This is a genomic window from Chitinophaga sp. 22308, assembly GCF_052045305.1.
Classification (GTDB): domain Bacteria; phylum Bacteroidota; class Bacteroidia; order Chitinophagales; family Chitinophagaceae; genus Chitinophaga; species Chitinophaga varians_A.
The window spans coordinates 173,014-230,684 of the sequence record NZ_JBQEOP010000010.1; the positions used below are offsets into that span (position 1 = coordinate 173,014).

Here is a 57,671-nt window from a genome sequence, read left to right on the forward strand (position 1 = left end):
TACGAGCAGGGCAAAACCTGCTACCAGCAGGAACGGCATCCACCATCCGTAACGGTTGGCGAAGAAAAGGCCGATGGGCACGCCCAGCACCTGGCTGGCGCCAAAGCCCATCATCAGGTATCCCATCACACGTCCGCGGTGATGAATATCGAACAGGTCAGTGATGATGGCCATGGAGATAGAAGCGATCACGCCACCGAAAAGCCCGGTAAAGATACGTGCCGCCACCAGTAAAGGGTACGTGTGCGCGAGGCCGCAGAAAATAGTTCCCAGGATAAAGCCGCTGTAGAAAAATGTGAGCAGCTTCTTGCGATCAAAGCGGTCGGCAAAGCCGGCCGTCAGCAGGCCGGAAGCCCCGGCGCTAAAGGCATAGGCGGAAACCGCCAGACCAAATTGCTTCGGATTGAGGTCCATGGATTTCATGAGCAGGTCACCCATTGGCGACATGATCATAAAGTCAAGGATGACGGTGAACTGTGTCAGCGCCAATATCAGCACGACAAATTTTTGATACCCGGTGAAGGGGACCTTAGTAGTATCTTTTTGCATGGTAGTTTAATAATTGAAAATAAGGGCTGGAGATTATGGTTTTAAAGCTTTTACAACGACCTCAAATGTTTGCCGGATCAATTCGTCCGTCAGTTTAAATGGTTTTTTAGCAATACTACGTCCCTGATAATGAAAGCGCAGCAGGGTGTACAGCGGCGCAAACGCTACCGACCACCAGGCTTCCGGCGGAAGCGGCACAAGTTCTTTTCTTTTTATAGCACCATCCACAAAACGCACCATACTTTGATAGAACATGGAACTGATAGCCTCTCCTACTTTTTCACTATAGCTGGACATGTGTATCTTTTCGATAAACGATGATGACAACGGATTCTTCATCAGGTAGTATGCCCTGTTTTGCCACTGTTGCCACAGGCCTGTTTCAAAAGACTGGTCCGGATCAAAGTCTTTCAAAATAGCGTCATACAACCGGGTGCCTTCCTCTATGGCCACCTGCGTTATCAGATCGTCCTTGTCTTTGTAATAGATATACAAAGTGGCGACAGAGATGCCACAGGCTTTTGCGAGACTGTTGACTGAAAAGTTTTCAATACCATTGGTCGCTACCATCTGCATCGTCATGTTTCTGACGAGTTCCATTTTTTCCGTGTTCCGGGTCCGCATGATTTTTCTACAAACGTTTGAGGATTCAAAAATAAGTGAATATTCGCTTACTTATGTTTTTTTGGTAAAGAATTTTTTTCGGGAGATAAGATGGCATTTTTCCGTCAGCGTACTTTCAGCCACTGCAGCAGGGCATTCAGCATTTGCGACTTGTAGTCGGTGGCATCCTGGGGGTTGGCCGTGTTCCGGAAAAAATGATCCACGGGGTACACTTTATAGGTGAGGTTTTTCTTACCGAGGCGCAGGAACTCGAGCGGCAGGTAATCGAGGCTGTAGATCGGGGAATTGGTATCGTGCATGCCTGCCACCACGAACAAGGGAATATTCAGCTGTGTGAACTGCTGCACCGGCGGCTCTGCGCCATAACTGGCCCAGCGCTGCCAGGTATTGCTCTCCCACTCCTGCCGGGTGTCCTGTGGGTTCTTATAGATATCTGCAAACAGTTGCAGCAACGAATCCACGCGCCGTTGGGCCGCTGCGTAGGAAATGTGGCCTTTTATCGCTTCCTGGCGGGCATCCACGATGAAGTCGTACAGCTGATTGAGGCCGCTGCCGAAGATGCTGGCGCAATGGGTCACCCTTTTATTGAGCACTGCCACTTTCGGGGCCACCTGCCCTCCTTCTGAATAACCGTACACCAACACGCGGGCAGGGTCTATCGGAAACTTCGCGCAAACGGCGTCGATCACGCGGGAAGCTGCCTGGGCGCGCCATTCGAGGCCTCCTTTATGACGGTAGATATAAGGCATGGGCAGCAGCCGGTCCACATCCTCCATGGTCACTGTGTCACGCTGTACCTGTATGGTATCGCAGAATGGTACGCCTGGTTTACTGATCATCACCACATGGAAGCGGTTGGCCAGTTTCAGCAGGTCGGCGTCGAAGGTGTTCATCACCTCCATCCGCCGCGGTTCCTTCACCAGCAGTGCCAGTGGCAGGTGCCCTGAGCCATCGAGGAGTAACAGCAGTGGTTTTTTAGTGTTAAGGCCTTCAGAAGAGATATAGTAACGGACATCCCCCAACGCTGCATCGTGCAGCGTATAAGCGTTCAGGTGATAATCCGCCGGGGTTACGGGTTGTGCGTACAAGCCGGTCGTCAGCCATAATAAAAGCAGACAACCGGCCCATCGGTATAAGCGAAACATCATACCCTTAATATACGAAAAGTATTAACGCAACGCCACCACCGGATTGGCCCTCGCTGCCTTTATTGCCTGGAGGCATATGGTGACGATGGTAATGAGGATGGCCAGGAAGGCCGTGACGGCAAATACCCACCATCCGATACTGATACGGTAGGCGAAATCCTGCAGCCAGCGGTCCATGATCCACCAGGCCAACGGTGACGCCACTACGATAGCCACCGCCACCAGCTTCAGGAAGTCGCGGGACAGCAATGCTACAATGCTGGCCACGCTGGCGCCCATCACCTTGCGGATGCTTATTTCTTTGGTACGCTGCTCGGCAGCATAGGTCACCAACCCGAACAAACCGAGGCACGAAATCAGGACCGCGAAGCAGGTAAAGGAAATAAATATCTTACCGGTGCGCTGGTCTGCCGCATACAACCGGCTGAAATCATCGTCCAGGAAAGTGTATTGAAAAGGCTGGCCTTCCATACCGGCCACACTGTGGTACTTATCTTCTATGTTGCTGATCAGTGCCGGGATATCGCTGGTATGGATACGGAAAGCCATCATGTCCGGCCGTTTCGACAGCCGCATGACAATAGGCGGTATTTTAGTGTGGAGGGTGCCACTGTTGAAGTCTTTTACTATACCTATGATCCGCAGCGGTTTGCCTCCTTCATTATTTGCATACAGGAAACGGTCATTCAGGTCGCCATAACCCAGCAATTTAGCTGCTGTTTCATTGATCAGCAGGGCACTGCTATCGGATGGAATATCCGGTGAGAAATCCCGGCCTTTGGCGATCTGCATTCCGAGTGTTTTCAAATAATCCGCATCTACATGCCATTCGAACAAACCACTTACCTGCCCGGCGCTGCCTGCTGCATCTTTGGAAAAAATACTGGTGTTCATCACAGTGGACACCGGCAGTACGTCTGTCATGGTACCGGCTTGTACGCCCGGCAGTTTCAACACTTCGTCTTTAAAGGTTTCGGCATGTACCCAGAGCGACGCCGTATTTTTCAGTACCACCACCTGTTCGCGGTTGTAACCCAGTTTTTTGTTGCGGATATAATTCAGTTGACTATAAATGATCAGCGTACCCACGATCAGCATCACGGCCGTGGAGAACTGGAAGACCACGAGGCTGTTGCGCAGCCATCCTCCCTGAAAACCAATGGCCAGCTTACCTTTCAGCACCTGTATCGGCTCAAAGGACGAAAGGAAGAATGCCGGGTAACTGCCTGCCAGCAATCCTACCACAAAAACGGTGAGCAGCATGCCCAGCAGCAGCCATTTATTCAGCAACATGTTCGCTGTAATGGATTTGCCCGCCACCTGATTGAGATAAGGCAGCAACAGTAAAGCCAGCACAATCGCTGCCAATGCGGCGATCAGGGTTGTCAGCATGGACTCTGTCAGGAACTGCGTAATGAGATTGGTGCGTTGCGAGCCCAGTACCTTACGTACGCCCACTTCCTTTGAACGTCCGGCAGAGCGGGCAGTTGAGAGGTTCATAAAATTCACGCAGGCAATCAGCAGAATAAATACCGCTACTACCGCGAATATATATACGTACTGGATATTGCCGCCCGGTTCCACTTCATTGGTAAATGGAGAATGCAGGTGTATTTTAGTGAGCGGCAATAAGTCATAACGAAAATGGTTGCCGCTTCTTTCCAGTTCTTCGATATTGCTGCCGACCATTTTTTTCAGCGGCTCGTCCATATAGTTTTTGGTCAGCGTTTTGAGATACCCGAGCAGGGTGGCTTCGCTGACGCCTGGCCTTACCAGCAGGTAGGTGTCGTAGTTGTCAGCCATCCAGGCGGTGTTACGGCTGTCTTCCAGGCTGGCCATCGACTTGATAAAATCGAAGTGGATATGTGAGGCCGCCGGCATATTCTGAATAACGCCGGTCACCAGGTAATCATCAGTATTATCAACGTGCAGGACCTTACCAATAGCGGCTTCCGTTTTACCGAAGTATTTCTCTGCTATTTTTTGGGAGATGACCATCGTATAAGGTTTGGTCAGCGCTGTTTTGGGATCGCCGGCCATCATAGGAAGCGTAAACACATCAAACAGCGTGGAGTCAGCGAAACCGGCATTCTGTTCCGTGAGCGTTTCATTGCCTTTTTTGACCAGGAACGAACGCTCTCCGAAACCACGCAGCCTTACATAATTTTCGATGCCCGGAAAGTCCTTCAGCATGGTAGCGCCCATCTGTGCGGGCGTGTACCGCTCACGAAAGGCATTACCGTTCACCAGGAAATCCGCGTTCACGCGGTAGATGCGGTCTGCTTTCTGATGGTAGCGGTCATAACTCAGCTCGTCCACCACAAAAAGTGTGATCAGCAGACAGGTGGCCAGCGCCACTGCCAGTCCGAAAATATTGATAGCGGCATATCCCTTGCTGCGCGCAAGGTTCCTGACAGCGATTTTAAAGTAGTTCCTGATCATTGAACAGTTGTATGTTTGTCACTGCAGTAAAAAGACAATGCCATGTTTTTATACATTGAAAATCAAGATATTGGATTTTGTACTTCAAGATAAATGTACGGTTTTAAAACATGCGCTGTCCATTTCTGGACATTCGAAATCCGGATCTGGCTTAGTGTTCCATGATACGGTTTTCGCGTACGTCTTTGAGGTGTGTCATGATATGTTTTGGGAGCAATGGGCTATCGAAGGGCAGGTCTATCGATGCTTTTTCGAAATCGCGGGCATGATGTACGCGGTCAAAAATTTCATAGAGCGCAATGGGCTCTTCCGTGAAGCTCACACAGGTACTGATGAAAGAAAGCTCATTGACCTGGAAGCCCGGGCGTTTCATTTTGTCTTCCACATCTTTCAGCCGGCCCACAAAATGGCGCTGCCGGATGAAAGTGGTGCTGTTCATGATAATGAAGAGATAATTGGCAAAGGAAGTGATTTTGCCATAATACATGTGGTTGTCGCGGCCGGTGCGCTCTACAAGGTATTCATCGCCGGAACGGTATATTTCCAGGGAAGAACGCCAGATACGGTCGCCCTCGTCCTGGTCACGCATGGGCAGGTTGCGATTGTAGCAGTACCAGTAGCCTACCAGGTGTTCCAGCAGCTTATGGTTGACCGGTGCCAGGGGGATATTGATTTTTAATTCATGGAAAGGAAATCCTTCAGTAGCAGTGTTGATAAAATCGATGTAATTCGTATACCCCAGCGCGTTAGCAATGGTATTCAGCCGGGAGAAATTAGGGCTGCTGATAGCGGCCACGGCAGTCCGGTTTTTCCATGGCTTTAGTTTTTTGATGATCAGGTGCTCGTAGAAATAATTGTCCCCGAAAGTAAGGGGCGCTACTGACAGTTTTCTCTGTTTCCGCTGTTTGTCCAACAGGGTGTTAAATTCACCCGCAACATGCGCCCATTCTGTTTTAGAGACGTCTTTCCATTCTTTCTTGCGGAGGAAATGCCAAGAGATGTAATTCATCAGGCGTTCCAGGTTAACCAACTCTTCCCTAGTCATAATAATACGATTTTAAGACGAAAAAAAGACGCTGTAAGATAATCAGAAGATTCCGGTATTATGAGAAAAAGCGAATTTACTTTCAAATAAAAAACGAACATATGACAACAACCACAAGCATCACACCCCGTATCCGCGGAGGGACCACATTCAGGCAAGACCCACTATGGCAAGGGATTACAGCATTTCAGTTAGATGATCCCACGGCAGCGCTTCCCTTCTCGCGAAAACTGGCCCGGGAAAACAACTGGGACGAACACTTCACCGGCAGGGCCATTTCAGAGTACCGTAAATTTATTTATCTCTGCTGCATCTCTCCTACCGGCGCCTCGCCCTCCTATGTGATCGACCAGGTATGGCACAAGCACCTGCTTTACACAGAGAACTACTGGGAAGAATTCTGTACAAAAGTCCTCGGCCGGAAATTACACCACCATCCCTCCAAAGGCGGGCCGCCGGAACAGGCCAGGCACAACGACTGGTTCCAGGAAACCCTTCGGTCATATCAGACCGTTTTTGGCGAAAGCCCTCCTAATGACATCTGGCACAACACCCCACACTCTCCACGAAAAAGCCCCCGCTCCCGCTTCTTTCCACGGCTCCTGCCTCTTCTGTTATTCTTTAGCCTGCTGCTGACGGGCTGTACTCCCGGTAACACAGTATTTGGGCTGATAGTACTTGCGCTCCTGGCTTTTCATACTGCCCGCAAAAAAATCAAAGGCGAGAGCGGCGACGGCTCTTCCGGCAGCTCATGCAGCAGCGGCAGTTCCTGCGGAAGCAGTTGCGGCAGCAGCTGTGGCAGCGGATGCGGCGGAGGATGCGGCGGTTGCGGCGGCAGCTGAACCATCACCTGTAAACACTCTTTCACGTTAAAACAAATGACTTATGCGGACCATCTCAAAACAAACCAGCTACCTCTTACTGGCAGCCAGCGGCGCGGCCATCCTTATCTTCCTGAATTTCTATTATCACCGCTTAAATCCTTTTCACCTGGCAGGAAAGCAGTTCCTTGGTTTTTACAGCCTGTTGATACTGGCCACACTGGGCAATATCCTGTTGTTACGGCAACAGTATCCCCGCCTGGCCAGCCAGATCAATGCTCTCTGTCTCCTGCTGGGGATAGCGCGACTGATACAGGGCGCCTACCACCACAAGCCGGTCGGCTATCTGATATTACTGTTGTTATTCCCCATTATCACAGCGTTCTGGCTACGCGCAGGCAGCCATCCCACCTATTAACTTTACAGGTAACTCAACCACCACTGCCGGTGCGTGGACCTGTAATGGTCAAACCAACGGCAAGGCGCATACAAAGCCAATACCACCGCAGCCCATACAAGATATACTCCCGGCAACGCATATCCGAAATCGGCAGGCCGGAACCAGAACGGTATCTGCGCTATCTGCCCCTGATGATATCCCGCCGCAAAAAAAACGATCACCAACACCGTGTGTAGCAGGTAAAAATGTAACACGTAATAGAAAAAAGGTACCCGGCCGTAAACCGCCAGTACACTGTTCTTCGCCTGTTGCAGCCTTTCAAATGCCGCCAGCGCCAATAAAGCCGGCCCAAGGGTCATCCCGGCAAACTGCAGGGACGGCGGGTATTTACTTGTATCCAGAAACGATAGTACGTTGGACCAAAGATCGGGATATACCTTACGGGGCACAGGATTACCGTATCCATTTATCCACCGCAACAGCACGAACATGGCTATCAGCGCCGTGCCGGTGATAATAAGCCGTTGTCTTCTCTTCTCTGCCGGGAAATCCCGGGTGAACCAGCGCCCTATACAATAGCCCAGCAACATAATGCCGGTCCAGGGTAATATGGCGTAGAATGCGCCTATCAAATGAGTGGCATTAAGCGGCACTATTCCGCCGCGGGAAGTGAACAACATCAACCACATGACAGACGCCGGCCCTTCCGCAGGCAATTTCATATAGTCGATCACGTTATGCCCGAAGAACAGCAGCAAGCCTGCTGCCAGCACAGCGTTCCACGACCACCAGCTGAGCAGCCCCAGTATGACCATGCTCCATCCGATGGCCCATATCACCTGTAGTATCACAAAGTTAAAGAAGGGGTTGAAAGTCAGCCCCAGCGTGATCACCGTTACTTCCACCACTACCAGCCACAATCCTCTTTTGATCAGAAATAGCGATGCCTGTCTTTTTGTTTTCTTTTGTGCCGCCAGGAAAGCAGAGACACCGGAGAGGAAAACAAAGGTCGGCGCGCAGAAGTGTGTGATCCAACGGGTAAAATACAGCATCGTTGTAGTAGTGGCCGGATTGAGCGGATCTGCCGTCATGGCCGTACGATGGAAAAAATCTCGGGTATGGTCCAGCGCCATGATCACCATCACCAGGCCACGCAGCACGTCGATGGAAGCTACCCTGTAAGGAGAGGTTGTGTTCATGTGGACAGTTTTAAAAGTGTCAGCCCGTTCGGTAGCAGTGTACCAAACGGGCTGACAATATAACGGTTAATAATATACGTTACCTGTTTTCATATGTAGGCAGCGCCGGGGCTTTGTATCCCTTTGTCTGCAGGAGCGACTTGATTTCTGTAATAGCGCGTTCGAGCTGTGGGTCTATGCCTTTGGCCATATCACCGAGGTTCTCATCCACCAGGATGTCGGGGTCTACCCCATATCCTTCACGGAACCAGGTACCATCCGGGTAGAACATACGCATGGAAGGCGCTGTGATCTCTCCGCCGTCTATCAGGGTAAATCCCTCGGAGTAGCCGATAAGGCCGCCCCAGGTGCGGGTACCGATCAGTTTGCCCAGGCCTGTTCTGCGGAAGTAGTCGGGGAACGCATCACCGCCGGAACCACTCCAGCCGTTGATGAGCATCACCTTAGGCCCGAAATTGCCGATTGGTGGTGTGGATGTTGGCACCCCGCCACGGTTAGCAAAATAAGACACCGGCTTACGGTTCAGTATCTCAATAAAACGGTCAGGGACCTGGCCGCCGTTATTGAAACGTTCATCGATGACCAGTGCTGCCTTATTCCATTGTGCGGTGAACTGGCGCACCAGTTCGTCCTGTCCGTCAATACCGGTGCTGGGCACAAAGATATAGCCTACCTGGTTATTGGTGGCTTCCGCCACATGTTTACGGTTGCTTTCTATCCAGGCAAGGTGGCGCAGGCGATATTCATTGGTCATGGTTTTTACCACTGCGGTTTTAGCACCGTCAAATGAAGGGCGGCTGTTATAGGTCAGCTCCACCGCTTTGCCGGCCAGGCCCTGAAAAGCGTTGAACGGCTCCGCAACGGTCGTCAGCGGAACGCCGTTGACAGCGAGGATATAAGCGCCTTCCGGAATATTGATGCCGGGTTCGTCCAGCGGGGAACGGGCCTCTGCATCCCAGTCAGCGCCGCGGACAATCCGTTTGATTTTATAGAATTTGCCATCTGCTTCCCAGTCAACACCGAGATAACCTACGTTCATCTGGCGCTGCGTTTCGAAGTCGCCGCCGAAGACATAGGCATGAGAGGCATTAAGTTCAGCAATCATCTCACCGATCACGAAATTTACTTCCTCCCGGGTGCGGGCACCTTCAAGGATGTAGTTATATTTTCCCTTTATTTCATTCCAGTTCACCCCGTGCAGATGCGGATCATAGAAAAAATCGCGTTCTACGCGCCATGCGTCGGTAAACACCTGTTTCCACTCCTGCATCGGATCGAGCAGCATGGTCATTTCATTGATGCGGAGATTTTTGTCAACTTTTTGGTTGGCGCCCAGGTCGATGATAGCATAACGTTCACCGGTCACGAGGATTTTTTTGCCATCAGCGGACACCTGGTATTGACCGGCATCTTTAATGATATCTTTCTCTTCCCTGTTCTCCAGGTCGAAGTATTTAAGGGTAGACGGACCTTCACCCGCGCCGGTGTTGGGACCGTTGTTATACAATACTTTTCCTTTCACCGCCCAGAGACGGGAATAGTTACCGGCTTCCACGGGCAACAGATATAAACGGGATTCAATATTGTCCAGGTCTATTTTTACTTCGCTGGTGTTCTTCGCTGATTCCCCGCCTTTCTTTTTATCTTCTTTCTTTTTGTCTTCTTTTTGGGGGGATGATTGCGCAGAGTCCTTGCTCACCGTAACTTCATCGTTCTGTGTAGACATCACCGGCGGCACGTCCTTACGCAGGCTGATAGCCGCCACCTTGGTGGTATTGGCATAGATGAAGGTATTTTCCACGTCGCTGTAAATGGGCTTGAATGTCCTGTTGGTGAACAGGTACAGGTATTTGCCTTCCGGGTCAAATACCGGATCGCTGCTTTGGTAATAATCGGCCGTCACCTGATGGCGTTGGTTGTTTGGAACGTTATAGAGGAATACCGCGTTGTGCATGTTATCACAGTCACGGGTATACGCCAGCCAGCGGCTGTCAGCCGACCAGCTGCATTTCCATCCACGCATGGCGCTTTCCTCGTAGCGTACGGCCCTGTCTACGTTGGTTACTTTACCCGTGGCCACCTCAACGATATTGATGCGCATTGTCTGGTCGATGTAAGCGATCTTTTTATTATCGGGCGACCAATAGGCGTGATAACGGAAGCCGGGGCCGAGGTGGGTCACCTGTTTGGCGGATTCTTCTTTACCGTTTTCCGCGATCCATAGTTCATATTCACCGGACTGGTCGCTCCACCAGGCGATCTGTTTGCCGTTGGGAGACCAGGAAGCGTCGCGTTCGGCAACGCCGCTAGTGCGGGTGAGGTCTTTTACGAAACCATTTTCAGCGGGCAGGGAGAAGATTTCTCCACGGGCACCGATCAACGCACGTTTGCCATCGGGGCTGATATCTGCATACTGGATGTCTTTATCAGCTTTGATGATCCTTGGTTTCAGCGTAGATACGTCTGTCGTGATATTGATTTTTACTTCTTTTGATTGTTGAGACCCGAGGGAGAAAGTATACAGTTTACCACCGGCTTCGTACACGATATCATCCGGCCCCAGGGCAGGCGTATGCACGTCGTAGTCGGTGTAGTGTGTCACCTGTTCAAAAATTTTGGTATCTGTTTTATATCTCCAGAGGTTCATTCTTTTTTCCGGTCCGCGGTCAGACAGCAGATAAATATCGTTTTTGTACCACATCGGAAATTCATCGCCGGCTTCACTTTTAGCGGAAATATTTTCGGACAGGCCGGTATCAAAACGGAAGATATGAATATCGGCTTTCATACCGCCGCGGTAGCGTTTCCAGGTGCGGAAGCTTTGAGTACGGGTAGTGACAGCGATACTTTTACCGTCAGGGGAATAGCTGCCGAATTCAGCGTAGGCCAGCGGCAGTTTGACAGGCGCCCCACCGGTTTCCGGTACGGTATAAAACTGGTTAAACCGGTCTTTGGTACTTTCTCTTTTGGAGGCAAAAAGCACCTGTTTACCGTCCGGCGTCCAGTCCACCAGGTTATCAGCGCCACCGTGCTGGGTAAGCCTGAATGGTACGCCACCGGTGACCGGCATTACATACACATCGAGGTTACCATCGTAATTGGCGGAGAAAGCCAGTTTGTTGCCATCCGGTGAAAAGCGGGGGAACATTTCCATTCCTGCCGGCGAAGTGATTTTAACAGCGGTGCCACCTTCTTTCGGCACCAGCCAGATGTCGTTGGCATAACTGAAAGCAATTTGTGTACGGGAAACGTCCGGGTAGCGGAACAGGCTGGCGCTCACCTGCGCCTGGGATTGGGCAGTCAACAGGCATGACAGTGCCAGCAGAGCATTTTTCATCATAAGCGGTTGATTGTTAAAGGGTCTTCTCCAGAGCTTCTATTTTCCGGATAAACGAATGTAGCAAAAACGAAACATTTAAAGTGATTTCTTTAAAGACAAGAATGCCGCAGAGAGGTTGCTTCCCTGCGGCATTTATTTTTTTGTCTGCTGATCGCTATTCCCGGACCTCGATATCCAGTCCGGCGTTCCAGTGTTTCAGCTCAGGTGTGTAATACAGATACACATTAGCTGCTTTGCTTTTGTAGGTACCGGGTATTTCAGCTTTCAGATCAAGGTTGACGACTTTGCTTTCATCGGGGGCGAAGTTCAGCCAGTATAGTACGAGGTAATTATCGAAGATCTCATAGTGGGTGATCTTTTTCGTTTCGATTAATTCCTTCAGTTGCCATGGCTGCGCCGACAGGCCGGCCGGAATACCGATTTTAGCTACGGACATCGGCAGTCCTGTTGTTGTTTCATTTTTTACCCGGATGTTCATTCTTACGGTCTCTCCTACTTTCGCGTGTGCGCTGCTCAGGGCGGTGTACAGCTTTAATACCGCGCTGTCGCTGTTGTCGGGCAACAGGGTGTGATAACCTACCTCCAGGCTATAAGGGCCTATATCACCGGTATCCGTGGCAGCAGCGATAAAGCTGTTCTCCCCTTCCTTTAGCAGGGCAGCGTCTATCGGTCCCGGGGCCACCTTCGACTGGTTTAACGTGAAGCTGGTGCTAAGGGAGGCTTTTGCCCGGCTGACAGCCCTGGCATAGGCTGTCAGTAACTCCAGTGTCAGCACGGTAGACTGTGTGGCACCAAAACCATAACCTGTGCGGTATTTCATGATTTTCTGCATCAGATGGCTCAGTTCTACTATGTTGTTATTGTCTTTCACCAGCGCCAGGCCATACCAGGCCATTGTTTCCACTTCAAGGGATGCTCCATAGGCGGCCACTACGCTGTTTTTTTTCAGGGAATTATTGCTGTATCCCTGTTTCAACAGTATGATGAGTTGACGATAGTCATCCGGCCGTTTCATATAATACGCCGCATTGGCCATCACCGCCAGTTCCCATGCGCTGTTGCTTTTCAGGGCCGTTCTCAGCGCAGTTTCATATTCCGGAAGGATCTCCTCTCCCATGCCGGCTTTGGTCATGGCGTACACGATATAAGTGTTGGCAACGCTGTAAGGCACGGCATGCATCTGGTAGCTCTTATCTGCTTCCAGCCGGAAGCCGCCTTTTCCGTTACGGCGGCCCAACAGGAATTTTTTCGTGCGTGCCAGCATGGCTTCGTCTACCGCAATGAATTCCTTCATGTCTGTAAACTCCATCAGGCCATAGGCCGTCAATACTTCCTGTGGCGGCACGTTGCCGAACCATTCAAAACCACCTGCGGATGTTTCAAAACTCTTTAACCGGTCATAGCCGGTCTCCAGGTAGTTCATTGCTTTCTTTTTAAGTGCGTCATTTAGTTTACCCGTCTGCTGTAAATACCTTAGGATAAAAATATTGGGATAGGTGGTGGAGGATGTCTGTTCAAAACAACCATGGGGTTCTCTTAGCATGCCGGCGATTACCTCCATGGTCAGTTCTTCCAGCTCTGTATACAAGTTCAGTACTGTATGAACGCTTCCAGGCACTATGTTCCTGAGCCGGAAATCCCAGGATTGCGAAGCAGCGGCAGACAGCGAGAGGCTCGCCGGAAATCCTTTCTGGGCCACTGTTACCGGCATCGTTATATTTTCGCTGCTTTGCGGCGTCCGGACCATAAAATGAATGTTATCATCCAGCTGTGCAACAGCTTCCACAGGCAACAGTACTTTATGGCTGCCGTTTCCCGGCAGTAACAACTTAGTAGTGTAACCACCGGCCTTCATGCCTTTGGGCAATACCATGGAGATGTCCAGTTCCATATCACCGGAGGTGTTGTTACTGATCACCATAGGCAACAGTGCTTTATCTCCCACCGTGAAATAAGGCGGTATTTTGACATCCACGGCTACCGGTGCTTTGGAGACATAGGTCGTTTCTGTACGGCCCGGCTGACCATTATACCCGATGCCTTCTGCGATAGCACGGAAAGCGGTGGTAGCATCCGAATTATAAAAGGAAACAGTGGCCTTGCCATGTTTGTCCGTTTGCACCACTGGGTTCCAGTAAATGGTTTCCCGGAAGTCGCTGCGCTCCCTTGTTTGCAGGGACGTATACACAGGCGCATAAAAGCGGCGTACCGGTGTAACAGCATCCCCCGCAACATCTACCATCGTAAAGGGCAGGTTATAATTCGGAGACAGGCCGATGGTACGGTATTCACCCAACGCTGCCGTGCCATTGATAACAATTACGCCATTAACGGCACGGGAGCCATAGAGCGCCGTGGCGGCAGCATCCTTTAATACGGTAACTGAAGTGATGGATTCCAGATTCCCTGCAATTTCGGCTGATGTTACCGGCACACCGTTGTAAACATAGAGTGGCTCGCTATTTCCGGAGACAGACCTGTTACCCCTCAATGTTACATAATAATTGTTGCCCGGCATACTGGACGTCACTTTAATGCCCGACATGACACCCTGCAGTGCTGTATTAACGTCCTGGAGTCTTTGCACTTTTACAGTAGAAGCAGCGTAGCTGCTTAACGATTTTTTTTCCGCCACGCTGTATCCTATCACCACCACTTCCTGCAGCCCTCTGTCGCCTTCAGGGAGTCCGGGTATGTTTTTTGGCACTGCCGTTTGTTGAGACGAGGTGGCCTTTTCCGGTAAAGGCGGCGTGGGAGGTGCTGTTATATAACCCACAACAGTATCCGTAAGCGGGGCTGCCAGCGCTGAAACATCTCTGCCTGTTATAAATCTGTTTTCCAATATACGAAGTACATTTCCGGGTTTGTCCCTGACTTTGTGTTTGGGTACCGCCACCAGCGCATAGCGGGCGGGCGGAAGGCCGGTCATCATAAAGCGGCCTGCCTCGTCTGTTTCTATCGTTTTTATTTTTTGTCCGGCACCATTTCCATGCAGGACGTATATTTTCGATGGTACGGGCTGTTCATTTTTGTCTACCACGATACCGGACAAAACGTGTACCATGTCCGGTCCGTGTAACAACTGATTGTTTCTTATGACAGCGTCTTCATAATCAAAATACCGATAGCCGTTGGTCAGCATCAGCAGGTCCAGCACCGCAGGTGCGGTATGTTCGTCTTCTTTAAAATAAAAAGACGGCTCTTCTGTTTTGCCATGCAGCTCTGAACTGAGCAGCAACCATGACAGGATATTATCCTGCTGGTCGTCCGCCAGGATCCATTTTTTATCGTCCACTACTGCCAATGAGAGATTGGCGGGAATGGGCACTCCTTTCTCACCGGTAGTAAAAATATCGAGCGTTACTTTTTCCCGGGGCTGGTATTGTTGTTTCCGAGGCGTTATTTTCACCTGTAAAAACCGCGACCGTCCGAGGAATACAATCCTTTCCGCCAGCGGAATATTATTTAACTGAGAGATAGTAAAGACTGCTATGCCCACTGGAAATTCAGCAGCATTTACCGATACGGTCTGCTCTCCGGCCTGTAGCTGTATGACTTTTTTGTAATGGGTGACATTGCGTGTTTTGCCTTCGAGGGTCACTATCATGGGTTGAGACGCCCGCAAGGCAAACTGCAGCAGGCTGTCTTTCTGTATTACGTTCATCACCACGCCACCGGTTTTGGCCGCCGGCAGCGCATATTCGCCGGTGGCGCCGGCCGGTGCTGTCAAACGGGCAATATAGTAACGTCCCGGTTGTGGTGTAAACTGAAAAGCGCCCATTCCAAACCGCAGGCTTTCAAAAGCAGCCACTTGTTTCCCCTGATCGTCCAGGACTATTCCCCTTATGTCAGCCGGCTTACCATATTCATTGACGGCCTTAAATGCCATGTTCGTAGGAATACTATTGACCAGCGCGCCTCCTTCCGGCATGAACTGCAAATCGATTTTATTGAGGATGATGGGAATACTTCTGGAAATAGCCTCTTTGTTATGTTGATAGTCAACCGTAATATTTAACAGGCCGTCGTTGGTAGACAGTTTCTGTGGCAGCCGGAAGGTGACACGTGCCTTTCCTGCGGTGTCGGTGACAAATGTGCCAGAAAACACGGCCTTACCGTCTATTGACACCGTATACTGAGCCGGGAAGCCCGTAATAGGCTGTTGCTGAAGGTTTTTCATGCTGTATTCCGCCATCACCTCATCGCCGGGACCATAGCCTTTACGCGGAAAATCCAGCTTCATCAGCACTCTGGGCGAGATCACCTTCAACAGTGTAATTTCACGTTTAAAAATAGTGCGGGGCTTTTCATTTCGCATCCACGCCGTATAGGCGCGCACGGTATATATCCCGCCGGAGGCGTCACCGGCAAATACAAAAGAACCCTGGGCATATCCGTCGGTCACCTCGTATTGTTGTTTTTCCACCAAGTTGCCGGCCGGGGAAACCACTTCCACGAATACACGTTTACTCACCAGATTGGGCTGAAGGTCCTGTGCGTTTACCACATATATTTTATAAAACAACTCTTCCCCCGGGTTGAAGAACACGTGATTGGTATGCAGGTATACCTTTTCCTTGGTATTTTTATAGTCAATCTTTTGCGCAGATAACGGTAACGACTGTATGAACAGCAACAGGCAGCAGCAGATATTTATCAGGTACTTCATAGGTCAGAACTTAATGAGAAGGTTACAGCCAAATGTTTTTACGGAGGGCAGGTTAAAGAAATCCAGCCCTGTGCCGTTAGGATAATCGAACAGCAGCTGTGCAGGGTCTCCTCCTTCGTAAGGAGTCCATAACAGCAGGTTATTGACGTATCCTGCCACGGTCAGTTCCCGGACGAGTTGCCGCTCAAACTTCCATTTATAGGACAACAGCAGCGAGTGAAGACGCAGGTAATCCGCCTGCTGGACATAGTCTTCCGCCACCCCGCCGGGACCGTACCTTACCCAGCGGTTCGCGCTCAGTGGCTGAGCCGGATCATAAAAGGATACCGACCTGGTATTGGGATGGCCGTCTTCTGTAACCCCCTCAAAGACATAGCCGGTAGTGTTCCGTTCTATGCCGGAACGCCGGGAACGGCCATAATAGTCCAGCATAGCCTGGGTACCGTTCCACATTTCCCCACCTTTTTTCCATTCCAGTGATGCTTCGAGCTGCCACCCCTTCCATTCAAAGCGGCTGTTATGCTTTAGTACAAAGTCCGGGTTGGGGTTTCCGATAATGCCTGTCCGCGCAGCAATGGGAAAACCGTCAGCGCCTATTACGAGGCGGCCCGCATCGTCCCTGCGCCAGGTGCTGCCCACAATGACGCCAAAAGGCTTTCCTTTTACAAGGGCTGAATTCACATCGCGGAAACCGGCGATAGGGGTGTAATCCATGCCAGGGGCTATCTCTGTCACCTCGTTGCGGTAACCATGGAGGCTAATGTTACCAAAGTAATGCAATTTTTCTCCGACCCAGTAGCGCGGGAGCAGGCTGAGCGTCACTTCATAACCTGTTGTGCGATGATCGGCGACATTTCCCATGAGCCATTCCGAGCCAACATAGAAGGGTAACTGATCGTTCTTTACATTTTTGACGTACACGCTGCCGATGAGAGACCAACTGCTTAATTTCGCTTCTATTCCGGTGTTCCACTCGCGGGTCCGGATAGGCTTTACCAGCTCATCGGTCCTGACCTCCGTCAGCGGGAAATAACCGCTCATGTCAAATGAATTATAGTTTGCCAGCTGCAGACAGGCCAATGATTTTTCCAGTGGTATTTCGTGACTGGAAGTAGTCAGCCTGGAAAAGACGGAAAGATGCAGGGTGGAATAAGCCGGGTTCACCCATAAGGAGACAGCTGCGGACGGAAGCCAGTAGCCCTTTTGCCGGACAGTGTTGGAAAGATAGGTCTTGTTGGCCACTTCGGCTTTGGCGTTAACCCTGTGGGATATACGAAAAAAAAGAGGGACTTCCAGCTGCAGTTCATTGACAGTACGCTGTGAAGGGTATTGTTTCTGTGGTAAAGAATAATTAAAAACGTTGTCTGCAGTGGAAAGTATATGCCTTGCCGTTACATCCGCATGGGTATCGCTGCCGCCTATTTTATAGGTCACATGGGTATTGACGGTGTGTTGTTGCAAACGGGTGTTCCGGTCAACCGACACCCCTTCTGGCGGGAAGCCGTAAGTTCCGGCCGGGTAACCTTCCACGGCCGCCTGCCTGCTGGCGACGCCGCTATACTCTGTCTCAGCTTCCAGCTTATGGCTTCCGTATTTCACGTTGACCAGGAACCCATGGTGATGGGCCACATAGCGGTTGCCATTGTCTTTCAGTAATGCCAGGGGATTATCCGCCTGGCTGCCATAGGGTTTTGTCGTATAGGCGTTATCGAAAGTAGCCGGTGTCAGCATTGATTGTTGCCACGCCCTGTTCAACAGGCCTATCCTGTTGTCTGTTGTCAGGTTGGTATTTCTGTACTGATAGCCTGCCCCTATCTGAAAATGCTGTAACCGTATACTCGCATTGGTAGCCAGCTTCATTGTCCGGCTATCGTTATAACGAACTACCGTTGAGCCATCTTCGCGTTCCAGTGCCAGGTTCAGCTTTATCCAATCACTCCCTTGCCGGTTAATGATGCCGTTAAACGTTGCATAGTTTTTCCATGACACGCCTGTCCGCAGTATGCTGTTATCGTAGGTTATAGCGGCTTTTCCATTCCCGCTGCCGACAGGCGTCAGTTTACCATGGGGATCGTAAGGGTAAGGCGCGCCATCAAATTCCAGCGAGCGTAAAGCCGGGCCGTAGCTGAACATTTCCCCAGTTTCGGGACCGTTCCATTTCAGCGCGCCGTTTTCCGTGCGTCCCTGAGCGTACAACTGCTGCAGTGATGGCGTACGGTTAGTCGTTTTCACTTCTATGCCTGTTCCCAGTTTGCCTGACAACTGAAGTGTGTAACGCGGGTTAAAGACCAGGGATACCACGCCATTATCAACTTTCAGGTCGGCCAGTGGCCTCCATAGTTCCAGCCTTCCATACAGGGCGGAACGGAGCGTCTCTATGGACGTAACAGTACTGTCCCGCTGGTAGTTTGCAGGTTTACGAAGCATTTCCCGGTAATCAGCGGATTCGATTGGTTCAACGGGGCGTTGCTCCTGTGCATGCAGGAAGCCGGGTATTAACAGCAACAGCAGACTATATTTCACAGTATAGGTAATTTGGCATACTAAATATACTCCTAATCCTGTGTCAACGTAGTAACGTTGCCGTTATTTTCTTCAAATAATTGTCTAGTAAGACACCAGCTGGCGGAGATGATGCTCCAGGTGTGCCACATAGTCTTCGATGATAAAGGCAAGTGTAACCAGTCCAGCACCACCTGACACGCAGGTACGCTGCAACAGGCTTTCCGGTATATGCCGTGCAATGCCCAGCAGCAACCGGTTATAGCCCTCCCAGCTGGCAATCAGCTGTTGCCCGGACTGCAACTGATGATAGCTGTAGCGGTTCCATTCATTCTGATTATATCCGATTACCGGCGTCTCTTCAAACTGTACCCGTACAAACCGCTGGTGGTTATTGGCAGCACTGTCTATCAGGTGCCCCAGAATTTCTTTCTTGCTCCATTTGGAAGGCAGTGGTTTAAAGGAGAACTCTTCTTCACTGATGTTTTTTAACAAAGCGGGGATGATATCACACAGATATTCCCAACGTTGGAGACTGGTTGTTATCATACATTATTGTACTAAAGGTCCATAAATTCCCAGGCGCTCTGGTAGGCATTCTGTGCTTCCGCGTAGGCGATAAATCCGGCATAGAAAGGCAACTGCGACAAGGTGGCGCTGTCGCCTACCACGACGAGCTTTTTGCGGGCCCTGGTCATGGCTACGTTCATGCGACGTATATCTGAGAGGAAGCCGATATTGTTGTCCGCGTTGCTGCGGGTCATGCTGATATATACCACGTCCCGCTCCTGTCCCTGGAAACTGTCAATGGTATTGACGGAGATGCTGGCAGCATGGGGCAGCAGTTCAGCGGCATGTTGCAGCTGTTCCTGCAGCAGGTACACCTGTTGTTTATAGGGAGAAATGATAGCTATCTCCGGGAAGGGGTTGTTGCCTTGCTGTGTTTTCCATGTGGCGACCAGCTGCAGCAGGTGGCGGAACAGGAAAGAGGCTTCTTCCGGATTGGAAGTACTGGTGCCTTCTGCTTTTTCATCAAAGCCGCAGCCGGCGGTATCCACGAATGCCAGCGGCACATCGTCTGCGAACAAACGGCGGGCAGCCACTGTATGATGGGCTTTCAGTTTGTTTTCATAGAAAACGGAGGACGCATATCCCATGATCATTTCGTTCATGCGGTACTGTTCTTCCAGCAGCACTACGGCTTCTGGATGCAGCGCCACTGATTTTTCGAGGAGCGTATTGCTAAGCCCCTGCCGTGCCGCGTCGGGTGATTTGATGGTGGGCGGCAGCTGGCAATGGTCGCCGGCGAAGATCACTTTTTGCGCCTTGATGATGGGTATCCAGCAGGCAGGTTCCAGCGCCTGGCCCGCTTCGTCGATCACGAGGGTATGGTAACGCACATTCCGCACGGTATAATGATTGGCACCCACGAGCGTGGCGGTGATCACCTGTGCTTTGGCGATGAGGTCATCGGTGATGTATTGTTCCGTTTTATCTACCTCTTTCATGATTTTATGTGCTTCATCAAAGAGGGCTTTACGTTGTTCCCTTTCCGCCTTGCCGAAGTTGCGCTTGTATTTATGCGCCATGTTTTTATATTCGCTGGCTTGTTTCTTAAGACGCTTTACTTCCTTCATACTGGCGTGTTCGGACATTTTACTGTCGAGCGTGAGGGCTGACAGTCTTTCCGATACCCTGGCAGGATTGCCTACCCGCAACACGTTAAGCCCCTCGTCTACCAGCTTTTCGCTGAGCAGGTCCACGGCGGTGTTGCTGGGCGCCACCACCAGTATTTTCTGCTGGTCTTTTTTAATCAACGCTTTGATGGCCTGTACCAGCGTGGTGGTTTTGCCGGTGCCCGGAGGGCCGTGTACGATGGCCAGTTCATTGGCCGATAAAATTTTGTTGACCGCTTCCTGTTGTACGGTGTTCAGTCCGGGCAGCGTTACCAGTGGCGTTGTGGTATCAAAAGTTGGCTTTTTTTCGCCGGTGAGGATTTTCACCAGGTGGCCTTCCGGCTTTTCTGCCAGTGCCATGGCCTGTTTCAGCGCCTGCTGCATTTCATCGTAGCTGTTGTCATCGAACAGCAGGTCGATGCCGAGTTTGCCGTTGTCGGCCCATTCCGGCAGCTCATCTGTGCGCAGCGTCAGTTTCAGGCGGTTGCCGCCCTGGAAGGTGACGGTCCCTTCTATCCTGTCCTGCTGCGGATCATGGTTGGAAAACAATACCGCAGACACGCCAAAGCGCAACTGGTGGGTGATATCCTGATGGGTGGTACGTTCTACTTCTACGGTGAGATAGTCCCCACGGCTCATTTCCGTGCCCCTGATAGCCACCGGGTACCAGGCGAGGCCGTTCGCCCTGCGTTCCGCGGCCGACGAACTGGCCGTGAGACGGAGCCAGGACTGTTTGTCCTCTTCACGCTCCTGTCGGAGCAGCTCGAGGAGATGATTAAAATAGGACATCTGTTCTCCTGATTTTATACGGATCTCCTGATGTCAACCGGCAGCACAAGGTGAAACTGCATCATCAAACATCCGGAATATCTTATTTATTTAAATAAAAATATATATTATAAACTGTTTATCAATCCATAATATATAAAAACAAAAACCGTCTTATAAAAATAATAGTAAGACAGGCAAGGGCGCAAGTTAGGTAATGTCCTGGTCATTAGCATCATAAAAGCATCATATTCATAAGGCCTTCATGGCAAACCATGACCAGGCAAAGCCCGACAAACACCGCAGCAGTGTTGTAGTTGGATAAAAGGTCAGGAGCTGTACAGCGTCAGATACGTTCTGTCAAACGCCCGGGCGCGCAGTGCTTTTTTCGGCATCATAAATTGTATACAACCGGCGTCCCACCAGCAAAATCCAACCTTCATGTCGGAATCTATCTGCAACAGCAGTATCATATCATCAATGGCCTCCTCCACTGCCTGCTGGTTGCCATTGAAGTGCTGTAACAGCGTGGCACGGGCGTTCTTGGGGAAATAGTCATAAGGCTTGCCTGCCTCCAGGTACATGGCAGCCTCGATATTGTGGTCACCATGCTGCCCGTCAGCATAACCGCCAATGCGGCCTGCGCCTTCGGTGAGATGCATACAGAGGTCGTCCAGCGCGTCCATTTCATCTTCGGAAAGCTGGTCATAGTCTACATACGCATAGTTGGGCGGCATAATGGAAGCCGCTGCTGCCAGCCTGTACCCGGTATACCGCTCTTCCTTCTCCAGGACAGTAGTACGGGGCGGGGCGGTGCGCTGCAACCCTGTCTTATCTGCCACATATATCACCTTGTGAGCGATGTTACGCGCCTGTTGCATATCTCCCATAAAAAAATACAGGATACCGGTGGAGGGCAGCAACTGTTGTGTGTCCTGCGGATAAACAGATTCCAGGTCCAGTTGCGCAATAAAAGACATCGGTTCGCCATCATCTGTCAGCGGCCATTCAAAACCAGGTGGCAGGTCCGGCTCACCGGCTACACGGGAATTACCAATAAGCTGGTAGTCTTCCTTTTCTGCCAGCGTGAGATTAATAATGGGGCGGGCTGCGGAAAGCAGATAGTCCGATACTTCCGAGAGTTCAAATTCGTGGATTAACTCCTTATACTGTTCGATAGTCAAGGTTACAATATTTACATGGATAACAAAATGGCCACATAATGACACACAGCGCCGGAAAGCACCAGCAGGTGCCATAAGGCGTGCGTATATTTATACCTGTCCCAGATATAAAAAATCACGCCGATGGTATATAAACCGCCGCCTACGCACAACATCACAATAACTGAAAGCGGCAGTTCGGTAAAGAAACGTTTACCGCCCACCACCAGCATCCAGCCCATCACCAGGTAAATGATGGTGGAAATAATGTCGAACCGGCCGGTGAAAAATACTTTAAACAGAATGCCTATGGCTGTAAGTCCCCACAGGACCGACAACAGTGAGATACCGAAGGCGTTATTCATATACACCAGCAAAAAGGGCGTATATGTTCCGGCGATCAGAAAATAGATACTGATATGATCGAAGATGAGAAATACTTTTTTGACGGCCGACTCCTGCGAAATATGATAGATGGTCGAGCAGGTAAAAAGCAGGATAAAACAAAAACTGTAGATGCCTGCGCCCACAATCCCCGGTGTATTACCGTGTGTGGCAGCGATGCTGGTCAATACCGGAAGGCCGCTGATACCGAATACAATGCCAATGGCATGTACCAGTCCGTTTACGATTTCCTGCTTCCGGGTATAGCCTGTTGGTGAAGCCGTCATTCCCATGAGTCAAAACATTTAACGGCTGTAAATGTAGGACAAAGCAGGAATGTGCCGTGATAGAGATTGTCTATAGCATTATCTTTTTTTGACAAACCCTCCTACCATTTCGCCGTTGGTGATGTCCAGCGAGGCACCTGCGTCATCATAGAATTTGCAGGTAAAGCGCATCTTAACTTTCACGCCATAGTAGCCTGCATAGCCGGCCCAGTCTTCTGCGCTGACGATGGTAAAAGTACCATTAGGCTGACCGGTAGCGCCATTGAGCGTACTCCAGTTCTTGCCGTTTTCATCTGTCCAGACCAGCAACACACCGTCGGTGAAAGTCTGGTTATTAACCGCCGCATATCCATAGTTGCCGGGCTGGAAAAAGGTTTTAAAGCCCTGGTTGGTGACTGCGTCAAAGTTGGTCAGTTTACCTTTGGATATCAGCAGTTCTGTTTTTCCCTGTGGCAGGTTGTTACCGCCGGCCCATGAGATACCGGAACCCATTGTCACATCAGTGCCGCCGGTGGTTTCGGAGGTGAGCATGTAATTGTTGGCTGTTGCCACGTCCTGCTCATAGTCTTTCCCGTTAGCCGTCAGTTTGTAATAAAAATCTGCCGGAGGAGGCGGCACGTCGGGGCCGCTGCCACTCACCTTAACGGCTACACTGCAAGACGATCCTGTGGTCTTTAACGGGAAATTAAAAGTGCCTTCCTGTTGAGGCGTACCGCTGGCAATCAGCGTGATCGTATATTTGCCGGTGGCAGAAAAGCTGCCGCCGCCGGAGAATTCTATTCCATTGACGTTTCCGGTGGTCAGCGTCCATACACCGGGTATGGCCACCTGCACGGTTACCTGTATTTTTGCGCCGGCAGCGGTGGTGCCGACTTTGAAAGTACCGGTAACGACGGCATCGGAGCAGCTGTTGCCCTGATGTTCAAGCCCATAGGTGGCCAGGTCTGCCGGCGGCACCACTGGACCTGTTCCCGCTCCCTCCCTGGAGAGCTCTTTAGAGCATCCTGTCGAGAAAACAACAGCCAGCAGGAAAAGGAAAATGTGGGCCAGGTGTATACGGAAACGTGCGTTCATCATCGTTATATTAATAGGGTATAATTACAAATATATCAACATAAATTAATAACATCTATCTTTAATCATCCAATTTATTTTTTAACCCGACGGAGAAGATGGAGCGAGCATTCACACAAGAAGAATGGGAAGCCTGTATAAAAGTGTTACAGGTATTGTCAAGAGACCCGGACCAGTCGCCGGACGATATGACGCTGAAAGGGCTGGTGACCAAGCTGTACAAGCGTGCCAAAAAAGACAACAAAGCCGCCGTGGCGGAAGCCAGGCTGGCAGCGGTGGCCACGCCGGCCGTGCGGATGACCTTACAGCGGTTGCAGCAGATATCGCAGCAGCAGGATATCCTGCGGCAGTACGATAAAAAGGAAGTGCTTTCCCAGACGTTGTTGTTCAGGAAATATGAGTTGCCCGATACCGGCCTGCCGGCCGATAAAAAAGAAGACCTGACACTGACCACCATGCAACGTTGTTATATCTGTCAGACGCCTTACCGGAAAGTGCATTTCTTCTATCATATGTTATGTCCTTCCTGCGCTGAGACCAACTACAGCAAGCGGTTACAGCGTGCCGACCTTCGTGGGCGCGTGGCCGTAATTACCGGCGGACGCATCAAGATCGGATACCTGACAGCCCTGCGGCTGTTACGCGATGGCGCCCGCGTGTGGGTGACCACCCGCTTTGCCAAAGACTGCGCGTTGCGTTTCAGTGAAGAGAAAGACTTCTCCGAATGGGCACACAGGCTGAAAATAGCGGCGCTGGACCTGCGCAACCTCGGGCAGGTGAACCAGTTCATACAACAGCTGTATGGCGAAGAAACACACCTGGACATCCTGATACACAATGCCGCACAGACGGTCAAAAGGCCGACAGCCTTCTATCAGCATCTTTTCGCGACAGAAGAAGCGCCACCGGAAACCCTGCCCGAAGCCGTACGCCGCTGCCTGGCCCCTGCCCCGCCCTTCCGTTACCTTGGCGACGCATGGGAACAGCAACTGCTGCCTGCCGAGATGCACCAGTGTTTTCCTGAAGGGCAATATGACAAAGACCGGCAGCAGGTAGACCTGCGTTCCAGCAACAGCTGGACCCTGCGGCTGGATGAAGTGCCACCCGGCGAAATGCTGGAGACGCAGCTGGTGAACGTTACCGCTCCTTTTATGCTCAACAGCAAACTGAAAGCGCTGCTGAAGCAGTCACCTTTCCCCCGCCGGTTCATTATCAACGTATCGGCCATGGAGGGGCAGTTCAACCGTGGCTCCAAAACGCCGTTCCATCCGCATACCAATATGGCCAAAGCCGCGCTGAACATGATGACGCGCACGTCGGCGCAGGATTATGCGCTGGACGGCATCTATATGAACAGTGTGGACACTGGCTGGATCACACAGGAAAATCCGCATCCCAAAAAGGAACGGCTATACGAAGAAGAAGGATTTGTGCCGCCGCTGGACGAAACTGATGGCATGGCCCGCATCTACGACCCCGTGGTGTCAGGTCTTGCCAGCCCGGACATTCCGCTGTTCGGGCATTTCCTGAAAGACTATCAGCCTTATGCCTGGTAAAATGTATGTTGACCATCACCCGTAAAAAAATCATATGCAGCATAATACCCTTGTGTGCCCCGTTGATAACGTAAAGCACACCTTTTCTTTTCAACGCAGTGACCTTGACCCGGTATTACAATACCTGGAAAACAATGAGCCGCTGCCCGTTACCAACCTGGTATTCCCGGTAGGCACCGTAACCACCGATGGACGGCTGGACATGTGCAAACAACAGCTGGGCGTGGAAGGGACGCAGCTGGTAACAGCCGCCCTGCGACAGAACACTCAGATCAAACATATCCTGATGGGCACCAACGCCTTTGGCAATCCCGGTGCGCAGGCCGTGGCAGACCTCGTGTCTGTAAACAATACCATTGAAACCGTGTACCTGGGCTGCAACTACATAGAACAGGCAGGCGCCCAGGCGCTCTGTGAAGCCCTCAGCAGCAACCAGTCTGTAAAAAGCATGTGGCTCAAGAGAAACCCTATCGGCAGTCACAGTATGCCCAACATTGTGCAGCTGCTGCAACAAAATCCAAACCTGCGCACGCTGGACCTGGTGAACACCTGCGCCGGCGAAGGTTTCTTTACACTGCTGGAATACCTGAAGGAAAATACCACGGTGGAAAGACTGTACCTGAGCGGCAATTATCTCACTGCTGAGATGATGATACCTGTCAGCGAAATGCTGGCGGCCAACAAACACCTGAAATCTCTTTTTCTGAGCGTTAACAATATCGGGGACAAAGGCGTGGCGCACCTGATACATGGCCTGAAACAAAACACTACGCTGGAACAACTCAGTCTGTCCAGCTGCGGCATTGAGGCCGAAGGCATGCAGCTGCTGCACGAACTGCTAAGCACCCGGCCCTACCTGAAATGGGTGGACCTGAGTTATGCCCCGTCCACCAAAGCTTTGGGCGCCAAAGGAAATTTGCCGCTGCACCTTTCCGCGATGAAAGATTTTCCGGCATCACCGGACAACTTTACGCATCCCGACAGTAAAGCGATTAAAAGCGTGTACCGTTAAGAGAGAGAGAAAAAGTGACAAACCGGGGAGAATCGAACTCCCACCCTCTGCTTGCTGGCAGATACTCTTCCATTGAGCCACGGTCCGTCACGGGTGCGAACATAGAAATAATTATCCATATTTCACAAAAGTAAAAGCCTGGCGTATGGCCAGGCTTTTACTTTTATCGTATAACCGTAAGAGTTATACAAAGGTTTCTGTAACAGGAAAATATTGTGGAGGAGTAGGGCTCGAACCTGCATCTCCGGGCGAGCAGCACCGGTGTTTTTCCATTTTAAACTATCCCCCTGGATAATGCGATAAAGCCGGAAAGGGCCAAACTTCATCGCGGCGCAATATAGTTAAATATCCGTAATGATTTAGCTTTTCTGCTGATGATACCCTTTCTGGTGATAGGGTTGCAGTTCTTCGAGGCATAGTTTATACAACGCCTGCACTTCCTTTTTATAGTCCACTGCCGGGTCATTGGTTTCTTTCAGTTCCTCTACGATCTCGTACGCAAAGTTATCTTCTCCCAGCAGGTTCCAGTCTTCCTGCAGGGCCGCATTAGGGTGTGTATTGGACGACAGTTGCAGTCTGACAGAGTTCCATGCGCGGTCCAGGTCCATGCTGTGATGTATCCATATCCGGTCATTCTGTTTGTTGCGTACGCGGAACACGCCCATGCGGAAAGACATTTGCCGGTATGCGTCTTTCAGTTCTTTTTTTGATTTCATGTGTTCATCTCTTTAAGCTGGCTGTCAATAAATGTGTTGGCGGCCTTCAGGAAGGCCGGGTACCCTGAAGGGGATTGCCTGTTGATGTATAACAACAGCAGGCCGGAAAGCCCGTACAATAACGCTGCTTTTTTATTGGCCGCCGCCGTGGCGGTTACGGTTTTATTATTGATAAGGCTTTTCCATTCTTCCTCACACAGTTTGTCCAAGAAGCCGGTGATCAGCGGGGCCGTGTCCGGTTGTTTGTTCAGGTCGGACAGTTTCTCCATGAAAAACAGTTCAAAAATGCCGGGGTATTGTACAAAATATTCGAGATAGGCCAGCAGGATGGCACGTAACTTCTTCTCTCCCTTTGCTGCTTTGGCGCTGCGGGTGGTCACGTAGGCACTGCATTCCTCCTGGAAGTCCTGTACACAGAGAAACACCAGGTCTTTTGCGTCCTTAAAGTAGTTGTACAACGTAGCGAAGGAATAACCTGCTTTTTCCGCGATGTTGCGTACGCTGACACTTTTAAGCCCTTCGCTTTTCAGGATTTCTTTTGTTGCTTCGATGAAATACCCCCTGATGCGTTGCTCCTGTAAGGCCTTGTTCTTCATATTTACCTTTATCCAATTTTTAATATCCGCAAAAATAATGAACACTGTTCAAATTTCAAAACAGGATTATACTAAAAAACAGACACCAAACTCTGGCGATGCTGCTACGGGCATGCAGGGGCGTGATTTTACCGGCAGAATATTGTTACATTTGTTATAGGCGATCGTACCCCAAAAACGGCCCGACACCTCGGAAAAATCATTTTATCGGGAACAAATACCTCCCCTGGCCTGTTAACTTGTTATACAGCCATGAACAACGAAACAACAAAAAGCATAGTCACCCGGCTGCTATCGGCAGCGGGTATCGCGGTAAATGGAAACAACCCGTGGGACATTCACGTATACAACGAAGATTTTTATTCCCGCGCATTGTACCAGGGTTCCCTCGGACTGGGAGAATCCTACATGGAAGGCTACTGGGACTGCCTCCGGCTCGATGAGTTCTTCTACAAAATACTGCGTTCCAACCTCGACAAAAGCGTCCGTAAAAGTCTGCGGCTGAAGATGGACATCCTGCTGGCGCGCGTGTTTAACTTCCAGCGGCCGGCACGCGCCACCCGTAACGGCCAACGCCACTACGATGCAGGCAACGATCTTTTCCAGAACATGCTGGACAAAAGGCTCACCTACACCTGCGCCTTCTGGGACAACGCCACCACCCTGGATGAAGCACAGGAAAACAAATTAGACCTCTCCTGCCGCAAACTACAGCTGAAACCCGGCATGCATGTCCTCGACATCGGCTGCGGATGGGGAAGCTTCGCAAAATTTGCCGCTGAAAAATACGGGGTGACCGTAACCGGCGTCACCATATCCAAAGAACAGGTAGCCCTTGGGCAGCAGTTGTGCGCCGGCCTGCCTGTCACCCTGCGGCTGCAGGACTACCGCCAGCTCAACGAAAAATTCGACGCCATTGTATCACTGGGCATGTTTGAACACGTAGGTCCGCATAACTATAGCGAATATATGAAAGTAGCCGCCCGCTGCCTCAAAGATAACGGCCTGTTCCTGCTGCATACCATCGGCGGCAATGAAACGTCCGCTTTTACAGACCAATGGCTCAATAAATACATCTTCCCCGGTGCGGTCATTCCCACCATCCGGCAGATTGGCCAAGCCATAGAAGGCATTTTCGTGATGGAACACTGGGAGAACTTCAGCGTGAACTATGATAAAACACTGATGGCCTGGTACGAAAATATCACCGCCAACTGGGACAAGCTCAAAAGCCGGTACGACCAGACATTTTTCCGTATATGGAAATATTACCTGTTGTCCTGCGCGGCCTCTTTCCGGGCGCGGCATAGCCAGCTGTGGCAGATCGTACTGTCGAAAAACGGTGTGCCTGGCGGGTATCATGTTGCAGCCTCCCGCGAAAACAGTCCCCTTACATACGCCAACACCATCAAGCCCTGACACCGGAGGTTACCCGCAGGCTCCACTCAAAATAGAGTTTACCGTCTATTACATGCCTCCCCACCCTGCCGGCTACTTCCGACCGGACAATCTCCTGCACCGGCTGCGGAATATCCTTTAATGCATTTACCACATCAGCACTAACCCGTGTTACATACTGCCAGTGGTCGTCTACGGAATTAAACTGTACAATGCCCGTCAGCACCTCTTCCTCTACGGATTGGAACTCCGCCGTTTCAAACCAGTCGGACATCTCGCCAGGCTGCATACAGTGAAACATGCCCGGCACATGCTGATTATATAGTTTACGGCGGGTAACGGAAGCAATCGCGTCAAGTACAATATTGATCCACAAATTATGCTCTAACAGTCCCCAGGCTGAAACAGCCAGTCGCCCGCCAGGCTTCAATACGCGGTTGATTTCTTTCAGCCCTGCTGTAATATTCTTAAAAAACATGACGCCATTTCTGCATACTACGGCATCGAATATACGATCATCGAAGGGCATATCAGCAGCATCGCAACAGACCACCTCGAAATTAGACAGTCCCTTTTCTTTCGCTTTGCCTATAGCAATCTCTGCCATACGGGGAGATATGTCCGTGCCCGTTACCAGCGCATCCGGATATAACTGCGCAATTGTCAGTCCCGGCTCCCCGGTGCCTGTACCGACGTCCAGTATCCGTAAAGGATTTTTAAGATGAAGGTGTTGCAACAATGCGGTTGTTACAGGTTTCAGAAACAGGTTGATAACATTTTCCCATTGTCTGCGGTCATCTGACCTGTGGTCCCAGTAATCGCCTGGGTGCAAAGCATTTTCCATGGTGGGTGGAATTAAAGGTTCACAAAATAAGTAACAAAACACTGCGCCGGCGAACGGTACAATCAACGCTAAAAGTAACGCATCCCTGCGCAAAGAAGCTTCAGTATCAAACTGCTATCAGGGTTCGTTTTATACCGATTACTTTTATTTCCCGAAGCTGAAACCTTTGGCTATTATCTGTTTTAAGGTCCATCAGTTAGTTAGGATTAAAAACTTTACACATTGGCACATCAGGTATGCAAGCTGATCCTTTGCATATAATGTTTATAAATTCAACCACCCGCCTGTATACACTTTTTAAAACAACCACGTATGTTAAACTTCAAATTGCTGATAAGAGTTCTGTTCTTCTGTTGCTGCCTGCACTTACTGCACGCCTGTAAAAAAATAGAAGATCCTGCCACCAAACAGAAAACCCTTTTCTTTATTGACTACCGGCATCTGGCCGGCGGCAGCGATGGCATCGCTGTAATGGAGCTGGACCCTGAATCGCCGGATTTCGGGAAGATATTGCACCGGACAGAGCTGGGAAAAGGCGTGCTGCCACACCACCTGTATTTCAACCGTGATGAAAAAAAGCTCTATACTACCGCCCTGGGTGGCAGTTACCTGTATGAGTTAAAAATGGAATGGAACCACGAAGGATATCCTGTCATCTACGAGGCCAACCCTGTCAACACCGGTGGCAATACAGTAGGAGAAGATATCTTCTTCACCCGTAACGGCCAGTACTGGGTAACCTTTATGGGTGGAAAAGGCGGCGTCCGCGACGGCAGCGTTGGCGTGTTCGACGCGCATAACAATCAGCTCATCAAAACCATCTCCTCCTCTATTGACGAGCATCCCGACAAATTCATCATGTACCCGCACGGCATTTCTATATTTGAAGATAAAAATCTGGCGATGGTGACCTCCACCATTCACCCCGATCTCACCAGCGGTATCGGTAACACCTGTACGCTGATAGATATGAACACCTACAATATCATTAAGACCTACCGCGTGGCAGACAGTGCCACCGACCTGTCCAGCCCGGTGGAAGTACTGTTGCTCCGCAATGAATACCCGCGTTACGCCCTCGCCAATACCATGATCGGCGGCGACATCTGGATGGCTGCATTTGATGATAAAACCAACCAGTACAGCGAATTTAAGCGGGTATTAAAAGGGGCCAACCAAGGGTTGGGCTGGGCGCTGGAATTTTATATTGCAGATGACAAACTGCTATACGTAAGTTTTGGTCAACCCGGAAAAATCCTGGTGTTTGATCTGAACTACCTGCCTGAACTGCGGCAGGTGCGAACATTACCGGCTGACAAGGGCGCGCACCACATGGCTTTCTTTAAAACCAAGTCAGGCCGCTCTGTAGTGGCCGTGCAAAACAACCTGCTCAACCTGCCCAATCTCAATGCCGGCACCATTGACGTAGTTGACATCAATACCGGTGAGAAACTGGGCACGGTTGATATGCGCAACAAATACCAGCTGTTGCCCGAATCGATAGAAGGCACATTAGGCAAGGCACACTATATGCACCATTGATGAGGTACCGGTTACTTGTCATATTTCTGATCGTCACACTACAAAGGTTAAACGCACAACCGGCGCCTGTGCTTCCGTCCGACAGTATGCTGCCCCGTATAACACGCAGCCATCTGCTATTGCAGGCTTACGCGATGAGCGCACAGGCTTACCGGTGGCGCGCACACAGCGCCCTGGCATGGGCGCCGCCGGTGGTGGGCGCCGGCACGTTTATGATCCCGTGGTCTGCACGCCGCGTGTATAATGACATTGCGCTGGGCAGCAGAATTGTGCAGGCAGAGCAGGCAATACCGCATCCGGCAAAGCTGCGGAGCCGCTACCAGTACCTGGCTTTTGAGGCAAACATGGCACTGACCGCGCAGACGGTTGCCCTGAACCGGTTGCACTACTCCGCCCGGCAACAATATATCCGCCATGTGGCAGCATTGCAAAAGGCCGCAGCACTAAGGCGGCAGGAGCAGGTATTGTCTTTTATCCACCAGGTGGCACTGGCACGGCTGCCTTACCGACAGGCACAGCTAGCCGCTGTAAGCACCGCTGCGGCAAGGCTCACAGCGGTAAGTGATGATATACGCACACAGGAATCGCTGGCTGCCGGCACAAGGGCAAGATTGAGCAGCCTGTTATATCTCACCGGGCCTTTTACCACAGACAGCAGTTACACGCCGGCGTTTACGCCCGGCAACACAGACACCGTGTCACTGGCACAGGCCAACAAACAGGTATATCAACTGGAAGAAGCCATACGATGGCGGTACCTGGAACAAAAGGCCGTACGGCAAGAGCAGCGGCCGGATTTCAACATCGGCTTTTACCAGTTCTTTCCGGTATCGCCGCTGGTGCCCAACAATTTCAACATCATGGTGGGCATCAGGATACCGCTGGCGCCATGGGCGGCAGGCTATTACCGTCGGAAAACGCAGGCCATCGGGACAGACATCGCCGCACTGACGCAGCAGCGCAGCGCCCTGTTGCAACAGACACAGGTCCGGCTAACGGTACTGGAGCGGGACATCCGCATACAACAGCAACGCATATACGGTATTACGGAAAAAATATTACCAGCGCTGCAACATGCGCTGGAGGCTGATATGGCGCGATATCAGGAAAACAGGCTGGACCTGGCTGCCGTACTTCGTTCGCTCGAAGCAGCGTGCGCGATGGAAGTACAGCTGTGTGACTACCGGCAACAGCTATATGAAATGATTATCGCATACGACCAGCTGCTATACCGCTGACGGTTTCTGTGCTGCTATCAATATAAAAATAGGGCGACGGGTTTCGTCTTTCATTTCCGGGTATTTCTCCAGCACGGCCGGTGAAGGTTTGGGCTCTTCCACCCGGGTGATGATAAAACCGGCATCCAGCAGGCCGTTGATCAGTGTGGCGACCGTGCGGTGGTACTTCACCACGTCCGTGTCCAGGAAACGGGCCACCCGGCGGCCTTCGTCCTGGTAATGATCTACAGGCCAGTGCAGCCGTTGGCCCGCTGTATCGTAGTACCAGTCCTGCGTCTCCATGGCCGTAAATACAGGGTGCTCGGTAGAGAATACAAAATGTCCGCCTGCCGACAGGCTATTGTGCACTTTGCGGCAGATAAGGTCATAATGTCCGGTATAATGCAGCGCCAACGAGCTAAGTACCACATCGAAAGAACCGGGAGGAAAATCGATGTCCTCCATGGCTTCCCGCAGGTAGGTGATACCCGGGCCATTGTTACGCAGGCGTGCCTGTTCCAGCATTTTTTCGGAGAGGTCCATTCCTATTACGCTGGCGGCCTGCTGTTCCATCACATAACGGCAATGCCAGCCAAAGCCACACCCGATATCCAGTACCCGCTTGTCTTGCAGGGGCGGCAGCAGGCTACGGAACACTTCCCATTCCCCGGCCGCGTTCAGTCCTTCTACGGAGCGCGCCATCTGGCTGTAGTTTTCAAAAAAGCCGGGATCGTCGTACTTATTTTCTTTCATGGTGGTTTACAGGTTATCCCAGGGAATGGTTTCGTAGGCCCGTTCCAGTATGTCAGACAACGTATCGTTACTATGGTCAAACATATGTTGGTCTATCTGCGCAATCATTCCCCGATGGTTAACAGAGTTGGTATAAAAAGCGTTTTTATATTCGTATAGCTGTGACAGTGGCACATTGCGGTGGATGACCGCCACACCGTTGTTCCAGAGGCTGTCTGACAACAGCTGTACCATAATGCCCGGCAAGGCGGGTGTGGCCGGCAATACAATACTTTGTCCGTCGTAAAAGCCGACGTTCCAGATAGCGCCTTCTGAGATGTACTGTTGCTGATCGACGTACAGGACGTCGTCAAAACCAGCGTCCATGGCTTTGCGACGGTATGCCAGAATCCCGGAAACGATGCCGCTGTATTTAATTTCCGGCAACAGGCGTTCAAAGCGGGCGGACATTACTTTGATCGGTTGCGATGCCGGCGCCACCGCCGGTGTTTTGGTGACCAGCACCTGCAGGTCTTTTTCGCGGATGACCGGCTGGGCGAAAGCGGTCGTAAAAATATTCACGCGGAGCGAGCAGGACTCCTGTTCCGCTGTGATCTGATGCAGACAATCGATAATATGCCGGTCTGGCAGCTGACAGCCAAACAGCTGCCGGCTGCTGCCAGCCAGCCTCTCCAGGTGAAGGTGTAGTCCTTTCACCTGTCGTTGTCTTACCTGCATAGCCGTAAAATGACCGTACTGCAACGCCATTAGTCTGGGCATATCCGCCATGGTGAGCGGTCTGCCGTCCAGTTCCTGTACAAATATATTGTCCATCCTTAAAGCTACTTAAAGTTTGGCAAATGCCCTGAAAGCGCCGGTGTTTGGGTTTTTAAAAAGATTTTGATACTTTAGCGCCCAAACCAGCCATACCAACTTTTGTGAGCCAGGGGACATACTTTTAACTGATGAAGGGCAGTCAATATAATGAAAGGGAGATCGTTGCCCGTATAGCCAAAGGTGATGAGTCCGCGTTTGCTGTCTTTTTTCGTCACCATTACCAGAAAATTTATGAAGTAGGACTGATGCTAACGCAGACGGAATCCGTAGCGGAAGAGCTGGTGCAGGATGTTTTCGTGAAAGTATGGAAACAACAGGCGCAGCTGCCGGAGATCATGGACATCCCTTCCTGGCTGTTCATCATTGCGCGCAACGACGCCTACAAGGCCCTGCGGCGCAGCACCCGCCTGAAGGTGGTCCTGGACACGCTGGAGCTTCCCATACCTGTTTCCAACGAAACTGACGAACACATTATCTACCGTAATTATCATGAGCTGGTGAACAAGGCCGTGAGCCAGTTGCCCATACGACAACAAACAGCCTGGCGCCTGAGCCGGGAGGAAGGATTGAAACGCGAGGAGATCGCGGCCCGCATGCAGATCCGTCCGGACACGGTAAAAGAACACCTCTCCCTGGCCGTTAAAAACATCCGTGGTTTTCTCGAATCGCATGACGCCTTCCTGATCGGAGCAGAGCTGATCTTTGTCTGGAGCTTGCATTCCCTCAATTAATTTTTTTGGGGACACCCCCCACCCGCTCTTCTTCCGGGGTCTTTATAATAACGGGACCGTACCACCTACTTATTACGCCCGCTTACAGCTTATATGGACCAAAATCGACTGGATTATTTATTTAACAGGTATACTGCCGGCGAGGCTACGCCCGAAGAACTTCGGGAGTTTGACATGCTGGTGCAGCAACCTGAACATGAAATAGTATTACATACAAAAATCGACCAGTTGTTCCGTGCCACCAGCGGAACAGCCACTATGCCGGAAAAGGCCATACAGGCCACTTTACAGCATATTACCGGGAAGCCGGCCTCTTTGTCCGTCGTTCGTTACCTGCGCCGCAGCTGGTGGGCTGCAGCCGCGGGGCTGTTGTTAACAGGCAGCAGCACGTGGCTGCTCACCCGGCCCCGCTATGAGGTGGTGGCCCCTTTGGCCGATAAGGTGCCCGGCAGCCATAAAGCCGTGCTGACGCTGGCCGATGGCAGCACTGTAGCGCTGGACAGCAGTGGGCAGCAGGTCATCGGACAGCAGCAGACCACTATCCGGCAATCCGGCGGACAGCTGCAATACAGTGTACAGTCGCCCAACGCCGTAGCCAGCTATAATACACTGACCACTCCCCGCGGCGGGCAGTTCCGGGTTGTACTGCCCGATGGCACGGTGGTATGGCTCAATACCGCTTCCGCGCTGCGTTATCCTACCGCGTTCAGCGGCACCGACAGGACCGTCGAGTTGCAGGGAGAGGCTTATTTTGAAGTGGCCGCCAACGCCACGCAGCCTTTCCGGGTAAAAACAGCCGCACAGGAAGTACATGTGCTGGGCACCAGTTTTAACATCAACGCCTATACGGATGAAGCCAATACTGTCACCACACTGGTCAGCGGCCGGGTGAAAGTGAACACGCCCGGAAAAGGTGCCGGCGTGATGCTGGAGCCGGGCGAACAGGCGGTTGCCGCGCATAGCGGCAGTCAGCAGCTCAGCGTTACGCGCACGTTCACGCCCGATGTTATCGCCTGGAAGAATGGGTTGTTCCTGTTCGACAATGCCGATCTGACGACGGTGATGCGTTGTCTGGAACGCTGGTATGACATCGACGTAAAATATGAAGCGAAGCCCGATATACACTATACCGGGCAGATCGCCAGAAACCAGCCGTTGTCCAAAGTCATACATATGCTGGAGCAAACCGGCCAGGCCCGTTTCAGGCTTGTCACGGCCGGACAGGGACATCAGGCGAAAGATATGATCATCATCCTGGAATAAAAAATGGCAGGGAGGGCCATACCATGATATTAAATTAATACAAACCGCGATCTAAAAACAGCCACCATTAAAAAACCGGAAACGTTGGCGCGTTCCCGGTACATGCCAGATCTACATTGCCTGACGCCGGCTCGTATTCCATGGCCAGGCAGGATCATGATTTATTACAAACCATCATCGTAAATCCAAACGACACGAAGATATGAGAGAAAGTTTATTCTCCCAAGGGGGTTTATTGCCCCGTTGTATACCGATACCAACAACCAAAACTCCGACAGATCCCACCACCAGCCAGTCTGACCGGAACCGATTTAAAAAAGTGTTATTAATGATGAAACTTACAGGAATGCTGTTGCTGGCTTTTTGCCTGCAGGTAAGCGCCAGGGTGTACTCCCAGAAAGTGACATTAACGGAGCGGAATGCCTCCGTACAACAGCTATTCAGCACCATCCGCCAACAAACCGGCTACCTGTTTCTGTACAGCAACGAAACGCTGAAAAACACACATCCCGTGTCCGCACAACTGACAGAAGTACCGCTGAAAGCAGCGCTGGACCATATTACCAGCAACCAGCCTATTACCTACAGCATTGAAGAGAACAATACCATCCTGATCAAACCCAAACCGGTAGCAGCGGCCACCGCGCCTGTTCTTCAGCGGATCAACGGTACCGTACGGGACGAAAAAGGTGTTCCGCTCATCGGAGTGACCGTGAAAATAAAGGGCACCAACGGCGGCACGATCTCCGATGAACAGGGCAACTGGTACATCCAGGCCACCGATGATGCCACCATCCTGGTGTTTTCCTTCATCGGCTACAGCAACCATGAAGAGCCTATCAAAGGCAGAACAGTGATCAATGTAGTACTCAGACAACAAGACAAAAGCATGAGCGAGATCGTGGTCACCGGTTACCAAAAAGTAGAACGGCGCTCACTCACCTCTTCTATCACTTCTCTCAAAACAGAGAACCTCAAAACCATCAATCAGCCTAATATCGATAAGCTGTTACAGGGCCAGGTGCCAGGTATGGTAGTGATGAGCACTTCCGGCGCCCCCGGCGCCATGCCACAGATACGCATCCGCGGTACGTCTACCTTAAGCGGCAACACGCAGCCGCTGTGGGTGGTGGACGGTATCATTCTCGATGATCCCATCAACGCTTCCGTAGATGACATCATGACTAACCGTAACCTGATCGCTTCCGGTATCGGCGGTATCAACGTGGAGGACATCGAATCCATCAACGTGCTGAAAGACGCAGCGGCCACAGCGATCTATGGTACCAAGGCTGCCAACGGCGTAATCGTGCTGACCTCCAAAAAAGGTACGGCCGGCAAAACCCGTATCAACTTCACCAGCTTCGCCACCGTAGGCATGCGCCCGCGAATTGAAGATGCGTATATGATGAACTCCAAAGAAAGGATCGGCGTAAACCTGGAAATGATGCGCCGGGGCGTATTGACCGCCACTTCTCCACGCGCCGGTGAATACGGCACATCCACCGATTTCGAGCGTGCGCTGATAGATGTACATGACCACAAAATGAGCTGGTCGGATTTTGAGAAAAGAGTGAATCAGCTGGAACAGGTCAACACCAACTGGTTTGAATACCTCTTCCGTAATTCATTCACCCACCGTCAGAACCTGAACATCTCCGGCGGTAACGAAAAGACGACTTTCTATCTCTCCGGCAGCTACATGGACGAACAGGCCACCGCATTACAGACCGGCATGAAAACCTACACCGGCTCCCTGAAAGTGTATACCAAGCTGCATCCTACCCTTCGTGTAGGCGGTATGCTGGACCTCAACCGCCGGGATAACGGCAGCTTCTTTGCCACCGACTCCCGCGAGAACCCCTTTGAATGGTCGATCTATACCACACGTGCACAGAATGCCTATGACGAAAACGGACAGTACAACTACCTCTACTACAACGGCATTAAATACAACTTTCTCGAAAACCGCAACTATGGCTGGCGTAACTCACAAAACTTCAGCATTCGCGGAACAGTGGATATTGAGTGGAAACCTATCAGCTCCCTCATCTTCGGCAGCCTTTTCTCTTTCACCAATCAGAATACCACTGATGAAGATGTGGCTACTGAGAACAGCTACTTTGTAAAAAGCCGGCAGCGCGACGTTACCAATATTGTCAACTCCGTTGCTGTCCCCTTGTGGAAAGAAGGCGGCTATCGCAAAGGCAGAAACAACAATAACAAATCGCTTACGCTCCGTAACCAGGTATCGTTTATGCCTATACTGAACGCCAACCATCGCTTTGATGTGATGGCCGGTCAGGAAATACGTACGTCCAAATACGAAGACGAGATGACCGAGATATACGGTTATGTACATGACCGTGGCCGTCAGCAGATGCCGCAGTTTGACCTGATGAAACAAATGGGCCGGCCATACTGGTCGGAAAGCCTGAACCAAAGCGCTGCCGTTTCTTACTTTGGCACAACAGGCTATACTTATAAAAACCGCTACACCGTTAGCTTCAACGCACGTACTGACGGCTCCAACCGCTTTGGCCTTCGTACCAATCAGCTGTTTCAGCCACTATGGGCAGTAGGAGCCAACTACCAGATGAAGGAAGAAGAGTTCTTCGCCAACAAAGACTGGTTAAGTTACCTGACGCTTCGCGCGTCCTATGGCAGCCAGGGTAACGTAGCCTCTCAGGCATACTCCGACCTGGTGGCCACCATCGGCAAACCGGACCTTGCCAACACAGACAACTATCTGGTGATAGACGCCCCCAGGAACCCTAACCTGAAATGGGAAAAGAACTATACCGCCAACGTAGCGCTGGAAATCGGATTGTGGAAACGCCGGGTGATGGCCACAGTAGAATGGTACCATAAAAAAGGCGTTGACCTGCTGGGCAGCAAACGTGTATCACAGGTTTCCGGATTCAGTACCCTGCAGGTAAACTGGGCATCCATGAAAAATACAGGCCTGGAATTCTCCTTAAGCACTATCAATATCGATACAAAAGACTTTCGCTGGTCTACCAATATCAATGCCGGTTACAATAAAAACGAAGTGCTGGACGTATATTCCCTGCCTTCCGTTGATGGCCTGACCAATGCACAACGCTCCAACTATGCGGCTTCTGCTGTTGTGGGCAAACCTGTTAACGGCCTCTGGTCTTACCGTTATGCAGGCCTGAACAAAGACGGCCGTGCCACCTTCTATACCGCCAAACCCGGCGAAACAGTGCTCAACGGTATGCGCAACATCGACGGCCTCGTATATTCCGGTTCCACTATGCCCACTGTACAGGGTGGTTTCACCAATACATTTTCCTATAAAAGATTTACGCTGTCCGCTTTGTTCATCGGCAGTTTCGGTAACGTGATCCGTCTGCGTAATATCAGCGCCAACAATACATTCGTCTTCCCTGAAACGACCCAGAACATGTCTGCCGAGTGGGTTGACCGCTGGCAGAAACCAGGCGATGAACAGCACACCAACATCCCCAAACTGGAATCAGACAATAGTGTTCCCGGTCTGGCCGATGTATCACCCTACAATGCCACTATGTATAACAACAGTGACCTAAGGACTGTGAAAGGTGATTTTGTGCGTCTTCAGAACCTGTCTCTCAGTTACGACTTATATAATGCGCGCCTGCGTAAGAGTGGTATTCAAAATATGCGCTTCATGATACAGGGCAACAATCTGCATGTATGGAAGAACAGCGCATTAAAAGGCCAGGACCCTGAAGCAACGGGCTCGGTGATGAAATATGACCGTACCAGCAATGCTAACGTGTCTTTCGGCAATACCTACCTGCCGCTGCCACGTTCTTATTCATTCTCTTTTTCCTTACAGTTTTAAAAACAGATGCCATCATGAAATTCAGATATCTGACGCCCCTGTTATTGTTTTCACTGATCTTCACCAGCTGTAATAAAATGCTGGACATCAAACCGGTGAACCGGATGATGCCGGTAAGCATATCAGATTACGAATCTGTTCTGGTGGGTGGTTACCCGCGGGTGGACTACTTTATGAAAACGGAATTGATGACGGACAACATGACCGCCAACCTGAACATAGTTGCCTCACCACAAAAGGAACTGGAGCTTTGGTTTTCCTGGTCACCGTCCAAACAACCTGATGGTGGTGAATTAGATCCTTACTGGGGACAGCTGTATACCTCTATCTATTACGCCAACACTGTATTGGATAATTTTAACGACCGCCAGCCGGAGCTCAACGAGAAGGAGTTGTATGAAACGGTGAAGGGAGAAGCCTATGCCCTGCGTGCCTGGTGTTATTTTTATCTGGCGAACTTTTATGCCGAACCTTACAGTCCTGCTACCATCCAGGCTTACGGCGTGCCTATGCCACTCAGTGCCAAAGATGTTCATCAGCACACACAAAACAACGTACGCGAACCGTTGGGGAAAGTGTACGCACAAATCCTCTCCGACCTCGAGCAGGCCTCCGGTTTGCTGGCGGGTAAAAAGGCCCGTAATGTTTTCCGTCTGGATGCCAGTGCTGTTGAGGCTTTACAGGCACGTGTACATCTCTTCATGGGTGACTACGACAAAGCCATTGCTGCTGCCACGGATGTAATCGTGAACAAGCCATTGTCTGATATGAATAACATGCAGACCTATATTGAAAGTGAAGGAAATGCCCGTGCATTTGCCCTTAACACGGGTTTTATCGATGCAGGAGATTATAAAAACGAAGTACTGTTTTTCACCGGCGGTACCGCTAATATGAATATCTATTATCATAGCAATACGGTGTTCAGGCCATCATTGGAATTGCTCGCATTGTGTAATCGTCCTGCCGGGGGCAGTGACTACCGTCGTTATATCTTCTCCACTTTTGCAGACCTGAATACCACAGATGGTAAACTGAACGGACCAACGTTGTACAACATGTACGCCAAACAGGACAAGCCATGTTATTACATCGGCCTGAAAGTGAGCGAGTGTTATGTAATACGGGCAGAAGCCTATACCAGGCTAAAGCAAAAGGACAAAGCTATCGCTGACCTCAACACATTATTGGTACGCCGTATACGGAAAGGCGAATTTGTACCCTTGAAAGCCGCTGACTTTACAGATGAGACTTTATTGAACCGTGTTCTCGAGGAACGCCGTATAGAAACCGCCTTTGAGGGTGGTATCCGTTGGATGGACCTCAGACGGCTGGGTAAACCGGCCCTCTCCCATGTCTATAAAAACGGACAAATCTATGAGTTAAAACAAAATGACAACCGTTATCTCCTGCAATTGCCACTGTCAGAGATCAACAACAGTCCTTCTATCCCTTTAAACCCCTGATCATCACACAAATGAGACAACACATGAAACCGATATATGTTTCCATCCTCGCCCTGGCAGCCTGTTTTACAGCATGTTCCAAAGAAGAACAACCAGGTTTTACGGCCGAACCGGGCGTGCAGCAACAGTTTACGCCACCTGCTGACGCCCCTGCCGAAATCAAAGACATGTATGATCACTACGGTGTCTGGGTACGAACGGACTTTAAAGACTGGAAGGAAGTCACCAACGGCGTACTGGCATCTGATGTCAACAACCGCTGGGGCGCCACCAAAATAGACGCTGACCAGCGCGCCGCTGTAACGACCTATGTGCAAACATTGCTGTCCAATGTGTCCGATAAATTTGCCAAGCGGTATTTCCCGCTGGAGCTCTTCTTTGTAAAGACTTATAGTGCCCCGTTTTTCGACATAAATATCAGGGACCTCGGTCGCAGCCGCCTGATTATCTGCTGGCCCAATCATATGTATGGCGCGTTGCCTGTCACCGATCCTGTTAATCATTATTACCAGGACTCTGCGCTGGCCCGCAGCATCTGGGGCTACCTGGGCAATATGTCGGCACTACGTTTTGACGCACCTGTCACGGCATTTGTACTGGCCGGCAAGGCTTACGATAACGGAGCCGCAAGAGAGCTGGTATTCAAACAATACGAGAGAGACCGGGATTTAGAAGCACGCGACAAAGCCATGGACCAGATAGCCCTTAACGGTGGTTTTATAACGTCTCTCGGCAGTGTATCATTTGATAATGATTTCGGGGAATGGATGCGTTTACTGGCCACGGAATCCTATACCAACATCAAAGCCAAATACCTGGATAACAGTCCCGCCCGCGCCCGCAAGTACGAAGTGATCATCCGTTTCTTCAAAAGTTACGACTGGGACATCCAGGCAGCCGGCAACAAATACCGGGAGAAACTGGGTAATTAATTCATATATCAACATCAGCATAAACCAACGATTACATGAGAACATTAGCATTGACCACCGCCTGCTTACTGCCCGTTCTGGCATTCGCCCAGGAAGGTCCGTACACCATTACCGGCAGTATCGGCAAAGAGAACAAATTTGAGAAAGCTTACCTGTACAGCAGCAACAGCAAAGGCAGGCTGATAGACTCTGTTGCCATTAACAATGGCAGCTTTACCTTCACGGGCAAGACTGATATTCCGGCAAGAGCATTCCTTTTCACTGGTAATACCCTCTCCTCTTCCTTCACTGCCAACCGCCTGGTGTTCTACCTGGAGCAGGGCAAAATCCGTATAGAAAGCGCAGATTCCATCGCCAGTGCCACAGTGAAAGGCGGTGCTGCCAATACAGTCCATCAGCAATACAAAGCGGCTTCCCGCGACGTCAACAAACGCTCTGATGCGCTCAGCCAGAAATACTATGCCACCCCGGTAGCAGAACGGGAGCAGGAAGCCTTCAAACAACAGTATCAGGCCGACAACAAAGCGATAGCCGCCGCACAGCAGAAAGTGGTGACCACCTTTATCAAAGCACACCCCAATACATCCGTCAGCCTCGATGCGCTGACCGAATGGGCGGGCTATGATCCGGACCCGGCAGTAGTGGAACCGGTATTTAAACTACTGTCTCCCGCTATCCGTAAAAGCAAAGCCGGCGAACATTTCGCAGCTCAGTTAGAAAGCCAGCGCAGGACCGCCATCGGCGTAATAGCGCCGGAGTTCACCCAGAATGATACCCTGGGCCATCCTGTGGCACTGAAAGATTTCCGCGGCAAATATGTACTGGTAGATTTCTGGGCCAGCTGGTGCGGTCCCTGCCGCCAGGAGAACCCTAACGTGGTAGAAGCTTTCCATAAGTACAAGGATAAGAATTTCACCATCCTCGGCGTATCCCTCGACAATGAAAACGGCAAGTCGTTCTGGATGCAGGCTATCCATGACGACAAGCTGCAATGGACACAGGTATCTGACCTGAAAGGCTGGAAAAACGAAGCCGCCAAAATGTACGGTGTACAAGGTATTCCGGCGAATTTCCTGATCGGCCCCGATGGTAAAATCGTTGGTAAAAATCTTCGTGGAGAAGCGCTGGAGAAAAAGCTTGCTTCTTTGTTACAGTAGTATTTTTAGCAGCCGTTTCCTCTTTCCGAGAACGGCTGTTTTTTTGTTATCCGCCCCGTTCGTATAGCCCGGATGGTTACTTGATCTTAGAGCTAAATATCTTACATTTAAGTACACCAAATCCGTTGTTTATGTCTGGTCCCGGTTTCGATTTCGATCATGTTGGCAATCAGGTCCCTGTATTGGAGAACTACAACACTTTCACGACCCATCCCATACTGCAAAACACGCTGCAGGCCTATGGTGGCGGCTGGGCAGCGCCATTGGCTACTGAAATGGGGCAGCTGATGGGCAGTCACGAGTTCCAGGAAGCCGGCACCCTTGCCAATACCAATCTGCCGGTACTGCATACCCATGACCGGTTTGGCAACCGCCTCGATACTGTGACCTACCATCCTTCCTATCACCAGATGATGACGGCTGCCATCCGGCATCAGGTACATTCCATCGCGTGGACCACCAAAGAAAAAGGCGGGTACCTGGCCCACAGCGCGCTCTCCTATCTCAAACAACAGATAGATGAAGGCAGCAGCTGCCCTTTGACCATGACATTTGCCGTAGTGCCTTCGCTGCAGATAGCGCCTGATATCGCCCGTGAGTGGCTGCCGCTTGTTCTCTCCAACAGATATGACGAACGCCATATTCCCTACACGGAGAAACACGGCGTTACCTTTGGCATGGCCATGACAGAGCCGCAAGGCGGTAGTGACGTACGTGCCAATATCACCATGGCGCAGCCTGTCGGCGATGGCATTTATCATATCACCGGCCGTAAATGGTTTTGCAGCGCGCCTATGAGCGATGCCTTCCTGGTACTGGCCCAGGCGCCGAAAGGACTTAGCTGTTTCCTGGTGCCCCGCTTCACACCTGACGGCATAAAAAACCAGCTGCGGTTCCAGCGGCTGAAAGATAAACTCGGCAACCGTTCCAATGCCTCCGGCGAAGTAGAGTTCCACGGTGCCTGGGCCCGTATTATCGGCGAAGAAGGCCGCGGTATTGCTAATATTATGGAGATGGTGCGCCACACGCGGCTGGACTGTGCCGTAGGCTCTGCGGCCACCTTGCAGCGTGCCCTGGCAGAAGCCATACATCATTGCAAGCACCGGCAGACATTTGGCAAGTCACTACTCAGCCATCCGTTGATGCAGAACGTGCTTACCGATCTGGCCCTCGAATCAGCGGCAGCCACCACCTTTGCCATGCGTCTTGCCAAAGGGTTTGATGACGCGAAGACTGACGAGGCAGCCTTACATTTCACCCGCATTGCGACAGCAGCAGGCAAGTTCTGGAACACCAAACGCGCCGTGCTGGCCATGGGTGAAATCGTGGAATGCCTCGGCGGCAATGGCTACGTGGAAACCTCCATCCTGCCGCGCCTCTACCGCGATGTACCTGTCAACGCCATCTGGGAAGGCTCCAGCAATATTCAGGCGCTGGACGTGCTGCGCGCTATACATAAAGAGCCACACAGCATGGAAGCACTGATGCATTATTTCCAGCAGGGTGCTCCGCTACACCCGCTGTTAACGCGGCACCTGGAAGGGTTGCAGCAGTTACTTTCCCGTCCGGCAGATTATGAACGCAACGCAAGAATTATTGTAGAAAAAATGTCACTGGCCATACAGGCAATTGAGCTGATACAAACTTCTTCCGCTACGGTGGCAGAGATGTTCGTTCAGGCACGGTTGCGGCAAGACAGGCAGTTGACATGGGGCGCATTGGAGGAGATGAATGGCTGGGAGGAAGTGGTGGTTTCTGTGTATAACGGTGGATAAGCAGATTGGTAACTTCAACGGGTATACGTAATCAAGGAGCCCTATGTTTCCTACCTGCCCTATTTCAATGCACCCAAACCAATGCCGGTACAGTTGCCCACTCCTACCTTCCCAGGCAAACGCCACCTGCTCGGGTGTTCCCTCCACCACCGGGCACATGCTGGCTTTGTTGCTGACCATTTTATAAGTGATCATTTTTGCTTTGGCCTAGGGGTAACCCGTGTTAAAGGAGACGGTTACACCTTCGTTCGGAAGTCCATCCTGGCGTAACTTTCGCTTCAGTACTGCCGTCATTTGCCCTCTAGCCTCCGGATCACTGAATACCAGTACATCTGACTTCTACCCCAAAACAATGGATAGCTCCTGCTGTATCCCCTGGATGATTCTTTTCGCCAAAGCGGTGTCGTAAGCGGTAATAAAGAAATGAGAATCATCTCTTGTTCTGGTGCCACTGGACAGGATATCCCCATTCTGAAGCCAGAAAAATCTATATGGGCTTAGTTTACCATGGATTTCATTTTTTCTGCTGATCCATTTGTGCAAGGCGCAGGTCAGGAAAACCTGGCACTAGTTGAAATATATAGTACTTTTATTTCCGCTGGCATTTAGACGGTTCACAAATCAAATGCTATATCAATAGGTATTCGGGCTTGAAGGGTTCCTTCCTGTGACGATACCTGTCTTAGTTTTAGAGGGATCATGCTTTTTTACTGCAATCATCGGTACACTTTCATATAGGAATTGTGATTTAGCAAAATCATAGTACATCACACTTAAATCCACATCACTTCCACTGATTACGGTTAACGGATGGCTTCCACTTTTCAACTCCACTACATCCCCTGGTTTGAATGTTTCTGACATGATATTGGTTTTAAGGTTGCAAATAAATGCTATTTAGTTGCTATATATGGCTGCCACAGCCGCTGCAACGGCAGCCAAAGCTGAAATTACCGAAATTATTTCGGCGCGTACAGCCCTTCTTTGAACATCTTTTGCGTTCTTTTCGTTCATTTCATTAGCCGATGCGACTTTAATAGCGCACCTAACATACCCTCCCTCATTTAAGAATCGCTCAACATTATGTGACTCCTGATGAAACAGCTTGATAATTTTCTTATAGTGTATACCGCCTTTAACCGCTTCAATCCAAGCCCCCTTCTCCGAATTGATAACATTAATAAACTTTAATATCTCATCTTCAGTGATACCAAGTTTGTCAACGGCTACATTTGATTGGCAGCCACGCCCCTTGCGCTCGAACAAGAAATTAAGGATCGCGTCTTTTTTTTGATGTTCGGTCATAAATGAGATTAATTATTCATTCTAATAACATACAGGCCAGGCTGACTTTATTCAGTAGGCATCCCAGCATCGACAGCCGCCTGTTTTTCGATGTCCTTCCATTTGTTATAATTTGCCTCATCCTTTGCTTCCAAATATGCCTGAGCTACCATGCTGGCCTGCAAATAGGTCTGCATTTTGTCCCCTTGGCGTTTGGCTATTTCGTATTGTTGAACGGCATCCTCCGCCACCTGATGTTCCATTTTGTTCAGATCCTCATAGGCCTTCTGTTCAAGGCCGCCTCCAAAATAGAACCAGATGACGACTACTGCGGCAATTGATGCGATAATTCCCTTGAAAGCATTCCCAGGCTTTTTGTTTTGGTCGTTTTCCATCTTTTTGCTCAAACCTACAGAATGTCTTGATGAAATCATTACGGGAAACCGTAACGTGAGAGACAAACGACTTAGTATAAATCAAATTTATTGCTAACATTGGTAACCTGGTTCGCAACAACTACAATCTTTTTAGCATACATCTTCCCCATTACATCGTACACAGTAGAACCTTTTCTATTGTTGGATTGAATGACTATGTAGTATACTCCTGGGGGCACAGATAAAGAATAATTACCGGCACCATCCACTATAGTACTTTGTACGTTTTTGCTGTACTTTATCACCAACAAATTCTTAAATGCCCTGGTTGCAAGCGAATCGTATTTTCCCTGAGTCTCAACTCCCCATTGATAAACTCCATCTTCTATTTCTTTGGGCATTTTCACATCACCCCCCATTGATTTGTAGCCGTAGTAAAGCGAACGATTTATACTTCCAATGTAAAATGAATCTGCGATAGATTGATTGTAACCATGAGCCGATAGACTATCTGTTACCATTACCTCTGCTCCTATATCTGGCTTGTCACCTTGATATTTATTAAAGAAAAATGTAACTACCCCTTTAATTTCGCCGGCTTGAGCCTCAACCAGGCATGGGGTTAACAGGGCAATAATTAGTATAAGTTTATTCATAACAACACTGTTTTGTAAGACTTGTAATAGTTTTCATCAATGTCCTCTCTACTATTTCCCACTACCAATAATTTCATAGCTCATCACTGAAGGAACATTCTTCGTGTGTACGTTAGAACATGCATATAAAAAGGCAAACACAAACAGAGAGCATATTTTCATCATAGGGAAATTGGGTTGCTTTTAACAGGTCATAAATATTTGTAAATGAACATTTTCAGTTTGTTAAACACACATTGCACACCAACAATCTAATTTCAGTATTGCCGGCCAACCGCTGTTTCAGCCTTTATTTATTAACCAAAAAGTTATTGAATCATATGACCCTTATGATCTGAATTTGTTGCCTTTATACAATAACAACTTTATACCAAACGAGTGGTATAGCAGGTTTACTTTTTATCAGGTGAAAGAAAAATCAAAGCGTTACCTTACCTTATAACACCCATAAGCCTCTTCCAAATCCGAATGATCACATTCCAACGCCTTTCGGTCCCAGTGGCTGGTATTGGCCGCGGCTTCATAAGTAGACTGTAAAAAGGCCATTAGCGTAGCTTCCGGATCATCCGACTGCTGCACGGCGGCATAGGGCAACAGGAACTCGCCCATCTCCGGGCTATAGAAGGCTGCCGAGGGTTGTACCGGTTGCGTGGCAAAATCCGGCGCCGCCGGATAAGCATAGGAATAAAAGAACGCCTGTGGGGCCTGATCGTTGCCTGGCCAAAAGCCGCAGGAGCTCACCTCTTTGGAATAAGCCTCCTGCATCACCACCGCCGGCATATTCGGCATTTCACCCTGATGCTGTGGCGCATCCCGGCCGGAGAAGCGGGTGACTGCCAGGTCAAAAGCACCCCAGAAAAAATGCACGGGACTGCATTTGCCCGTGAAGCCGGCACGGAAACGGGTAAATACATTATGTATCCGCACCAGCGCCTGCCAGAAATGCTCTATCTGCTGCTGGTCGTACGACTGATGCAGCTGATCTTCTGTAAATGGAATAGCATCGGGCATTTCGCTGGGAACAGGATAGATGGTCACATCAATATCCAGTGACTGCAGCTTATCAAACAGCGAGGCATAAAAATCCGCCACTGTCCGCGGCCGCAGGCCTACGGCTTCTTTCTGTCCGCTGCTGGTGGTGATCACCAGCTGGTGGTGGATGAAATCAAAATCGATCTGGAAGATACCATGGCGATAAGGCATACTGCCGGTACTAAGGCCATAGGGATTGACATAGAGGGTAACATGCCAGGAATGGTTGAGCCACGGCATCTGGCGCAGGCGTATTTTGCCCACGATCTGCGTCCACAGGTGGACGGTAGCAAGCGTATCTTTCCAGCTGTTATAATCGATGACCGGCCACTGGCCGGATGACAAAGTTGAGTACTGCATGATGGTCCTGATGTTTTCTTCAGGATAACAACCAAAAACCGCCGGGGGTTCTACAAATATTTACCGATGATGTTGTTTTTCCGCAGCAAGGCTGCCAGCCCCCAACTCAGTCCCCAACTGGAAACAAAGGTGAGGAGGAATTTAGGCCAGGCCGTTAGCGGCACGTCCAGCAGTAGATACTGGCACCACAACACAAAGATATAATGCACCAGGTAGATGCCATATGCATTAGCGGAAAGTGATTGCCACCAGGCGTTGCTACGGTTCATCAGGCGCCTGAAGGTTGTCAGGAAAGCAATGCCGCTCAGCGTACAGGACAGTATCCAGACAGACCGGTATATCAGCGTGGCCTGCGCAAGGCTCAGCGCTTTCCGGGCCATCATGGCCGTCAGTGGCGCTTCGCTGCCTTTCAGGAGCGTATATACCCCGAGGGCGGCTATTGCCCAGCACCACCAGTAACGCACAAACGCCGAGCCTTCGGCAAAAATACTGCGACCAAGGCCCGGAGCGCCGATTAACATTCCCAGGAAAAAATAACCGAAGTACAGCAATACGCGGCTCACCTGAAAATCAAAAGGCCCTATGCCGGTCCATTTCCCGGCATCTACCAGCAATACCATGGGAACGTACAATATCCAGCTAAAAAGAAACCAATACAGCAGAAGCCGTCCGGGTTGCTGCCGCCGGTTGGCCATCCACTGGCCCCAACGCGTTACTGCTCCCTGTAATAACGGAAACAACGCCGCCATTACCAGGTTAAATACAAACAACACCCAGATAAACCACGGCGGACCTACCGGCCATGCCTCTACGGTAAAGAAGTCCACCACATAGCCAGCAACATCATGTTTTCCATGTGCGATATAATAAGGCGGGTAATAGGCCAGCAACATCAACAGGGTAACCCCAACAAGAAAAGGAATAAACAAGCGATAGAAACGGTCGCGTATGAATTTACCCGCGCCTTTGCTTTGCAGGCTGCGGAACACAAAGATGCCACTGATCAAAAACATCAGCGACATAAAAAACACATCGTTAAAATCTTCGAAAATATCCAGCCCCCTGCTTCGGGCCACATCCACCACCGGATGCGTGGAACGGATATACGCTGTTTTATCAAACCAGGCAAAGGTGGTATAGGCCAGCGAGGAATGATGTGCTACTACCAGTACGGTAACGAATGAACGTAGATTGTCTACCCAGCTTGTTCTGTTGTCCATACTACAATGTATGCCATTTTTAAGGGGTCTGGGGCATTTATGGTACCAGCGGCAAATATCATGTAATCATCCCGGTAAATTATTGTACCGGTCTTCTGTTGTCGCTTTTTATATGGCCCAGGTGCCCAGATCGAATTCCAGCTGGCCGATCACCTCATAAAATTCTTTATCTGTGGCTTCTTCGTCGTCAAACAACCGCCGGATAACCGCCAGCTTCTCTGTGACGGGAATTTGTTTCTTCGGAAATTTATGCCGGGCCAGCGTTTCCAGTGCGTCTATTTCCGTACGCAGCGACTGCTCCAATGCTTCTTCCCGCATGGTGACGCGATGTTGCCAGTATAACCGCAGCTTATCAAGATGCGCAGATGCCTGGAAGATGAAAGGGGTGTCCGGGTGATTCAGGTCTAACATAATAACGAAAATACAGTTTGTATTCCGGATCTACGGCCGTTGATTTTGTTTTACCAGGGAGAACAAAAAAGGATTGCAGTGTCTGCAATCCTTTTTAATATCAATCGTCATCCCCGTGATGCCCATGCCCGTGCCCGTGGCCTCTCCCGCGCCAATGACCTCTTCCGTGGTCATCGTCGTCGTCATCGTCATGGTCACGGTAGCGGCGGTACCGGTCATCATGGCAATCGCGGATAAGGTCCTGGCGATCGTACCAGCCGCGGTACCTGCCATAGCGGCTGCGATAGTAGCCGGCATTCAGGTACGGCCTCGGGTCGTTGATCACCACTTTATAGCCGCGGTACAAATCGTAATGGTAATAGCGGGGCAATGCGGGCGCAAACACCCAGTCACCCTCATCACGGTCGAAATAAATAAACTGACGGCGGGGAATGTAATAGTAGGCATCAACATCGGGCAGGTAGTAATATTCAGCGTAGTCGTAACCAACGGGGCCCCAAAGTGGCTGGCTGCCTACGTTTAAGTTGACATTAACACGGACCTGGGCTTGAGTTGTTGGTGCATAGTACATGCCAGCGGCCAACAGGAAGGCCATCACAGCAAGCTTCTTCATAAAAATACGGTTTATGCTACCGTCTATGCCAATTTAATGCCAGATTCTGCCGCTAATGTCCGGTACCGGTGGCGCCACCGGGAAAATCACCCCGGGGAATTTCCCTGGAGGCAGATGACCAGTATTGGATACCTTTACCCGGATGCTATCCTTTTTCATAGCTCCTTCTTTTCCCTCACTCATCAGCCTTTTATCCCTTCCCTATCAATTAAATGATTGCCGGAACGCCTGCGGCGAAAGATTCGTTTTGGTCTTAAACAGTTTACTGAACGACTGTGGGTGCTCAAACCCCAGCTCATAGGCAATTTCACTGACCGACAAACTCGTGGTGGACAACTTTTCCTTCGCCTTTTTCAGCAGCATGTCATGGATATGATGTTGCGTGCTTTTTCCTGTCAGTACCTTCAGCAGGCCGCTGAGATAATTGGGAGACATGTTCAGCTGATCGGCTATATACTGCACCGTAGGCAGTCCTCTGCCTGTGAGGTCATCGCTGTTGAAATAGTCCGTCAACAGGGCTTCCATCTTGTCCAGCACCTGGTGGTTGGCCATTTTGCGCGTCAGGAACTGCCGGTGATAAAACCGTTCGGAGTAGGTGAACAGCAGTTCCAGTTGGGCTATCATCACATCATGACTGAACTGGTCCATGTTGCCACGGTACTCCTGCGCAATATTCTGCATGATAGTGGAGATGATCGCCTCTTCTTTTTCAGACAGATGCAGCGCTTCGTGCACGGTATAGCCGAAGTACTCACAACGGCCCAGCTTTTTTGCCAGCGGCGTATTCCAGAGGAAATCGGGATGGATCAGCAAGAGCCATCCCGTATGATTAAACTGACCTTCGCTCTCAATGGAAAACACCTGGCCGGGCGCCACAAAGAACATGGTCCCCTTGTCAAAATCATATTGCTGTTGCCCATATTTCATCCTGCCCGCGAAATTACGTTTCAGCGCTACGGAATAGAACTCCTGCACAATATATTTAGGCTCGTCGTCTGCCAGCCATTTCAGGTCTTCGAAGTCGATGACGCTGATCAGCGGATGCCCGGGGCTGGGCAAACGCCGCAGCTGGTGCAATGCGCTGACCGTTTTCAGATGATATGGTTGTGTGCCTGCCATGTGTTTAAATTAGTTACTTTTTGCGAATACCGCAGCAAACTCCGTCGCAAAATCCTCTACTTTCACTTTCCCGATGGTCGCTGACGGATCGTTGTAGAAGTCTTCTGCCAGTATGCCGGAGTGGATGCTGTCGTACAGCTCCACGAGTGCGGCGGCTGTAGCGGCGGGCACGCCGTGCGCGTCCAGCTGTTCACGTACCACCTGGCCCGGCACCACCTGCCAGGCCAGGTCCGGCTTACCGATGGCTTTTCCCAATATGGCCGCCACCTCGTTGCAGGTGCGCTCATCACTGGTGAGGTAACGTACTTTCGGCGCATTGTCTGTACGGACAATCTCCTCCGCCACCACGTCTGCAATGTCTGACGGAGATACCCAGAGCACTTTATCATCTCCCCCGTAGTTAGCGGCGATAAAGCCCAACTCCCGGATCATGCCGGCAAAGTTATACAGATTATAATAGAAGCTGGTAGGGCGTATATGCGTCACCGTCAGTCCCGGTACGGCGTTCAGGATTTTTTCTGAATGATGGGAACCCAGGATAACACCCGTGCCACGGTCCAGGTGCGCGCCAAAGCTGCTCAGGTACACGGCCCGCTTTACGCCGGCTTTGGCCAAGGCCTGTGCATAATTTTGCGCTATCCGGCTGTAATACTCCACCGGCGTTTCCTGCGTGGTGTAGTTGGGCGGTGTCATGCAGTACACCGCGTCAGCGCCGGCAAAAGTCTTTTCCAGAAATGCCGCGTCGGCGAGAGAGCCTATGGCAGCCCCGGCGCCAAGCGCTTCGATGGCCGCCTGTTTGTCGGCGCTGCTGCTGATAACCGTTACGGTATGGCCTTTTGCTGTCAACTGTTGTGTCAATGGCTTGCTGATATTTCCCAGGGAACCTGTTACGATAATGTTCATGTGATATGTTTTTTTGCTGTTACAAAGTTCCCATACCGGTACCGTCCCTACGAAGCCAAATCTACTTTTGTTGTAGCCAAACGTATTATTTTTATCCGGGACCTTCGTTTTTTAACTAATTAATAAAAAAACCATATCAGTGTATCTCCTCCAGTGCAGGCCTCCCCCGAAGGGGGATTGATCAACATAACCTGTATTTTATATATATAAAAGAAAAAATTAAACATTGGTTTATTTTATGTGTTAATTCAAAGTAATAAGCTATGTTGCAACCATCTGTAGATTAAAAACGTGTATATCAATGAAAAGCAAGCTGTCATTCCTACTACTTTCACTGTTATTTTACCACTACGCCAAAGCACAGACGGCCCCCGGTTTCAAAGAGCTGCTTGACAGTGCCATGGTGCGGGATGCAGACCTTAAAGCCCAACAGACTAAAAACAAACTTACTGTACTGGACCAGCATAAGCTGAAAGATGTTTACCTCCCCACCCTGGAAGTTAGCGGTATGGCCAGTTATCTCAATGCCACCGCACATGTTATTTCCCCGGAGCTGAACCTGCAACCGTTTCTCAACATCCCCGAAGGCAAGTACAATAACAACATCAATGTATCGGGTTTTTCAGGGCTGGCCAAAGCGGACGCCAAAATGCTGTTGTATTCCGGCGGTAAGGTGCGGCAGCTCAACAAAGCACTGGAGGAAAAGCGGCAGTCCGAAAACATCCTGCTGGAAAAAACATCCGATGAAGTGGCGGCAGTCATCTCCCGGGCATATGACCAACTGGCACTGGTGCACCAGTCCAAAAAAGTATTGGACGAGGCTAAACGAAGACTGGACGCCAACCGCAAAACAGCCGACAAAGCGCTGGGATATGGACTGATCACCCCTTATGACCATAAGAAGATAGAGCTGGCGCAAGCCACCCTCGATTCCAAAATGGCAGAATATGAAGGGAAAAAAGAACTGTTGCTCACACAGCTCGAAGTGCTGACCGGCATTGACAAAGAAAGACTGCGGCTGATAGAACCGGTACTGCTGCCTGTGGCCCTACCCGCGCCACAGAAAACAATCGATCAACGTGCCGAGATACGCGCACTGGACCATGGCATTAATGCGTCCGGCTTTAAAATAAAGGCAGAACAAACCTGGTGGATACCGAAAGTACAGCTGATGGCATCTTCCTATTACATAGGGCTGTATGGCGCGAGAATAAAGTCATCCGACAATATCATCCCTCCTATTCCGGCTATCGGTTATCCCGGCCGCAAGCTGGACTGGCGGCCCACCAACCTCAATATCTTCCCGATGCTGACAGCCGGCGTAGGCTTTAAATGGGAGATCTTCGACGGAAGAGAAGGCAAACATGCCATCGAAACAGCCCGCATCGACAGAGAGCTGCTGCAAAACCAGAAGTACGACGCCATGCGGAAGCTGACCTTAAACCAGGCCAACAACCAGTCCAATTACAACATCGCCAATTCGCAGATAGCCCTGAAGAAAAAAGAGAAAGAGATGGCCACCAATGCCCTGGTACAGGCGGAGAAAGAATTCAGATATGGCATGTCCAAATCGACCCAGCTGATAGAAGCGGAAAACGACCTCGAAGCAGCAGAACTGGATTATCAGAACGCCATTTTCAACCAGCGCCGCGCCGCTGTGGAAGTGATGCGGTCAACCCAGGAACTGGACATCTCCAAATTGTACTAAGCCATCAACATTACTCAAACTAATTACTATAAGATGAAAATAACTACACCCATATTATTGATCTGTTCACTGGCACTGGCGAGCTGTTCTTCCAAAAAGGCCAACAGCGACCGTTTCGAGGGCAAAGCCAAAAAAGATGTGGTGTCTTTTGCGCCGAAGGTTACCGGCAGAATCCTGAACATCTATGTTAAAGAAGGACAAAGCGTGAAAAAGGGAGATACCCTTGCCCTGCTGGACGTACCGGAAGTTTCCGCCAAAATAGCGCAGGCACAGGGAGCCGTGAATGCCGCCACCGCACAGGAGCAGATGGCCCGCAACGGCGCTACGGCCGATCAGCTCAAACAGCTACAGGCGAAATACAAAGGATTAAAGGAACAATATGAATTCGCCCGAAAATCATATGAAAGGGCCACCAATATGTTCAACGACAGCCTCATTTCTCCACAGTCCTACGACGAGGTATATGCCAAATACCAGGGCGCCAAAGCCCAGTACGATGCGGTGATCGCCGAACTGGACGACGTCAAAAGAGGCACCCGTGCAGAGAAAGTGAATATGGCCGCCGGTCAGGCATCACAGGCCAAAGGCGCTTTACAGGAAGCCAACGTGGCCTACTCCGAGCGTTACATCATCGCCACCAACGACATGGACATAGAGACCATCAGCCTGAATCCCGGAGAGCTGGCCACTGCCGGCTTTGCGCTGTTCAACGGTTATATCCCCGGCAGCACCTGGTTCCGCTTCACCGTACCGGAAAGTAAAATCGCCGCCTATAAAAAAGGACAGGACGTAAAAATGAAAGTGCTGTACAACAACGAAGAAATAGACGGTACCATCGCTTATATCAAACAGCTGACCCGCTACGCGGACATTACCACCGCTTTCCCCGACTATCAGCCGCAGGACGCGATCTATGAGATCAAGGTACAGCCCAAAGATGAAAGCAAGACCAAAGACATATTGGTAAATGCAAGTGTTTTACTGAAATAATCAGGCATGAAAGAATTTTTCCGATTGTTGAAACGGGAGTTTAAGCTGTTCCTCGGCAATTCCACCCTGCGCTCCGTGTTTTTCCTGGCGCCGGTGTTATACGCCACCCTGATCGGCTTTGTATATAAAGCCGGGAAAGTGGAAAATATACCCGTGATCGTTATTGACAAAGACAATACTCCGCTGTCCGCGCAACTCGTGGAAATGCTGGGCGACAATAAAAGCATTAAAACGCTGAAGTACCTGCAGGAGCCGGCCAATATAAACGACGAAGTGATAAAAAGGGAAGCTGCGGCCGTAGTAATGCTCCCTGCGCGCTTTGAAGCCGATATCCTGCAGAAAAAATATCCGGAAGTAAACGTGTACGTGAACACCAGCAATGTGTTGACCGCCAACTTCGCGTCTAAGGCGCTGCAGCTGACCATCGGCACTTTCTCCGCCGGTGTTTCCATCAAAGGATTACAGAAGATGGGAATGCCCGCTGTCAGGGCTGCTACACAGTATGAGCCGTTTAAGACCAACTACATCACGCTTTTCAATACCACCAGCAACTACCTCATCTTTATGTGGCCCGCCATGCTGGCGGTAGTATTGCAACAGGTGATACTGCTGGCCATGGCCATCAGTTTTGCGGCGGAGTTCCAGCGGGGCTCTTTTGTGACCGAATATGCCGGTATGCGACGTTGGGCTTTCCCGATCATGCTCATCAAGGTGATTCCCATCTGGACATTCTCCGTTCTCATTGTTTCCATTTATTACCTGATGCATATGTTCTTTAACGTGCCGCTGCCGGAAGGCATCCTCAGCTTCATATGGTTGACGGCAGTTTTTGTAGGCTCTGTATCGTTCATGGGCGTGTTTGTCAGCATCCTGATACCGGACGCGTTAAAGGCCACACAGGTGTTGATGGTGATTGCATCGCCGGCATTTATCATCAGCGGTTTTACATGGCCACTCAGCGCCATGCCGGCATTTGTGCAGTTTATGGCGAATATCATTCCGCTGACGCCGTTCTTGCAGGCATTTAAAATTCTGTTGATACAGAAAGGGTCGGTGGAACTAACGTTCCCCTATATACGGCATTTAAGTATCCTGTTGATAATATATGCCATCCTGGGCTGGCTGGCATTAAAGATAAAACTGTGGTACCTGTTCAGGACCGCTAAAGAGAGTAAGTTGTAAGCTGGCCCGCTTACAACTTACCCTATCCTGCTTTGTTAAAGTACCTGTGCTATATGATGCACATCTTGCGGTTGCGACAGCGGTTTGTAGCTGGTAATGGC

The 57,671-nt window shown here is 50.5% G+C and carries 48 protein-coding genes and 2 tRNA genes (2 of these 50 only partly in view); 17 read left to right on the forward strand and 33 right to left on the reverse strand.

The window, feature by feature from the left end; all coding sequences use genetic code 11:
• The 5 genes from ACTJJS_RS31455 to ACTJJS_RS31475 all read right to left on the reverse strand — a co-directional run.
• Nucleotides 1-549: the 5' end (the start) of an MFS transporter gene (locus tag ACTJJS_RS31455; RefSeq protein ID WP_168874990.1), read on the reverse strand. 696 nt of this gene lie to the left of the window's left edge; the window shows 549 of its 1,245 coding nt (coding positions 1-549); the start codon lies at nucleotides 547-549; the stop codon falls past the left edge of the window.
• A gap of 33 nt (nucleotides 550-582) precedes the next feature.
• Nucleotides 583-1,149 carry a TetR/AcrR family transcriptional regulator gene (locus ACTJJS_RS31460; protein WP_211092812.1) on the reverse strand — a complete coding sequence of 189 codons (567 nt, stop codon included), beginning with the start codon at nucleotides 1,147-1,149 and terminating at the stop codon, nucleotides 583-585.
• A 128-nt stretch (nucleotides 1,150-1,277) separates the two neighbouring features.
• Nucleotides 1,278-2,321, reverse strand: coding sequence for an alpha/beta hydrolase family protein (locus ACTJJS_RS31465; RefSeq protein WP_440667801.1), 1,044 nt, complete (start codon nucleotides 2,319-2,321; stop codon nucleotides 1,278-1,280).
• A gap of 21 nt (nucleotides 2,322-2,342) precedes the next feature.
• Nucleotides 2,343-4,763, reverse strand: coding sequence for an ABC transporter permease (locus ACTJJS_RS31470; protein WP_440667803.1), 2,421 nt, complete (start codon nucleotides 4,761-4,763; stop codon nucleotides 2,343-2,345).
• Nucleotides 4,764-4,914: 151 nt separating this feature from the next.
• Nucleotides 4,915-5,808, reverse strand: coding sequence for a hypothetical protein (locus ACTJJS_RS31475; protein WP_440667805.1), 894 nt, complete (start codon nucleotides 5,806-5,808; stop codon nucleotides 4,915-4,917).
• Between the two features lie 101 nt (nucleotides 5,809-5,909).
• Between ACTJJS_RS31475 and ACTJJS_RS31480 the strand changes: the two genes are divergently transcribed.
• The gene (locus ACTJJS_RS31480) at nucleotides 5,910-6,650 is read left to right on the forward strand and encodes a glycine-rich domain-containing protein (RefSeq protein WP_440667806.1); all 741 of its coding nucleotides are present in this window, start codon (nucleotides 5,910-5,912) and stop codon (nucleotides 6,648-6,650) included.
• 43 nt (nucleotides 6,651-6,693) lie between these two features.
• Entirely contained in the window at nucleotides 6,694-7,047 is a 354-nt protein-coding gene (locus ACTJJS_RS31485) for a hypothetical protein (protein ID WP_440667808.1), read from the forward strand.
• Nucleotides 7,048-7,049: 2 nt separating this feature from the next.
• Here ACTJJS_RS31485 and ACTJJS_RS31490 read toward each other — a convergent pair whose 3' ends face one another.
• The 9 genes from ACTJJS_RS31490 to ACTJJS_RS31530 all read right to left on the reverse strand — a co-directional run bounded on the left by ACTJJS_RS31490 (nucleotide 7,050) and on the right by ACTJJS_RS31530 (nucleotide 24,094).
• Nucleotides 7,050-8,228, reverse strand: coding sequence for a DUF1624 domain-containing protein (locus ACTJJS_RS31490; protein WP_440667810.1), 1,179 nt, complete (start codon nucleotides 8,226-8,228; stop codon nucleotides 7,050-7,052).
• A gap of 79 nt (nucleotides 8,229-8,307) precedes the next feature.
• The gene (locus tag ACTJJS_RS31495) at nucleotides 8,308-11,568 is read right to left on the reverse strand and encodes a S41 family peptidase (RefSeq protein WP_440667812.1); all 3,261 of its coding nucleotides are present in this window, start codon (nucleotides 11,566-11,568) and stop codon (nucleotides 8,308-8,310) included.
• Nucleotides 11,569-11,722: 154 nt separating this feature from the next.
• Nucleotides 11,723-16,237, reverse strand: coding sequence for a TonB-dependent receptor plug domain-containing protein (locus tag ACTJJS_RS31500; protein ID WP_440667814.1), 4,515 nt, complete (start codon nucleotides 16,235-16,237; stop codon nucleotides 11,723-11,725).
• Nucleotides 16,238-16,240: 3 nt separating this feature from the next.
• The gene (locus ACTJJS_RS31505) at nucleotides 16,241-18,760 is read right to left on the reverse strand and encodes a hypothetical protein (RefSeq protein WP_440667815.1); all 2,520 of its coding nucleotides are present in this window, start codon (nucleotides 18,758-18,760) and stop codon (nucleotides 16,241-16,243) included.
• An 84-nt stretch (nucleotides 18,761-18,844) separates the two neighbouring features.
• Nucleotides 18,845-19,288 carry a DinB family protein gene (locus ACTJJS_RS31510; protein ID WP_440667817.1) on the reverse strand — a complete coding sequence of 148 codons (444 nt, stop codon included), beginning with the start codon at nucleotides 19,286-19,288 and terminating at the stop codon, nucleotides 18,845-18,847.
• Between the two features lie 11 nt (nucleotides 19,289-19,299).
• Nucleotides 19,300-21,204: an AAA domain-containing protein gene (locus ACTJJS_RS31515; protein ID WP_440667818.1), complete on the reverse strand. Its 1,905-nt coding sequence runs from the start codon at nucleotides 21,202-21,204 to the stop codon at nucleotides 19,300-19,302.
• A gap of 308 nt (nucleotides 21,205-21,512) precedes the next feature.
• On the reverse strand, nucleotides 21,513-22,367 hold the full coding sequence (locus tag ACTJJS_RS31520; protein WP_440667819.1) for a YwqG family protein: 855 nt from the start codon (nucleotides 22,365-22,367) through the stop codon (nucleotides 21,513-21,515).
• 11 nt (nucleotides 22,368-22,378) lie between these two features.
• Entirely contained in the window at nucleotides 22,379-23,023 is a 645-nt protein-coding gene (trhA, locus tag ACTJJS_RS31525; protein ID WP_211092810.1) for a PAQR family membrane homeostasis protein TrhA, read from the reverse strand.
• Nucleotides 23,024-23,095: 72 nt separating this feature from the next.
• On the reverse strand, nucleotides 23,096-24,094 hold the full coding sequence (locus tag ACTJJS_RS31530; protein WP_440667821.1) for a hypothetical protein: 999 nt from the start codon (nucleotides 24,092-24,094) through the stop codon (nucleotides 23,096-23,098).
• Between the two features lie 95 nt (nucleotides 24,095-24,189).
• Between ACTJJS_RS31530 and ACTJJS_RS31535 the strand changes: the two genes are divergently transcribed.
• Together ACTJJS_RS31535 and ACTJJS_RS31540 are read left to right on the forward strand one after the other, a co-directional pair.
• Entirely contained in the window at nucleotides 24,190-25,647 is a 1,458-nt protein-coding gene (locus tag ACTJJS_RS31535) for an SDR family NAD(P)-dependent oxidoreductase (RefSeq protein WP_440667824.1), read from the forward strand.
• 34 nt (nucleotides 25,648-25,681) lie between these two features.
• Nucleotides 25,682-26,659: a hypothetical protein gene (locus ACTJJS_RS31540; protein ID WP_440667825.1), complete on the forward strand. Its 978-nt coding sequence runs from the start codon at nucleotides 25,682-25,684 to the stop codon at nucleotides 26,657-26,659.
• A gap of 17 nt (nucleotides 26,660-26,676) precedes the next feature.
• Here ACTJJS_RS31540 and ACTJJS_RS31545 read toward each other — a convergent pair.
• The 4 genes from ACTJJS_RS31545 to ACTJJS_RS31560 form a co-directional block, all read right to left on the reverse strand.
• Nucleotides 26,677-26,746 (reverse strand) — tRNA-OTHER (locus ACTJJS_RS31545).
• Nucleotides 26,747-26,875: 129 nt separating this feature from the next.
• Nucleotides 26,876-26,947 (reverse strand) — tRNA-Ser (locus tag ACTJJS_RS31550).
• Between the two features lie 71 nt (nucleotides 26,948-27,018).
• Nucleotides 27,019-27,375: a GIY-YIG nuclease family protein gene (locus tag ACTJJS_RS31555; RefSeq protein WP_440667826.1), complete on the reverse strand. Its 357-nt coding sequence runs from the start codon at nucleotides 27,373-27,375 to the stop codon at nucleotides 27,019-27,021.
• Entirely contained in the window at nucleotides 27,372-27,971 is a 600-nt protein-coding gene (locus ACTJJS_RS31560) for a TetR/AcrR family transcriptional regulator (RefSeq protein ID WP_440667827.1), read from the reverse strand. The genes ACTJJS_RS31555 and ACTJJS_RS31560 overlap by 4 nt, the downstream gene beginning before the upstream one ends.
• Nucleotides 27,972-28,223: 252 nt before the next feature.
• Here ACTJJS_RS31560 and cfa point away from each other — a divergent pair, with 252 nt between their 5' ends.
• Nucleotides 28,224-29,390 (forward strand): cyclopropane fatty acyl phospholipid synthase, encoded by a 1,167-nt coding sequence (cfa, locus tag ACTJJS_RS31565; protein ID WP_440667828.1) that lies wholly within the window; start codon nucleotides 28,224-28,226, stop codon nucleotides 29,388-29,390.
• On the opposite strand, the gene ACTJJS_RS31570 is transcribed toward cfa, so the two are convergent.
• Entirely contained in the window at nucleotides 29,380-30,213 is an 834-nt protein-coding gene (locus ACTJJS_RS31570; protein ID WP_440667829.1) for a class I SAM-dependent methyltransferase, read from the reverse strand. The two genes, cfa and ACTJJS_RS31570, sit on opposite strands and share 11 nt — an antisense overlap.
• A gap of 312 nt (nucleotides 30,214-30,525) precedes the next feature.
• On the opposite strand from ACTJJS_RS31570, the gene ACTJJS_RS31575 reads away from it, so the two are divergent.
• Complete coding sequence (locus ACTJJS_RS31575) at nucleotides 30,526-31,755, forward strand: YncE family protein (protein WP_440667831.1); 1,230 nt, start codon at nucleotides 30,526-30,528, stop codon at nucleotides 31,753-31,755.
• Nucleotides 31,755-32,993: a hypothetical protein gene (locus ACTJJS_RS31580; RefSeq protein ID WP_440667833.1), complete on the forward strand. Its 1,239-nt coding sequence runs from the start codon at nucleotides 31,755-31,757 to the stop codon at nucleotides 32,991-32,993. The genes ACTJJS_RS31575 and ACTJJS_RS31580 overlap by 1 nt, the downstream gene beginning before the upstream one ends.
• On the opposite strand, the gene ACTJJS_RS31585 is transcribed toward ACTJJS_RS31580, so the two are convergent.
• On the reverse strand, nucleotides 32,982-33,725 hold the full coding sequence (locus ACTJJS_RS31585; RefSeq protein WP_440667834.1) for a class I SAM-dependent methyltransferase: 744 nt from the start codon (nucleotides 33,723-33,725) through the stop codon (nucleotides 32,982-32,984). The genes ACTJJS_RS31580 and ACTJJS_RS31585 overlap by 12 nt on opposite strands.
• Nucleotides 33,726-33,731: 6 nt before the next feature.
• Complete coding sequence (locus ACTJJS_RS31590) at nucleotides 33,732-34,538, reverse strand: aminotransferase class IV (protein ID WP_440667836.1); 807 nt, start codon at nucleotides 34,536-34,538, stop codon at nucleotides 33,732-33,734.
• Between the two features lie 131 nt (nucleotides 34,539-34,669).
• Between ACTJJS_RS31590 and ACTJJS_RS31595 the strand changes: the two genes are divergently transcribed.
• From ACTJJS_RS31595 to ACTJJS_RS31625, 7 genes are all read left to right on the forward strand, one after another.
• Nucleotides 34,670-35,272 carry an RNA polymerase sigma factor gene (locus ACTJJS_RS31595; protein ID WP_440667838.1) on the forward strand — a complete coding sequence of 201 codons (603 nt, stop codon included), beginning with the start codon at nucleotides 34,670-34,672 and terminating at the stop codon, nucleotides 35,270-35,272.
• A gap of 93 nt (nucleotides 35,273-35,365) precedes the next feature.
• Nucleotides 35,366-36,535: a FecR family protein gene (locus tag ACTJJS_RS31600; RefSeq protein ID WP_440667840.1), complete on the forward strand. Its 1,170-nt coding sequence runs from the start codon at nucleotides 35,366-35,368 to the stop codon at nucleotides 36,533-36,535.
• A gap of 328 nt (nucleotides 36,536-36,863) precedes the next feature.
• Nucleotides 36,864-40,385, forward strand: a complete 3,522-nt coding sequence (locus ACTJJS_RS31605; protein WP_440667842.1) for a SusC/RagA family TonB-linked outer membrane protein — start codon at nucleotides 36,864-36,866, stop codon at nucleotides 40,383-40,385.
• A gap of 14 nt (nucleotides 40,386-40,399) precedes the next feature.
• The gene (locus ACTJJS_RS31610; RefSeq protein ID WP_440667843.1) at nucleotides 40,400-41,851 is read left to right on the forward strand and encodes a RagB/SusD family nutrient uptake outer membrane protein; all 1,452 of its coding nucleotides are present in this window, start codon (nucleotides 40,400-40,402) and stop codon (nucleotides 41,849-41,851) included.
• A gap of 23 nt (nucleotides 41,852-41,874) precedes the next feature.
• Nucleotides 41,875-42,783, forward strand: a complete 909-nt coding sequence (locus ACTJJS_RS31615) for a hypothetical protein (RefSeq protein WP_440667845.1) — start codon at nucleotides 41,875-41,877, stop codon at nucleotides 42,781-42,783.
• A 35-nt stretch (nucleotides 42,784-42,818) separates the two neighbouring features.
• Nucleotides 42,819-43,940, forward strand: coding sequence for a redoxin domain-containing protein (locus ACTJJS_RS31620; RefSeq protein WP_440667846.1), 1,122 nt, complete (start codon nucleotides 42,819-42,821; stop codon nucleotides 43,938-43,940).
• Between the two features lie 131 nt (nucleotides 43,941-44,071).
• A complete protein-coding gene (locus ACTJJS_RS31625) occupies nucleotides 44,072-45,715 on the forward strand; it encodes an acyl-CoA dehydrogenase family protein (protein ID WP_440667848.1) in 1,644 nt (547 codons plus the stop codon).
• A 633-nt stretch (nucleotides 45,716-46,348) separates the two neighbouring features.
• On the opposite strand, the gene ACTJJS_RS31630 is transcribed toward ACTJJS_RS31625, so the two are convergent.
• The 11 genes from ACTJJS_RS31630 to ACTJJS_RS31680 form a co-directional block, all read right to left on the reverse strand.
• Complete coding sequence (locus ACTJJS_RS31630; RefSeq protein ID WP_440667850.1) at nucleotides 46,349-46,579, reverse strand: hypothetical protein; 231 nt, start codon at nucleotides 46,577-46,579, stop codon at nucleotides 46,349-46,351.
• A 33-nt stretch (nucleotides 46,580-46,612) separates the two neighbouring features.
• Complete coding sequence (locus ACTJJS_RS31635; protein WP_440667851.1) at nucleotides 46,613-47,020, reverse strand: hypothetical protein; 408 nt, start codon at nucleotides 47,018-47,020, stop codon at nucleotides 46,613-46,615.
• A 47-nt stretch (nucleotides 47,021-47,067) separates the two neighbouring features.
• Nucleotides 47,068-47,394, reverse strand: coding sequence for a hypothetical protein (locus ACTJJS_RS31640; protein WP_440667852.1), 327 nt, complete (start codon nucleotides 47,392-47,394; stop codon nucleotides 47,068-47,070).
• 71 nt (nucleotides 47,395-47,465) lie between these two features.
• Nucleotides 47,466-48,032 carry a hypothetical protein gene (locus ACTJJS_RS31645; RefSeq protein ID WP_440667854.1) on the reverse strand — a complete coding sequence of 189 codons (567 nt, stop codon included), beginning with the start codon at nucleotides 48,030-48,032 and terminating at the stop codon, nucleotides 47,466-47,468.
• 426 nt (nucleotides 48,033-48,458) lie between these two features.
• On the reverse strand, nucleotides 48,459-49,424 hold the full coding sequence (locus ACTJJS_RS31650) for a DUF5996 family protein (RefSeq protein WP_440667855.1): 966 nt from the start codon (nucleotides 49,422-49,424) through the stop codon (nucleotides 48,459-48,461).
• A 50-nt stretch (nucleotides 49,425-49,474) separates the two neighbouring features.
• Complete coding sequence (locus ACTJJS_RS31655) at nucleotides 49,475-50,644, reverse strand: acyltransferase family protein (protein ID WP_440667857.1); 1,170 nt, start codon at nucleotides 50,642-50,644, stop codon at nucleotides 49,475-49,477.
• 108 nt (nucleotides 50,645-50,752) lie between these two features.
• Nucleotides 50,753-51,055, reverse strand: coding sequence for a hypothetical protein (locus ACTJJS_RS31660; protein ID WP_440667859.1), 303 nt, complete (start codon nucleotides 51,053-51,055; stop codon nucleotides 50,753-50,755).
• A 100-nt stretch (nucleotides 51,056-51,155) separates the two neighbouring features.
• A complete protein-coding gene (locus tag ACTJJS_RS31665; protein ID WP_211092808.1) occupies nucleotides 51,156-51,668 on the reverse strand; it encodes a hypothetical protein in 513 nt (170 codons plus the stop codon).
• Nucleotides 51,669-51,701: 33 nt separating this feature from the next.
• On the reverse strand, nucleotides 51,702-51,827 hold the full coding sequence (locus ACTJJS_RS31670) for a hypothetical protein (protein ID WP_440667861.1): 126 nt from the start codon (nucleotides 51,825-51,827) through the stop codon (nucleotides 51,702-51,704).
• Nucleotides 51,828-51,872: 45 nt separating this feature from the next.
• Complete coding sequence (locus ACTJJS_RS31675) at nucleotides 51,873-52,787, reverse strand: helix-turn-helix domain-containing protein (protein WP_440667862.1); 915 nt, start codon at nucleotides 52,785-52,787, stop codon at nucleotides 51,873-51,875.
• Between the two features lie 9 nt (nucleotides 52,788-52,796).
• Nucleotides 52,797-53,690 (reverse strand): NmrA family NAD(P)-binding protein, encoded by an 894-nt coding sequence (locus ACTJJS_RS31680; RefSeq protein WP_440667864.1) that lies wholly within the window; start codon nucleotides 53,688-53,690, stop codon nucleotides 52,797-52,799.
• 301 nt (nucleotides 53,691-53,991) lie between these two features.
• On the opposite strand from ACTJJS_RS31680, the gene ACTJJS_RS31685 reads away from it, so the two are divergent.
• Genes ACTJJS_RS31685 through ACTJJS_RS31695 form a run of 3 tightly spaced genes read left to right on the forward strand, consistent with a single transcriptional unit; the run spans nucleotide 53,992 to nucleotide 57,570 of the window.
• Nucleotides 53,992-55,398 carry a TolC family protein gene (locus tag ACTJJS_RS31685; protein ID WP_440667865.1) on the forward strand — a complete coding sequence of 469 codons (1,407 nt, stop codon included), beginning with the start codon at nucleotides 53,992-53,994 and terminating at the stop codon, nucleotides 55,396-55,398.
• A gap of 33 nt (nucleotides 55,399-55,431) precedes the next feature.
• Nucleotides 55,432-56,388: an HlyD family secretion protein gene (locus ACTJJS_RS31690; protein WP_440667867.1), complete on the forward strand. Its 957-nt coding sequence runs from the start codon at nucleotides 55,432-55,434 to the stop codon at nucleotides 56,386-56,388.
• A gap of 6 nt (nucleotides 56,389-56,394) precedes the next feature.
• Entirely contained in the window at nucleotides 56,395-57,570 is a 1,176-nt protein-coding gene (locus tag ACTJJS_RS31695) for an ABC transporter permease (RefSeq protein ID WP_440667868.1), read from the forward strand.
• A gap of 35 nt (nucleotides 57,571-57,605) precedes the next feature.
• Here the strand turns inward: ACTJJS_RS31695 and ACTJJS_RS31700 are convergent, their stop codons facing one another.
• Nucleotides 57,606-57,671 carry the 3' portion of a hypothetical protein gene (locus ACTJJS_RS31700; protein ID WP_168874951.1) on the reverse strand. It continues 486 nt past the right edge of the window, so only the last 66 of its 552 coding nucleotides appear in the window; the start codon falls outside the window, past its right edge; the stop codon is at nucleotides 57,606-57,608.

Coding starts and splice junctions, on each gene's coding strand:
- ACTJJS_RS31460 (WP_211092812.1), bottom strand. CDS start 1,149: ATGGAACTCGTCAGAAACATGACGATGCAGATGGTAGCGACCAATGGT.
- ACTJJS_RS31465 (WP_440667801.1), bottom strand. CDS start 2,321: ATGATGTTTCGCTTATACCGATGGGCCGGTTGTCTGCTTTTATTATGG.
- ACTJJS_RS31470 (WP_440667803.1), bottom strand. CDS start 4,763: ATGATCAGGAACTACTTTAAAATCGCTGTCAGGAACCTTGCGCGCAGC.
- ACTJJS_RS31475 (WP_440667805.1), bottom strand. CDS start 5,808: ATGACTAGGGAAGAGTTGGTTAACCTGGAACGCCTGATGAATTACATC.
- ACTJJS_RS31480 (WP_440667806.1), top strand. CDS start 5,910: ATGACAACAACCACAAGCATCACACCCCGTATCCGCGGAGGGACCACA.
- ACTJJS_RS31485 (WP_440667808.1), top strand. CDS start 6,694: ATGCGGACCATCTCAAAACAAACCAGCTACCTCTTACTGGCAGCCAGC.
- ACTJJS_RS31490 (WP_440667810.1), bottom strand. CDS start 8,228: ATGAACACAACCTCTCCTTACAGGGTAGCTTCCATCGACGTGCTGCGT.
- ACTJJS_RS31495 (WP_440667812.1), bottom strand. CDS start 11,568: ATGATGAAAAATGCTCTGCTGGCACTGTCATGCCTGTTGACTGCCCAA.
- ACTJJS_RS31500 (WP_440667814.1), bottom strand. CDS start 16,237: ATGAAGTACCTGATAAATATCTGCTGCTGCCTGTTGCTGTTCATACAG.
- ACTJJS_RS31510 (WP_440667817.1), bottom strand. CDS start 19,288: ATGATAACAACCAGTCTCCAACGTTGGGAATATCTGTGTGATATCATC.
- ACTJJS_RS31515 (WP_440667818.1), bottom strand. CDS start 21,204: ATGTCCTATTTTAATCATCTCCTCGAGCTGCTCCGACAGGAGCGTGAA.
- trhA (WP_211092810.1), bottom strand. CDS start 23,023: ATGGGAATGACGGCTTCACCAACAGGCTATACCCGGAAGCAGGAAATC.
- ACTJJS_RS31530 (WP_440667821.1), bottom strand. CDS start 24,094: ATGATGAACGCACGTTTCCGTATACACCTGGCCCACATTTTCCTTTTC.
- ACTJJS_RS31535 (WP_440667824.1), top strand. CDS start 24,190: ATGGAGCGAGCATTCACACAAGAAGAATGGGAAGCCTGTATAAAAGTG.
- ACTJJS_RS31540 (WP_440667825.1), top strand. CDS start 25,682: ATGCAGCATAATACCCTTGTGTGCCCCGTTGATAACGTAAAGCACACC.
- ACTJJS_RS31555 (WP_440667826.1), bottom strand. CDS start 27,375: ATGAAATCAAAAAAAGAACTGAAAGACGCATACCGGCAAATGTCTTTC.
- ACTJJS_RS31560 (WP_440667827.1), bottom strand. CDS start 27,971: ATGAAGAACAAGGCCTTACAGGAGCAACGCATCAGGGGGTATTTCATC.
- cfa (WP_440667828.1), top strand. CDS start 28,224: ATGAACAACGAAACAACAAAAAGCATAGTCACCCGGCTGCTATCGGCA.
- ACTJJS_RS31570 (WP_440667829.1), bottom strand. CDS start 30,213: ATGGAAAATGCTTTGCACCCAGGCGATTACTGGGACCACAGGTCAGAT.
- ACTJJS_RS31575 (WP_440667831.1), top strand. CDS start 30,526: ATGTTAAACTTCAAATTGCTGATAAGAGTTCTGTTCTTCTGTTGCTGC.
- ACTJJS_RS31580 (WP_440667833.1), top strand. CDS start 31,755: ATGAGGTACCGGTTACTTGTCATATTTCTGATCGTCACACTACAAAGG.
- ACTJJS_RS31585 (WP_440667834.1), bottom strand. CDS start 33,725: ATGAAAGAAAATAAGTACGACGATCCCGGCTTTTTTGAAAACTACAGC.
- ACTJJS_RS31590 (WP_440667836.1), bottom strand. CDS start 34,538: ATGGACAATATATTTGTACAGGAACTGGACGGCAGACCGCTCACCATG.
- ACTJJS_RS31595 (WP_440667838.1), top strand. CDS start 34,670: ATGAAGGGCAGTCAATATAATGAAAGGGAGATCGTTGCCCGTATAGCC.
- ACTJJS_RS31600 (WP_440667840.1), top strand. CDS start 35,366: ATGGACCAAAATCGACTGGATTATTTATTTAACAGGTATACTGCCGGC.
- ACTJJS_RS31605 (WP_440667842.1), top strand. CDS start 36,864: ATGATGAAACTTACAGGAATGCTGTTGCTGGCTTTTTGCCTGCAGGTA.
- ACTJJS_RS31610 (WP_440667843.1), top strand. CDS start 40,400: ATGAAATTCAGATATCTGACGCCCCTGTTATTGTTTTCACTGATCTTC.
- ACTJJS_RS31615 (WP_440667845.1), top strand. CDS start 41,875: ATGAAACCGATATATGTTTCCATCCTCGCCCTGGCAGCCTGTTTTACA.
- ACTJJS_RS31620 (WP_440667846.1), top strand. CDS start 42,819: ATGAGAACATTAGCATTGACCACCGCCTGCTTACTGCCCGTTCTGGCA.
- ACTJJS_RS31625 (WP_440667848.1), top strand. CDS start 44,072: ATGTCTGGTCCCGGTTTCGATTTCGATCATGTTGGCAATCAGGTCCCT.
- ACTJJS_RS31630 (WP_440667850.1), bottom strand. CDS start 46,579: ATGTCAGAAACATTCAAACCAGGGGATGTAGTGGAGTTGAAAAGTGGA.
- ACTJJS_RS31635 (WP_440667851.1), bottom strand. CDS start 47,020: ATGACCGAACATCAAAAAAAAGACGCGATCCTTAATTTCTTGTTCGAG.
- ACTJJS_RS31640 (WP_440667852.1), bottom strand. CDS start 47,394: ATGGAAAACGACCAAAACAAAAAGCCTGGGAATGCTTTCAAGGGAATT.
- ACTJJS_RS31645 (WP_440667854.1), bottom strand. CDS start 48,032: ATGAATAAACTTATACTAATTATTGCCCTGTTAACCCCATGCCTGGTT.
- ACTJJS_RS31650 (WP_440667855.1), bottom strand. CDS start 49,424: ATGCAGTACTCAACTTTGTCATCCGGCCAGTGGCCGGTCATCGATTAT.
- ACTJJS_RS31655 (WP_440667857.1), bottom strand. CDS start 50,644: ATGGACAACAGAACAAGCTGGGTAGACAATCTACGTTCATTCGTTACC.
- ACTJJS_RS31660 (WP_440667859.1), bottom strand. CDS start 51,055: ATGTTAGACCTGAATCACCCGGACACCCCTTTCATCTTCCAGGCATCT.
- ACTJJS_RS31665 (WP_211092808.1), bottom strand. CDS start 51,668: ATGAAGAAGCTTGCTGTGATGGCCTTCCTGTTGGCCGCTGGCATGTAC.
- ACTJJS_RS31670 (WP_440667861.1), bottom strand. CDS start 51,827: ATGAAAAAGGATAGCATCCGGGTAAAGGTATCCAATACTGGTCATCTG.
- ACTJJS_RS31675 (WP_440667862.1), bottom strand. CDS start 52,787: ATGGCAGGCACACAACCATATCATCTGAAAACGGTCAGCGCATTGCAC.
- ACTJJS_RS31680 (WP_440667864.1), bottom strand. CDS start 53,690: ATGAACATTATCGTAACAGGTTCCCTGGGAAATATCAGCAAGCCATTG.
- ACTJJS_RS31685 (WP_440667865.1), top strand. CDS start 53,992: ATGAAAAGCAAGCTGTCATTCCTACTACTTTCACTGTTATTTTACCAC.
- ACTJJS_RS31690 (WP_440667867.1), top strand. CDS start 55,432: ATGAAAATAACTACACCCATATTATTGATCTGTTCACTGGCACTGGCG.
- ACTJJS_RS31695 (WP_440667868.1), top strand. CDS start 56,395: ATGAAAGAATTTTTCCGATTGTTGAAACGGGAGTTTAAGCTGTTCCTC.